This window comes from Stenotrophomonas sepilia (genome assembly GCF_003244875.1).
In the GTDB taxonomy this organism is placed as follows: domain Bacteria; phylum Pseudomonadota; class Gammaproteobacteria; order Xanthomonadales; family Xanthomonadaceae; genus Stenotrophomonas; species Stenotrophomonas sepilia.
Genome location: NZ_LXXZ01000082.1, coordinates 1 through 56,319, shown reverse-complemented (window position 1 = coordinate 56,319; position 56,319 = coordinate 1). Strand labels below are relative to the sequence as shown.

Genomic DNA, 56,319 nt, shown 5'->3' with positions numbered 1-56,319 from the left:
CTGCTACGTCGGTCGCAGCGAAGAGGAAGTGCGCGCCAAGCACAACCTGGGCAGCGACGTGGTGCTGAACCAGGAAAGCGACGTGCTGGAGACCTGGTTCTCCTCGCAGCTGTGGCCGTTCTCCACCCTGGGCTGGCCGAACGAGCAGGCCATGGCCGAGCGTGGCTTCGACCGCTACCTGCCGTCGTCGGTGCTGATCACCGGCTTCGACATCATCTTCTTCTGGGTGGCGCGCATGATCATGGCCACCGACAACCTGGTCGGGAAGATCCCGTTCAAGGATGTCTACTTCACCGGCCTGATCCGCGACGGCCAGGGCCAGAAGATGTCCAAGAGCAAGGGCAACGTGCTCGACCCGCTGGACATCATCGACGGCATCACCATCGACGATCTGGTTGCCAAGCGCACCGGCGGCCTGATGCAGCCGAAGATGGTCGAGAAGATCGAGAAGGCCACCCGCAAGGAATTCCCGGACGGCATCGCCGCCCACGGTGCCGATGCGTTGCGCTTCACCATCGCCGCGCTGGCCACCCACGGCCGCGACATCAAGTTCGACATGAACCGCGCCGAGGGCTACAAGAACTTCTGCAACAAGCTGTGGAATGCCAGCCGCTTCGCCCTGATGAACACCGAGGGCGCTGCGTTCATCGGCGCGCCCAAGCCGCGCACCGATGCCGAGCGCTGGATCCTCGCCCGCCTGGCCGCCACCACCGCCGAGGCACAGGGGCATTTCGCCGCCTACCGCTTCGACCTGCTGGCGCAGTGCCTGTACGAGTTTGCGTGGAACGCGTTCTGCGACTGGTTCCTGGAACTGAGCAAGCCGGCCCTGAACGGTGCCGACGCCGCCGATGCCGAAAGCACCCGCCACACCCTGCTGTACGTGCTGGAAGCACTGCTGCGCCTGCTGCACCCGCTGACGCCGTTCATCACCGAACAGCTGTGGCAGCAGCTGGCCCCGCGCCTGGGCCTGGCCGAAACCACGCTGTCGCTGCGCCCCTACCCGACCGCCGCCGAATTCGCCGGTGATTTCGCCCAGGCCGAGGCCGACGTGGAATGGCTGAAGGCGGTGATCAGCGCGGTGCGTCGCGTGCGCAGCGAACTGAACGTCGCACCGTCCAAGCAGGTGCCGCTGCGCCTGCAGGCCGGCCTGGCGCAGGACCGCGTGCGCATCGAACGCTTCAGCACCTCGCTGTCGTTCCTGCTGAAGCTGGACAGCATCCAGTGGCTGGCCGAAGGCGAAAGCGCACCGCCGGCGGCCGCCGCGATCGTGGGCGAGCTGAAGCTGCTGGTGCCGCTGGAAGGCCTGGTCGATCTCGATGCCGAGCGCGTGCGCCTGGACAAGGAAATCGCTCGCGTCGAAGCCGAAAAGGAAAAGAGCGAGACCAAGCTGGCCAGGTTCACCGACAAGGTGCCGCCGGCCGTGGTCGAGCAGGAACGCGTGCGCCTGGCCGACTGGAACACCCAGCTGGCCGGCCTGCGCGAACAGCGCGCGAAGCTGTAACGCCGCGCTCTGGTGCGTGCCAACCAAGGTTGGCACCTACCACGCCGGGAGAGGTTGGCACCCACCCAAGCGAAATGGGAAACGCCGGGCGATGCCCGGCGTTTCCATTTCCCCCGCATGGCATCATCGCCGGATGCCTCTTTCGATCTTCCTGCTGGTTCTCGCCGCTGCGGCACTGCATGCCAGCTGGAATGCGATCGTCAAGCGCGGGCCGGACAAGTTCCTCGGCACCGTGCTGGTCACCGGCAGCGCCGCGCTGCTGTCGGCCGCCGCCCTGCCCTTCCTGCCTTTTCCCGCCGCGCACAGCTGGCCCTGGCTGGGCGCATCGGTGCTGTTGCAGGTGACCTATTACGGGCTGGTCGCACGCTGTTACCAGCAGGTCGACATGAGCCTGGCCTACCCGCTGATGCGTGGCAGCGCGCCGATCCTGGTCGCACTGGCGGGCACCCTGCTCGGTGAACCATTGCCGGCTGCAGCGTGGCTGGGCGTGGTACTGGTGAGCACCGGCATCCTGTGCATGGCAGTGGGTGCGCGTGGCGGCCAACTGCGCCTGCCGCTGCTGACCGCAGCGATGATCGCCACCTACACGCTGGTCGACGCGCAGGGTGCGCGCCAGTCCGGCAGCGCGCTCAGCTACACGTTGTGGTTGTTCCTGCTGTCGGGCATCCCGCTGCCGCTGTGGGCGTTGTACACGCGCGGCGGCGCGGTGCTGGACTATGCCCGGCGGCATTGGCCGCTGGGACTGGCCGGTGGCGTCGGCACCACCGCCTCCTATGCGATGGCATTGTGGGCCATGACCCAGGCGCCGGTGGCAATGATTTCGGCGCTGCGCGAATCCTCGATCCTGTTCGCGCTGCTGATCTCGGTGTTCCTGCTGCGCGAACGGATACCCCGCGCGCGCTGGCTGGCGGCGTCGCTCATCATCGGTGGCGTGCTGGCGTTGCGGCTGGCGTGATGGGCGCGTTGGTAGTGCCGGCCGCTGGCCGGCAACCCGTCTGCGTCACAGCGGCGGCATCGCCTGCAGGTCGCCGTCGACCAGCTCGATGGCCATCACCACTGCATCCTCGCGGCCCTGTGCAGCCGGGTAGTAGCGCGGGCGGCGGCCGATCTCGTTGAAGCCTTCGCTGTGGTACAGCGCCAGCGCCGGCGTATTGGACGGACGCACTTCCAGGAAGACGCGCTGTGCGCCACGGTCGGCTGCCAGCTGCACCAGTGCGCGCAGCAGCTGGCGGCCCAGCCCGCGCGACTGTGCCAGTGGATCGATGCAGATGTTGAGCACGTGCGCTTCATCCGCGGCGATGCTGAGCACGCCATAGCCGACCAGCAGGCCATCACGCTCCATCGCCAGGCCGGGATAACCGGCGCGCAGGCAGTCGATGAAGATGCCGCGGGTCCAGGGAAACGGATAGCCCCGCAGCTCGATCGCCATCACGGCATTGAGGTCGCTCTCGCGCAGCGCACGCAGGCTGACCGGGCCGGGCCGGGTTACCGCGCTCACGGCGTGCCCCGCTTGCGCAGGGCACGCAGCTGCGGCCACAGCGCACGCTTGGCGGCCGGGTCGCGGCGCAGCTGGTCCAGCGGCCAGCTGTCCATCAGCATCTGGGTGGCCGGGTCGTTCGGGTTGCAGCCGGAGGCGCGCAGCAATGCGATCTGCAGGCGATCGGGCAGGCGTACCACCGGCTGGCGTGCGTTGCCGCTGGGCAGCGGGCGCTCAGCCGCCGGCACGGTATCCGGGGCACTGACCGGCGTTTCGCGGCGCGGCGGTGCCGGGCGTTCCGCGCGTACTGCGGTCGCGGGCGCGGTATGGGCGTCGCGCGGCGGCACAGCAGCCCGCACCGGCTCCGGCTCCGGCGGAGCAACACTGGCTTCGGCCACGCTCAACTGCAATGCGGCATCCAGCTCGGCGGCCAGCTGGCCGTCGTGATAGACGGTATAGCCCATGGCCTGCAGCCAGGCCTGCTGGGCCGGTGACCACAGCACGGGCAGGTCCTGGCTCACGCGGCCTCGGGCTTCTTGCGCATGCGCTGCCCGGCCCACATCACCGGGCCGGACAAGGCGTACAGGATGCCGACCGCGAACAGCACGCGCGGCAGGTCGATGACCGCAATCGCGATCGCCACCGGCACCAGTGCCAGCACCAGGAACGGCACGCGATCCGAACGGGTGCCCTTGGCATCGCCGCCCTTGAAGCTCCAGAAACGGATACGGCTGACCATCAGCAGCGCAGCGATGATCGTCACCGCCAGCGCCACGTAACGCAGCTGGTTGCCATCCCAGCCCAGGTTGCCGTCGGCAAACGCCCAGACGAAGGACATCATCAGGCCCGCTGCGGCCGGGCTGGCCAGGCCGACGAACCAGCGCTTGTCGACCACCGCCACCTGCGTGTTGAAGCGGGCCAGGCGCAGCGCCGCGCAGGCCGCATACAGGAAGGCCACGGCCCAGCCGACGCGGCCGAGGAGCGGATCGTCGAACTTCAGCCACGACAGCGACCAGTGGTACATCACCAGCGCCGGGGCCATGCCGAAGCTGACCAGGTCGGCCAGCGAGTCGTACTGCACGCCGAATTCGCTGCTGGTACCGGTCAGGCGCGCCACGCGCCCGTCCAGGCCATCCATCACCGCCGCCACGAACACGGCGATGCTGGCGTTGACGAAATCCCCGTTGGCCGCGGCGATGATCGCGTAGAAACCGGAGAACAGGCCGGCGGTGGTGAACAGGTTGGGCAACAGGTAAATCGTGCGCGAGCGCGGCGGCGGTGTGATCGGGTCCATGGAATCCAGTTTAATCGACTTGCCAGTGCTCGGCGCCAATGCTGCAATCGGCGTTCTACGCCCATTCCGTGGAGTTTGCCATGCGTGCCCTGTCCTGCCTTGGATGCCTGCTGCTGTTGGCCAGTGCCAACGCCGTGGCCGGTCCCGTGTACAAATGGAAGGACGCCCATGGCGTGACGCAGTACTCGGAGACCCCACCAGCGGGCAAGAAGTACGAGACCCGCGAGCAGGCCCGCACCCCGCAGGCCGCGACCAGCACCGAGACCCCGGCCGCGCCGGTTCCCGAGCAGTGCAGCACGGCCCGGGCCAACCTGGCCCTGCTGGACGGCGGTGGCCAGGTGATGCAGGACACCGATGGTGATGGCAAGGCCGATACCCCTCCCCCCGGCCGGGCTGGCAGAATAGACGTCTCTGCCGTTATCCAAAGCCGACGATGCGCCTCTCCCAGTTCCACCTGCACACCACCAAGGAAACCCCCAGCGACGCCGAGCTGACCAGCCACCGGCTGATGCTGCGCGCGGGCATGATCCGCAAGCTGGCATCGGGCCTGTACACCTGGTCGCCGCTGGGCCTGCGCGTGCTGCGCAAGGTCGAGCGCATTGTTCGCGAGGAAATGGACCGGGCCGGCGCGGTGGAATTCCAGATCCCGACCATCCAGCCGAAGGAACTGTGGGAGCAGACCGGCCGCTGGCAGAAGTTCGGCCCGCAGCTACTGAAGATCAAGGACCGCAAGGACCAGGTGTTCTGCTACAGCCCGACCGCCGAAGAAGCCGCCTGCGACTTCGCGCGCAGCGAGCTGTCCAGCTACAAGCAGCTGCCGGTGAACTTCTACCAGATTCAGACCAAGTTCCGCGACGAGATCCGCCCGCGCTTCGGCGTGATGCGCGCGCGCGAGTTCCTGATGAAGGACGCCTATTCGTTCCACCTGCACGATGAGTGCCTGGTGCGCGAGTACGAGAACATGAAGTCGGCCTACAGCCGCATCTTCACCCGCCTCGGCCTGGACTTCCGCATGGTGCAGGCGGACTCCGGCGCGATCGGTGGCGATGCTTCGCAGGAGTTCCACGTGATCGCCGATTCCGGCGAAGACGCCCTGGTGTTCTCCACCGGTTCGGACTACGCGGCCAACATGGAGGCGGCGATCGCCGCCGATCCGGCACCGCGTGCGGCCGCCTCCGAAACAATGCGCAAGGTGGATACCCCCACCCAGAAGACCTGCGAGGACGTCGCGGCCCTGCTCGGCATCGACCTGCAGCGCACGGTGAAGTCGGTGGCACTGATCGCCGGCGAAGGCGAGGCACAGCAGTTCGTGCTGGTGCTGGTGCGTGGCGACCATGAGGTCAACGAGATCAAGCTGGCCAAGGTGGCCGGGCTGGACGAGCAGCGCTTCGCCAGCGAGGCGGAAATCGCCGAGTACCTGGGCAGCGTGCCAGGCTTCCTCGGCCCGGTCGCACCGGCCAAGGCCATCCGCGTGGTCGCCGATCGCGAAGTGGCGGCAATGGCCGACTTCGTCGTCGGCGCCAACGAGGCCGGTTTCCACCTGGCCGGCGTCAACTGGGGCCGCGACCTGCCGGAACCGGAAGTGGCCGACATCCGCAACGTGCGTGCCGGTGATCGTGCCGTGGACGGCGGTGAACTGAAGATCGCCCGTGGCATCGAAGTCGGCCACGTGTTCCAGCTCGGCCGCAAGTACGCCGAAGCGCTGGATGCCACCGTGCTGGATGAAAACGGCAAGGCGGCGGTGATGGCGATGGGTTGCTACGGTATCGGCATCTCGCGCGTGGTGGCTGCCGCGATCGAACAGAACCATGACGATGCCGGCATCATCTGGCCGGACGCGATGGCGCCGTGGCAGGTCGTGGTGTGCGTGATCAACCCGAAGGGCGATGCCGTTGTGGCCGACGCTGCAGCCAATCTGCTGCAGGAGCTGCGCGACGCCGGCCTGGACGCCGCGCTCGACGATCGCGGCCTGCGCCCGGGCGCGATGTTCGCCGACATGGAACTGATCGGCATCCCGCACCGCGTGGTGGTCAGCGAACGCGGCCTGGCCGCCGGCACCTACGAGTACCGCGCGCGCCGCGCCAGCGAGGCGGAGAGCCTGGACAAGGCCACCCTGCTGCAGCGACTGCAGGGCTGACGTGGAAAGACCGGGGCCTGCCCCGGTCTTTTTTTTTTGGCGCGCGGCCTTTCCCTATATTGCAGCGGACATAATCCGGTCAAAATCACCGCGATAGCGTCTGCATGCCGCCACGCCATGACCCGCCTGCATTTGTGCTGTGATTAATTCATCTCTATTCTGTCCGCCGACGCCATGGACTGGCTTGTCCCGTCCACACATTAGTTTCCGGAGTAACCGTAAATGAGCATTGACCTGACCGGCCTGTCAGCACGCGAGCTGGGCGCCCTGATCCGTACCGCCAAGAAGCAGCAGACCATCGTCGCCAAGCGCCGGCCGATCACCAAGGTGCGCGCCCAGCTGACCAAGCTGGCCAAGACCGAGGGCTACACCATCGAGGAACTGTTCGGCGACGCCCCGGCACCGCGCGCGCGCAAGGTGGCCAAGGTCGCCAAGGCACCGTCGAAGACCGCCGGCCGCAAGCTGGGCAAGGTTGCCCCGAAGTACCGCAACCCGGCCAACCCCAAGGAAACCTGGACCGGCCGTGGCAAGCAGCCGCGCTGGATGGCTGAACTGACCGCCAAGGGCAACAAGAAGCCGGAAGATTTCCTGATCAAGAAGGCCTGAGGCCGGATCGGGGAGCAATAAAAAACGCCGGCGAAAGCCGGCGTTTCCTGTTTGTAGAGCCGCGCCCACGCTCGGCTATCCATATGCAAAGCCGAGCGTGGGCTCGGCTCTACAGGGTCTTGCGCGCCGGCATCAGCAGGTTGCCGAACAGCAGGCCCGCCACCAGCGCCATCACCACGTTCAGAACGGTGAGGAACACGCTCTGGCCGGCGCCCACGTCCTGCTGCTGGACCAGGGTCAGCACGCCACGCAGGCTGGTGCTGCCGGGCACCATCATGATGATGCCCGGCAGGCGGATGATCGCGCCCGGACGCCCGACCAGGCGACCGAACAGGTTGCCACCGGCGGTCAGCAGCATTGCCGACAGGAAGATGCCGGCCGGCGCGCCCCAGGCGTGGCCGCCGAACTTGGAGATCGCGTAACCGGCCACCGAGGCGGCGATCACCCACGGGTAATCGCGGCGGTTGGCCTTGAACAGCATCGCGAAGGCGAACGCGGCGGTCAGCAGCGAGCCCCATTCCACCCACGGCCCCTGCGGCCGCGCGGCCCGGATCACCGGATCCAGGCCGAGCACATCGGCCAGGGTCACCGCGATCATCGCGCCGACGCTGAGCTTCATGATGGTGGTCAGCGCGCCGGCAAAGCGCGCGGTACCCGATACCCAGTGCTGGCTGGCCAGCTCATTGACCGCATTGGTCAGCGACATGCCGGGCAGCAGCACCACGAGCGAGGCGATGATCACCGTATTGAGGTTGAGCGCACCAATGAACGACGCGACCAGGGTGGCGACCATGCCGGCCAGCAGCGCGGCCAGTGCCTCGGCGGCTTCGCGGGTGGCCGGGCGGCGATCGGTGACCATGCCGAGCAGGCCGATCATCAGGCCGATGACACCGGCGGTGGCGATGTCCAGCCACGGCAGCTTCCACATGCCGGCCACGCCAGCCGCGCCGAGGGTGAACGACAGGATGGTGCGCAGCTTGCCGCGTCGGCCCGGATCCTTGTCCAGCTGGCGCAGCGCAGTGTGGCCCTGGGCGATGCTCATCCGCCCGTTGGACACTTCTTCGGCGATGTGGTCGGCAACGCTGAGCTTGTGCAGGTCGTTCTCACCCGGTGCCAGGCGGATCACGCGGGTGATGTCGCTGGAGCCGATCGCCTGGGCCGGATCGCTGAAGCTGAGGATGATACCGGTGGGATTCGACCACGGTTCACAATCCAGATCGAGCTGGCGGGCCAGGGCAACCACCGCCGTTTCCAGGCGCTGGGCCGTGGTGCCATAGCTGTGCAGGCGTCCGGCGATCTCGGAAACGAAGGCCACGCGCTGTGCGTAGGTGGCCTGGGGTGTGGGGATCGTGTGAGCATCTGCGGACATGCGCCGTAGTATTACCTACGCTGGGGCCCGCCGGAGAAATTCATCCAAGTTCGACGCGAAGCCCGATACAGAACGGTTATGCTGCGACCCGAATGGCCCACGTCACCCCGAACCTCGCTCCCCAGCTCGAACAGGATGCCCACGACCCGGGCCTGATCCGCCTGTCCGGCACCTGGACCTTGAAGACCGCGCTGGCCGCGGCCGAAGTCCTGCGCGGCGTTCCCGACGCGCTGACCGGCATCGATGCCACCGGCATCGAGCAGCTCGATTCGGCCGGCGTGCTGCAGGTGCTGCGCGTGGCCCATCGCGCCGATCTCCACGAAGACGCGCTGCAGTTCCGCCCGGACCACCAGGCGCTGGTGTGCACCATCGAGGAAGTGGCCGATGACCGGCCCAAGGCCAAGCGCGATTTCGGCGTGCTGGCCGCGCTGGAGCGGCTGGGCGTCAGCGTCCACGCCACCGGCCACAACATCAAGGCCCTGTGCAGTTTCCTCGGCGAGAACCTGGTCAAGGCGGCGCGGCTGGTCAAGGAACCCCGCCGCTTCCGGCTGACCGCCACCGTGCATCAGATGGAGCAGGTCGGGCTGGATGCGGTGCCGCTGGTGGCGCTGTTGTCCTACCTGGTGGGTGCGGTGATCGCCTTCCTCGGCTCGACCATCCTGCGCGACTTCGGCGCCGAGATCTACGTGGTCGAGCTGGTCAACATCGCCTTCCTGCGCGAGTTCGCCGTGCTGCTGACCGCGATCGTGCTGGCCGGCCGTACCGCCAGCGCGTTCACCGCGCAGATCGGTGCGATGAAGGCACGCGAGGAGATCGATGCGATGCGTACGCTGGGCCTGGACCCGGTCGACCTGCTGGTGCTGCCACGCTTGCTGGCGCTGCTGGTCACCCTGCCCTTGCTGACCTTCATCGCGATGATCGCCGGCCTGGCCGGCGGCATCACCGTCGGTGCGTTCGACCTCGACATCCCGCCGCAGATGTACATCGCGCGCATGCACGAGACGATGGAAGTGCGGCATCTGCTGGTGGGCCTGTCGAAGGCGCCGGTGTTCGCCCTGGTGATCGGCCTGATCGGCTGCCTGGAAGGGCTGAAGGTGGAAGGCACCGCGCAGTCGGTGGGCGAACGCACCACCTCCAGCGTGGTGCAGACGATCTCGCTGGTGATCATCATCGACGCCTTCGCGGCGTTGTGGTTCATGCACATGGACTGGTGACATGAGCACATCCGCCCTCCCCGAATCCATCGACATGCGCGACGACCAGGGCCACGAACTGGCCATCCGCGTGCGTGGTCTGGTCAACCGGTTCGGCAGCCAGACCGTGCACGAAGACCTGGATCTGGACGTACGCCGCGGCGAGATCCTGGGCGTGGTCGGCGGCTCCGGCACCGGCAAGTCGGTGCTGATGCGCTCGATCCTCGGCCTGCGTGTGCCGGATGCTGGGCAGATCGAAGTCCTCGGCCGCGATGCGCGTGCCGACGACGCCGAGAGCCGCCTGCACATCGAACGCAATACCGGCGTGCTGTTCCAGGACGGTGCCCTGTTCTCGTCGCTGACCGTGGGTGAGAACGTCCAGGTGCCGTTGAAGGAACACCACCGCGAGCTGCCCGAGCGCTGGCACTACGAACTGGCGCTGCTGAAAGTGAAACTGGCCGGCCTGCCCGCCGACGCGATCAACAAGCTGCCCTCGCAGCTGTCCGGCGGCATGCGCAAGCGCGCCGGCCTGGCCCGGGCGCTGGCGCTGGATCCGCCGTTGCTGTTCCTGGACGAACCCACCGCCGGCCTCGACCCGATCGGCGCGGCCGCGTTCGACCGCCTGATCAAGACGCTGCAGGAAGCGCTGGGGCTGACCGTGTTCCTGATCACCCACGACCTGGACACGCTGTACGCGATCTGCGACCGGGTAGCGGTGATCGCCGACCGCAAAGTGGTGGCCAATGCGCCGCTGCCGGACATCGAGAAACTGGATCATCCGTGGATCCAGGAATACTTCCACGGACCCCGCGCGCGCGCCGCGCGTGGCGAACAGATCGAGAGTGCCTGAGCCATGGAAACCAAAGCCAACTACGTGCTGATCGGCGCGTTCACCCTGATCACCGGCCTGGCCCTGCTGGCCTTCGGCCTGTGGGCGGCCAAGTACTCCTCCGACCGCACCTGGCAGGAGTACCGCGTGGTCTTCCGCGAAGCGGTGACCGGCCTGTCGGTGGGCAGCCCGGTGCAGTACAACGGCATCGCGGTGGGCTCGATCACCGAACTGAACCTGGTGCCCGACGACCCGCGCCAGGTGGTCGCGCGCATCCGCCTGAACTCCAACACGCCGGTCAAGACCGATACCCGCGCCAAGCTGGCGATCACCAGCCTGACCGGCCCGTCGATCATCCAGCTCAGCGGCGGCACGCCGCAGTCGCCGGCGCTGACCACGGTCAACAAGGATCCGGCACCGATCATCCCGACCACGCCCTCGGCGCTGCAGAACATCACCGATGTGGCCAACCGCATCGTCGAGCGCATGGACCAGATCCTCAGCGACCGCAACGTGGCCTCGATCAACGCCACGCTGGCCAACCTGGAGACGATCAGCGGCGGCCTGGCCGACCGCGACCAGGGCACGCAGGCGCTGCTGCTCAGCGCGCGCGATGCCGCCCGCAGCCTGGACACCACGCTGAAGACCACCAACGGCACCATCGAGCGCCTGGACAGGAACCTGGTGCAGCAGCTGCCCGGCATCATCGACAAGCTCGACGCGACCCTGGCCAAGCTCGACTCGGCCGCCGGCAATGCCGATTCGATCCTTGGCGAGAACCGCGCCGCGATCAACAGCTTCGCCAACGATGGCCTCGGCCAGCTGGGCCCGACGCTGACCGAACTGCGCGGCCTGATCCGCGACCTGCGCCGGGTCAGCGACCGTCTCGAGAACAACCCCGCGCGCTACCTGCTGGGCCGCGACGCACCCAAGGAGTTCGAACCCCAATGAGCACGCCCCCCCTTCCGCGCCTGCTGCTGGCCGCTTCGATGGTCGGCCTGCTGGGCGGCTGCTCCATCCTCGGCAGCAGCGAGAAAACCGCAGTGACGCTGTACTCACCGTCCGTGCAGGTCAAGGCGGACCCCGCGTGGCCGCAGGCCAGCTGGCAGCTGGTGCTGGCCAAGCCCAGCGCCGCGCGCATGGTCGACAGCCCGCGCATCAACGTGCGGCCGACGCCGTCGCAGCTTGAGATCTACAAGGGGGCCAGCTGGGCGCAGCCGGCCACCGACATGATCGAGGACACCCTGCTGCGTGGCTTCGAGGATTCCGGCCGCATCCGCGGCGTGGCCCGCAGCACTGCCGGCATCCGCGCCGACTACAAGCTGTCCACCGACGTGCGCCGCTTCGAATCGGATTACCTGGGACAAGCCACGCCGACGGTAGTGATCGAGGTCAACGCCAAGCTGATCCATGTCGCCGACCAGCGCGTGGTGGCCGACCGCACCTTCCGCCAGGCGCAGCCGGTCGGCAGCACCGACGTACCGGCGGTGACCGCGGCCTTCGAGCGTGGCCTGCAGCAGCTGGCGCAGGACGTGGTGGGCTGGACGCTGGCGAGCGGGCAGGCCGATCAACCTAACGTCGCGCGCTGATCGATCAGCGCGGCGCAATCCAGCGGAACGTCAGGTTGATCCGTTCACCCTGCACCCGTGCCATCTTCGGAAGCGCGTGCTGGTAGAACCTCTGCGTCTGCCCCGCCATTACCAGCAGATCGCCATGGCCGAGCAGGAATTCAGCCTTGCGCGCCGGATCGTCGCGTCGGCGCAGCAGGAAACGGCGCGCCGCACCCAGGCTCAGCGACGCGATCACCGGGGCCGGTCCCAGCTCCGGCTCGTCATCGCTGTGCCAGCCCATGTAGTCACCGCCACCGCGATAGCGGTTCAGCAGCACGCTGTTGAAGCGGCCGTAGCCTTCGGCCTGCAGGCGCTCGCGCACGGCCTGCAACACAGGCGGCCACGGATGCGGCACGAACTCGACACCGGAGTAGCGGTAGCGCGCCTGCGGGTCGCCGATCCAGCAGCTCAGCCGCGGCGAGTCCACCCAGTTGCCGAACATGCGGATGCGGTGGACCTCCCACCGCACGTCGGCCTGCAGCGCTCCCATGAGCCGGTCGGCGTTGGCAGCGGCCAGCCAGCCCGGCAGGTGCTGGACGTCGGCGTCGGGCAGGTCGTGGGGAAACAGCATGGCACCCCTTTGAGAAACAGGGCGGCCTTAGGCCGCCCTTGCACCTTCAGCCGCGCAGGAACGCGACGCCGGTCTTTTCCTTCAACTCGTCATCGCTGACACCCGGCGCGGCCTCCACCAGCCGCAGGCCCTTGTCAGTCACGTCGAACACGGCCAGATCGGTGATGATGCGGTCGACCACGCCAACACCCGTCAACGGCAGCGTGCATTCGCCCAGGATCTTGTGCTCGCCGTTCTTGGCGGTGTGCTCCATCAGCACCACCACGCGCTGCACGCCAGCGACCAGGTCCATCGCACCGCCCATGCCCTTGACCATCTTGCCGGGCACCATCCAGTTGGCCAGATCGCCCTTGTCGGTCACCTGCATCGCACCGAGGATGGCCAGGTTGACGTGGCCACCGCGGATCATCGCGAAGCTGTCGTGGCTGCCGAAGTAGCTGGCGCCCGCACGTGCGGTGACGGTCTGCTTGCCGGCATTGATCAGGTCAGCGTCGACTTCAGCGTCGGTCGGGAACGGGCCGATGCCGAGCAGGCCGTTTTCCGACTGCAACCATACATCCACGCCTTCGGGAATGTGGTTGGCGACCAGGGTCGGCAGGCCGATGCCCAGGTTCACGTAGGCGCCATCGGTCAGTTCCTGGGCGGCACGGGCCGCCATTTCATCGCGGGTCCACGCCATGTCAGTTGCCCTCCGCGCGGATGGTGCGCTGTTCGATTCGCTTCTCAGGATGCGGGTTGTGCACGATGCGGTGCACGTAGATGCCTGGCAGGTGCACCTGGTCCGGGTCGATGGCGCCGACCGGCACCACCTCTTCCACTTCCACGATGCAGACCTTGCCGGCCATCGCGCAGGCCGGGTTGAAGTTGCGCGCGGTTTTGCGGAACACCAGGTTGCCAGCCTCGTCGGCCTTCCAGGCCTTGACCAGCGCCACGTCGGCGCGCAACGCGGTCTCCATCACGTAGTGCTTGCCATCGAACGCGCGGGTTTCCTTGCCCTCGGCCACCACCGTGCCGTAGCCGGTGGCAGTGAAGAACGCCGGAATACCTGCGCCACCCGCACGCAGCCGCTCGGCCAGGGTGCCCTGCGGGTTGAACTCCAGTTCCAGCTCGCCAGCCAGGAACTGCCGTTCGAACTCCTTGTTCTCGCCCACGTAGGACGAAATCATCTTCTTGATCTGCCGCGTTTCCAGCAGCTGGCCCAGGCCGAAGCCATCGACCCCGGCATTGTTGGAGATCACGGTCAGGCCCTTGACGCCGCTGTCGCGCAGCGCAGCGATCAGCGCCTCGGGAATGCCACACAAGCCAAAGCCACCCACGGCCAGGGTCTGGCCATCGGCGACCACCCCCTGCAGGGCCTCCGCCGCACTGGCGTAGCGCTTGCCGCGCTTTCCGCCGGAAGTCGATTGCTGCATTGCTGTACTACCCTGCACGTTGAGGATGACGGCATTCTAGCTGGAGGGCGGCGAAGGGCCTGGATGCGCCGCAGCATTGACGGAGCACCGGGCGGGCATTGGGTAGAATGGCTGATTCCACCCAGAAGGGTGCCTCAGCGCCTGCGCCCCTCCATCTACGATGACGCTGACCTTCACTGACGAAGACCTGTTCCGCTGGATCGACGAATGGACACTGCAGAAAAGCGAGCAGTGCCTGGGTGGCGTGCGCAACCGGCAACTTCGCGAGGGCCTGCTGACGGCCGAGGTGCAGGGTTCGGCCAGGCATCCCTACCACGTGGAGATCGATCTGGCCGCCAGTATGCGCACCGCGCGCAGCCGCCTGCAGAGTGCCTGCTCCTGCCCCGTCGGCCGCGCCTGCAAGCATGTGGCGGCGGTGCTGGTCTCCCACATGCTGGAACCGCTGGCCATGGATGAGAGCCCCCTGACCGAACAGGACCTGGCGCAACCGCCGCGTGCTGAACTGCTGGCGGATCTCTCGCGTTGGCAGAGCACCCGGATCCGGCCGGCCCAGCCACGCCGGAACGGTGTCATCTTCGAACTGTCCACCTACAACCATCGCCCCGCCGTGCTGGTCCGGCGCGTCAAGTACGGTGCCGATGGTGCGATCAGCCCGGGCAAGTGGATGGATATCACCGCAGACCTGCTGCTGGAGCCTCCCGCATACCTCACCCCGACTGATCTGGCGGTGATGATCCAGCTACGCACCCAGCGGCAGCCCGCGACGAAAGACGAATGGATCGACTTCGCGGCCACCCTGCAGCTGATCGTCTCCAGCGGCCATGGCTGGGTCTCATGTGGTACGCAGGACGTGCTGGCCCGGTCGGGCGCTCCACGCCGCGGCGAACTGGGCTGGGTCGTTGACATGGCGCAGGGCGCGACGCTGCTGGAACCCACGTTGAGCGTGGAGGGCGGCGCCAGAGGCGTGGTCCTGGGCCGGAGTGCGTGCTATCTGGACCCGGTCACCGGCGAGGTCGGTCCACTGCAGCTGGATGTCAGGCCCGAAGACGCCGACGCGTTCCTGAGCCTGCCCAGTTTGTTACCCAATGAAGCGTCGGTGGTCGCACAGATGCTGCAGCAAATCGACCCTGCGCTGCCGCGCCCCGGTGCAAGCGACACGCTGCCCACCCTGCAGATCACTTCGATGATTCCTGTGCTGCGCCTGCATACGATCGAGTTCCGGCCGGCATGGCTTGGCCGTGGCGACGCTTCGCAATGGGCCGATATCGCGACCGTGGCCTTCGAATACGACGAGCACATCCGGTTCCTGGACGATCCGAGCCTGTTCGCACACGATCCGGAGGGCCAGCTTGCCCTGCTGCCCCGCGACCTGGCTGAGGAATCACGGCGTGAGGCCGAGCTGCGCACGGTGGGACTGCATCGCGACACGGCTCCGCGGGCGCCATTGGAGGGCGCAGGACCTCAGTTCCAGCTGCGCACCCATGACTGGACACGGTTTCTGCTGGACGACGTGCCGCGCCTGGAAGCCTTGGGCTGGAAGGTGGAGACGGACGACGATTTCCGCCATCGCATCACCCGGGTGGATGTGATCGACCTGGACATCCAAGCGGACCCGGCGGATGCGGGCTGGTTCAACCTGGGCCTGGATATTCAGGTGGAAGGCCGCAACGTGTCGATGGTTCCGCTGCTGCAGCAGGTGCTGCAGTCCGATCCCCGCTGGATGCGTGGCCAGCTGGACGCCATCGGCGACGATGAGAACATCCTGTTGACGACGGGCGACAACACGTGTCTGGCACTGCGGGCCGCACGACTGAAGCCGATCATGGCCCTGTTGGCGGACCTGTTCGCCCAGCGCGGCGCGCCGCTGCGCCTGTCTGCGCTTGACCGTGGCCGCCTGCAGGCGCTGCAGGACACGGCGCACCTGCAGTTCCGGGGGCGCGACACCCAGGCGATGGTGCAGCGGCTGATGCAGGCACCCGCATTGGGTGAAGTGCCGCCGCCGGCAGGGCTGGTGGCAACGCTGCGTCCCTATCAGCGCGAAGGCCTGTCGTGGCTGCAGTACCTGCGCCAGCAGGGCCTGGGGGGCGTGCTGGCCGATGACATGGGGCTGGGCAAGACCGTACAGACGCTGGCGCATGTGCTGGTCGAGAAGGAAGCCGGCCGCCTGGACCGTCCAGCGCTGCTGGTGGTGCCCACTTCGCTGCTGCACAACTGGCAGAGCGAAGCGGCACGCTTCACCCCGGGCCTGCGCGTGCTGACCCTGCATGGACCGGCACGTGAAACGCTGTTCGAGGCGATTCCCGGGCACGACCTTGTACTCACCACCTACCCTCTGCTGTGGCGCGACGAGCAGGCGCTGCAGGCACATGCCTACCATCTGCTGATTCTGGATGAAGCCCAGCAGGTGAAGAATCCGAAGTCACGCGCGGCCATCACCCTGCGCATGCTGCAGGCGCGCCACCGGCTGTGCCTGACCGGCACGCCGCTGGAAAACCACCTGGGCGAACTGTGGACGCAGTTCGACTTCCTGCTGCCCGGCCTGCTAGGCAGCGAGAAACAGTTCAACCAGCATTGGCGCCATCCGATCGAACGTGGCAGCGACCACCGCCGCGCCACCTTGCTGGCGCAACGGCTGCGTCCGTTCATCCTGCGCCGGCGCAAGGACCAGGTGGCGTCAGAGCTTCCGCCCAAGACCCTCATTACGCGTGCAGTGGAAATGGAAGGCGGCCAGCGTGATCTCTATGAAACCGTGCGCGCAGCGATGGAAAAGCAGGTGCGCGAGGCCATCAGCGGCAGCGGGCTGGCGCGCAGCCATATCGTGGTGCTGGATGCGTTGCTGAAGCTGCGCCAGGTCTGCTGCGATCCGCGCCTGCTGCCGGGCGACGCCCCGGCCCGCAATGCCGGTTCGGCCAAGCTGGAGCTGCTGCGCGACATGTTGCCGTCGATGGTCGAGGAAGGCCGGCGCATCCTGCTGTTCTCGCAGTTCACCGGCATGCTCACGCTGATCGCGCAGGCGTTGGATGATCTGGGCCTGGCCTATGTGACCCTGACCGGCGACACCCAGGACAGAGCCACGCCGGTGCAGCGCTTCATGCAAGGCGAGGTGCCGGTGTTCCTGATCAGCCTGAAGGCAGGTGGCGTCGGGTTGAATCTGACCGCCGCCGATACCGTCATCCACTTCGATCCGTGGTGGAACCCGGCGGCCGAAAACCAGGCCAGCGATCGCGCCCATCGCATCGGCCAGCAGCAGCCGGTATTCGTTTACCGGCTGATCGCCGCAGGCAGCATCGAAGAACGGATTGCCGAGCTGCAGGAGCGCAAGGCCACGCTGGCCGACTCCATTCTCGAAGGCGGCGGCGCTACGGGGCCGCGCTTCAGCGAAGAAGACGTGCAGGCGCTGCTGGCGCCGTTGCCGGGGCTGCCCGGCAAGCGTTTGCGTAAAGCGGGCAAGCGGTCGACGCTAACCTGATCCTTGGATACCAGTCACGTGGCGTTGCGCCATGGAAACGATTCCCATACAGGACTGGGACTACAATCGTGGGCTGAGCTCCCCAAGGATCCCGATCAATGCCCCTGCCCGCCTTCAAGGCCTATGACATCCGCGGCCGTGTGCCGGAAGAACTGAACGAAGACCTGGCCCGCCGCATCGGCGTCGCCCTGGCCGCGCAGCTCGCTCCCGGTCCAGTGGTCCTCGGCCACGACGTGCGCCTGACCAGCCCCGCGCTGCAGGATGCATTGGCCGCAGGCCTGCGCGGTACCGGGCGCGAGGTGATCGACATCGGCCTGTGCGGCACGGAAGAAGTCTATTTCCAGACCGACCATCTGGGCGCGGCCGGCGGCGTGATGGTCACCGCCAGCCACAACCCGATGGACTACAACGGCATGAAGCTGGTCAAGGAGAACGCACGGCCGATCAGCTCCGATACTGGCCTGTTCGCGATTTCCGATGCGGTTGCCGCCGATACGTCCGCGGCGCAACCGCCGCGTGCCGCGCAGAGCGCCCGGCACGACAAGAGCGCGTACATCCAGCACCTGCTGAGCTATGTCGACGCCGGCAAGCTGCGGCCGCTGAAGCTGGTGGTCAACGCCGGTAACGGCGGCGCCGGTGCCATCGTCGACCTGCTGGCACCGCACCTGCCGTTCGAGTTCATCCGCATCTGCCACGAACCGGACGGCAGCTTCCCCAACGGCATTCCCAACCCGCTGCTGCCGGAGAACCGCGCCGCCACTGCCGACGCGGTGCGCGAACACGGCGCCGATTTCGGCATTGCCTGGGATGGTGACTTCGACCGCTGCTTCTTCTTCGATCACACCGGCCGCTTCATCGAGGGCTACTACCTGGTGGGCCTGCTGGCCAAGGCGATCCTGGCGCGCAACCCGGGCGGCAAGGTCGTGCATGACCCGCGCCTGGTCTGGAACACCGTGGACATGGTCGAGCAGGCCGGCGGTGTACCGGTACAGTGCAAGAGCGGCCACGCTTTCATCAAGGAAAAGATGCGCGCCGAAGACGCGGTGTACGGCGGCGAGATGAGCGCCCACCACTACTTCCGCGAGTTCGCCTATGCCGACTCCGGCATGATCCCGTGGCTGTTGATCGCCCAACTGGTCTCCGAAAGCGGGCGCTCGCTGGCCGAGTGGGTCGAAGACCGCATGGCCGCCTATCCGTGCAGTGGCGAGATCAACTTCAAGGTGGCCGATGCCAAGGCCGCCGTCGCGCGCGTGATGGAGCATTTCGCGGCGCAGTCGCCCACCCTGGACCACACCGATGGCATCAGTGCCGACTTTGGCGACTGGCGCTTCAACCTGCGCAGCTCCAACACCGAGCCGCTGCTGCGCCTGAATGTTGAAGCCCGGGGCGATGCCGCGCTGATGCAGGCACGCACCGACGACATCTCCCGCCTGATCCAGCAGTAACCGAGGAACGCATGAGCAGCATCCAGCCCGTCATCCTGTCCGGTGGATCCGGTACGCGCCTGTGGCCGCTGTCGCGCGAGGCGTATCCGAAGCAGTTCCTGCCGTTGGCAGGTGAACTGACGATGCTGCAGGCCACCTGGAAGCGCGTGGCGCCGATCGCCGCGCGCGGGCCGCTGGTGATCGCCAACGAAGAGCATCGCTTCGTCGCCGCCGAGCAGCTGCAGCAGGTTGGCGCCGAGCCGGCCGCGATCATCCTCGAGCCGGTCGGCCGCAACACGGCTCCTGCGATCGCAGTGGCCGCGCTGGAAGCCACCCGCGACGGTGCCGACGCCCTGCTGCTGGTGCTGCCGTCCGACCACGTGATCACCAACGAGACTGCGTTCCGCAGCGCCGTGCAGGCGGCGGCCGGCGCTGCCGAGGCCGGCAAGCTGGTCACCTTCGGCATCGTGCCGACCGGACCGGAAACCGGCTACGGCTACATCAAGGCCGCCGATGGCCAGGGCCTGCGTGCGGTCGAGCGCTTCGTCGAGAAGCCCGACCTGGATACCGCGACCGGCTATGTGAGCAGCGGCCAGTATTACTGGAACAGTGGCATGTTCCTGTTCAAGGCCTCGCGCTACCTGCAGGAACTGGAACGCTTCCAGCCCGCGATGCTGGCTGGCAGCCGCCAGGCCTGGCAGCAGGCGCGCCGCGATGCCGACTTCACCCGCCTGGACAAGGACGCCTTCACCGCCGTTCCGTCCGATTCGATCGACTACGCGGTGATGGAGAAGACCGCCGATGCGGTGGTGATTCCACTGGATGCGGGCTGGAACGATGTCGGTTCGTGGACTGCGCTGCGCGATGTCTCGCAGCAGGACGGCGATGGCAATGCCCACCAGGGCGACGTGATCGCCATCGACTGCCGCAATACCTATGCCTACGGCCAGCGCCTGGTGGCCATGGTCGGCCTCGATGACGTGATCGTGGTCGAGACAGACGATGCGGTGCTGGTGGGCAAGGCCGACCGCATGCAGGAGGTCAAGACCGTGGTGGCACAGCTCAAGGCCGAAGGCCGCAGCGAGGCCACCTGGCATCGCAAGGTCTATCGCCCATGGGGCGCCTACGATTCGATCGACAACGGCGAGCGCTTCCAGGTCAAGCGGATCACGGTCAAGCCCGGTGGCACGCTCAGCCTGCAGATGCACCACCATCGCGCCGAGCACTGGATCGTGGTCAGCGGCACCGCCGAGGTGACGCGTGGCGATGAAGTGATCCTGCTCAGCGAGAACCAGAGCACCTACATTCCGTTGGGCGTGACCCACCGCCTGCGCAACCCGGGCAAGCTGCCGCTGGAACTGATCGAAGTGCAGTCCGGCAGCTACCTCGGCGAGGATGACATCGTGCGCTTCGAGGATACCTACGGGCGCAGCTGACCCAGCGCCCGCCGACCGCTGGTCGGGGTGGGTGCCGACCGTTGGTCGGCACGCCGCCTACAGGGTCAGGCAATCTCCGCCATCACCCGCTTCAGGCCGTCCTGCCAAGTTGGCAGCACGATGCCGAAATCCTGCTGCAGCTTGCGGTTGTCCAGCACCGACCAGGCCGGACGCTTGGCCGGGGTCGGATACTCGGAGCTGGGAATCGCCTCGACCGTCGGCACCTTGGCCAACACGCCGGTGACCAACGCCTCGGCGAAGATCGCTTCGGCGAACCCATGCCAGCTGGTCTGGCCGCTGGCGGTCAGGTGCCAGGTACCCGACAACTGCCCCGGATGCTGCAGCGCCTGCAAGGTGACATCAGCGATCAGCGCGGCCGGCGTCGGCGTGCCGACCTGGTCGGCCACCACCCGCAACGCATCGCGCTCGGCCCCGACGCGCAGCATGGTGCGCAGGAAGTTCGCGCCGTGCGAGGCATACACCCACGCCGTGCGGAAAATCAGATGGCGGCCACCGGCCGCACGCACCGCGTCTTCGCCATCGCGCTTACTGGTGCCATACACGCCCAGCGGGGCGGTCGGCTCGTCTTCGCGGTAGGGCGCGCTGCCCTGACCATCGAATACGTAGTCGGTGGAGTAATGTACGAACGGCACGCCGTGGGCCGCGCACCAGCGCGCGATTACGCCCGGCGCCTGCGCGTTGGCAGCGAAGGCCGCATCAGCGTCCTGCTCTGCGCGGTCAACGGCGGTGTAAGCGGCCGCATTGACCACCAGCGACGGCTGCACGCGGTCCAGCAAGGCAGGCAGGCTGTCGGGCTGGCCGAAATCGGCGGTTTCGCAGGCGCTGCCGTCGGGCAGCTGGCCGCTACGGGTGGTGGCTACCACTGCTCCCAGCGGGGCCAGCGCGCGCAGCAGCTCCTGGCCGACCTGGCCATTGCCACCGAACACCAGCACGGTCATGGCACGTAGACCGGCAGGCGGTCTTCAGCAACGTCCTTCAGGAACGGCGCGTTCTCGTCCTTGGCCGACAAGGTCGGTGCACTGACCGGCCAGTCCACGGCGATGTCAGCGTCGTTCCAGCGGATACCCGCATCGGCTTCCTTGACGTAGACATCCGTGCACAGATAGCTGAACAGAGCGCGCTCGGACAGCACGGCGAATCCGTGGGCGAAGCCTTCCGGAATCCAGAACTGCCGCCTGTTCTCAGCGCTCAGTACCACCGCTTCCCAACGCCCGAAGGTCGGCGAGCCGCGGCGGATATCCACGGCGACGTCGTAGACCTCGCCCTCCAGCACGGTCACCAGCTTGCCCTGCGGGCGCGGCCACTGGTAATGCAGGCCTCGCAGCACGCCCTTGGCAGAGGTGGAGACATTGCTCTGCACGAAGCGCTCCGGCAGGCCCAATGCAGCGAAGCGCTCGGCGTTCCAGGTTTCGTAGAAGAAGCCACGTTCGTCGCCGAACACCGCCGGCTCGATGACCCGGCATCCCGGCAGTGACGTCTCGATTACTTTCACGGAACCACTCCGCGCTGGGCCAGCGTGTGCAGGTACTGGCCGTAGCCATTCTTGATCAGTGGTGCCGCCAGTGCTTCCAGCTGCTCGGCGTTGATCCAGCCCTGGCCGAACGCAATTTCCTCCGGGCAGCAGACCTGCAGGCCCTGGCGGGTCTGGATGGTCTCGATGAAGTTGGACGCCTCCAGCAGCGATTGATGGGTACCGGTGTCGAGCCAGGCATAGCCACGGCCCAGGGCTTCCAGATGCAGGTTGCCTTCGGCCAGGTAGCGCTTGTTGAGATCGGTGATTTCCAGCTCACCACGCGGCGACGGCCTGAGTTCAGCCGCATGCGCGCTGGCATTGCCATCGTAGAAGTACAGGCCGGTCACTGCGTAGTTCGAGCGCGGTTTCTCGGGCTTCTCGACCAGGTCGATGACCTTGCCACTCTTGTCGAACTCGGCCACGCCATAGCGCTCCGGGTCATTGACCCAGTAACCGAACACCGTGGAGCCTTCCACGCGCTCATCGGCGCGCTTGAGCACGTCGCGCAGGCCGTGGCCGTGGAAGATGTTGTCGCCCAGCACCAGGCAGCTCGGCTTGCCGGCGACGAAATCACGGCCGATCAGGTAGGCCTGGGCCAGGCCATCGGGGCTCGGCTGCACCGCGTACTGGATGTCCATGCCCCACTGCGAGCCGTCGCCCAGCAGCTGCTGGAAAAGTGCCTGCTCGTGCGGGGTGTTGATGATCAGCACCTCGCGGATGCCCGCCAGCATCAGCACGCTGAGCGGGTAATAGATCATCGGTTTGTCGTACACCGGCAGCAGCTGCTTGCTGACGCCCTTGGTGATCGGATACAGCCGGGTGCCGGAGCCGCCGGCGAGGATGATGCCTTTACGCTGCGTCATGTCGTCTCCAGGGTTCAGGCCGCAGTGCCGATGCGCTGCAGACGGTAGCTGCCGTCCAGCACGCCGTTGACCCAGTCCTGGTTGTCCAGGTACCAGTCGACGGTGAAGGCGATGCCCTGCTCGAAGGTGTAGGCCGGTTCCCAGCCCAGATCGTTCTTCAGCTTGGACGCGTCGATCGCATAGCGGCGGTCATGGCCGGGGCGGTCAGTGACATAGGTGATCTGGCTGCTGCGCGGCTGGCCGTCCGCGCGCGGGCGGCGCTGGTCCAGCAGCGCGCAGATCGCCTGCACCACTTCGATGTTCTGCTTTTCCGAATTGCCGCCGACGTTATAGGTCTCACCGACCTGGCCCTTGGCCAGCACGGTGCGGATCGCTTCGCAGTGATCGGACACGAACAGCCAGTCGCGCACCTGCTTGCCATCGCCGTACACCGGCAGCGGCTCGCCGGCCAGCGCCTTGGCGATCACCAGCGGAATGAGCTTCTCCGGGAAGTGGTACGGGCCGTAGTTGTTGGAGCAGTTGGTGGTCAGCACCGGCAACCCGTAGGTGTGGTGGAACGCACGCACCAGGTGGTCCGAAGCGGCCTTTGACGCCGAATAGGGGGAATTCGGGGCGTACGGCGTGGTTTCGCTGAACTTGCCGGTCTCGCCCAGGGTGCCGTACACCTCGTCGGTCGACACGTGCAGGAAGCGGAACGCCGCGCCCTGCTCGGCCGGCAGCGCCTTCCAGTAATCACGCACGGCTTCCAGCAGGCCCAGAGTGCCCACCACATTGGTCTGGATGAAGGCACCCGGGCCATCGATGGAACGGTCGACGTGGCTCTCGGCGGCGAAATTGAGCACCGCGTCCGGCTGGTGTTCGGCCAGCAGGCGGGTGACCAGGGCGCTGTCGCCGATGTCACCCTGCACGAACACATGGTTCGGGTTGCCGTCCAGGCTGGACAGGGTCTTCAGGTTGCCGGCGTAGGTCAGGGCGTCGAGATTGACGACCTTGATGCCACGGGCGACCGCTTCGAGAACAAAGTTACCGCCAATGAATCCGGCACCGCCGGTGACAAGCCATGTGGGCACTACCTGTTCTCCTGTTGATGATTCAAATGGGTCGCATGCCGCAACCTGATTCAGCGCAACAGGATACATCGGGGGCACCTTCACGACTGCCTTCGCACCGTGAACGAGCAGCAGTACGCGGCACACTCATGCCGCACCGCAGCATAACCATACGCATTCGCATGGTTCCCTCAAGCCAGCTAGAATCGGGATCCCACCCCCGAACCGGTTGCTTTACGAGGACCGGACGTTCTCCCCGTTATTGAAGGACCCCGTACCAGATGAAAATCCTCGTCGCGTACAAGCGCGTGGTGGACTACAACGTCCGCATTCAGGTCAAGCCGGACGGTTCCGGCGTGGTCACCGACGGCGTCAAGCTGTCCCCCAACCCCTTCGATGAAATCGCGCTGGAAGAAGCCCTGCGCCTGCGCGACAAGGGCATCGCCAGCGAGGTCGTGGTCGCCACCATCGCCCCGGCCGACGCCCAGGCGCACCTGCGCAACGGCCTGGCCATGGGCGCCAACCGCGCGGTCCATGTGGTCACCGACCAGGCCATCCAGCCGCTGACCGCCGCACGCACCCTGCTCAAGCTGATCGAGAAGGAACAGCCGGACCTGGTGATCCTGGGCAAGCAGGCCATCGACGACGACGCCAACCAGACCGGCCAGATGCTGGCTACGCTGTGGGGCCGTCCGCAGGCGACCTTCGCCAGCAAGCTGGACCTTGCCGACGGCAAGGCCACGGTGATCCGCGAAGTCGACGCCGGCCTGGAAACGCTGGAAGTCGATCTGCCGGCGGTGGTCACCACCGACCTGCGCCTGAACGAGCCGCGCTTCATCAAGCTACCGGACATCATGAAGGCCAAGGCCAAGCCGCTGGAGACCGTGCAGCTGGCCGACCTCGGCGTTGAAGCCGCCGATACCTTCAAGACCACCCAGTACGCCGCGCCGTCCAAGCGCAGCAAGGGTGTGATGGTCAAGGACGCGGCCGAACTGGTGGCCGCACTCAAGCAGAAGGGGTTGCTGTAATGAGCAGGATTCTCGTCATCGCCGAGCACCATGACGGCAAGCTCAACGCCGCCACCGCCAAGACCGTCAGCGCCGCTGCCGCCATCGGCGGTGCCAGCATCGACGTGCTGGTGCTGGCCGCCGATCCGGCTGCCGTGGCTGCGGAGGCCGCGAAGATCACCGGCGTCGCCAAGGTCCTGACCGTGGCCAACGCTGCTAACGCGCAGGCCATCGCGCAGGTGCTGGCGCCGCAGATCGCGCAGCTGGCCAAGGGCTACACCCACGTGTTCGGCCCGTCGACCACTTTCGGCAAGGACCTGATGCCGTGCGTGGCTGCCCTGCTGGGCGTCAACCAAGTCTCCGACCTGATGACCGTCGAAGGCAGCCACACCTTCAAGCGTCCGATCTACGCCGGCAACGCGATCATCACCGTGGAAGCCCCGGCCGACCAGATCGTGGTCGCCACCGTGCGTGCCGCCTCGTGGCCGGAAGCCGCCCAGGGCGGTAGCGCCACCATCGAAGCGGCCAGCGTCGATGCTGCCCTGCCGACCCACACCCGCTTCGTCGGCCTCGCCGCCGGTGCCAGCGACCGCCCGGACCTGCAGAGCGCCAAGCGCGTGGTCTCCGGTGGCCGCGGCGTCGGTTCGGAAGAGAACTTCAAGGTGATCTTCCAGCTGGCCGACAAGCTCGGTGCCGCCGTCGGTGCCTCGCGCGCTGCGGTTGATGCCGGCTACGTGCCCAGCGACCTGCAGGTCGGCCAGACCGGCAAGATCATCGCCCCGGAACTTTACGTGGCCGTCGGCATCAGTGGCGCCATCCAGCACCTGACCGGCATCAAGGATGCCGGCACGATCGTCGCGATCAACAAGGATCCGGATTCGCCGATCTTTGAGATTGCCGATATTGGTCTGGTGGGGGATCTGTTTGCGATCCTGCCGGAGCTGGAAGCGGCGCTGGCTTGATCCGCTCCGATCGTGCTCCGGATCGTTAGGTCCGGAGCGCGATCACCTGATAGGTTCCGCGCGCGGAGACCATCTGGCGATCACCTGCACTTGCGCGCACACCGGTATGGCTGTCGACAATGCACCCGGCTCCCAAACGGGTCCTGGGATAGATCGTCGCGCGGGTACCCAGGAAGCAATCGTCGCCGATCGACGCATCGCCATTGAGCGCAGCGTAGGGAGAAAGGATGCTGAACTCCCCGACACGGGCACCGTGGCCCACACTGCAATGCACGTTCACCGCCGCTCCCCGGCCCAGCGTCGCATTGCGGTTGATCACGCTGAAGGGACACACCAGTACACCATCCCCGAACTGCGCATTCGGAGAGATCACCGTGTTGGCCGACACGAACGGGGGAGCGTACACCCCCATCTCCCAGAGACGTGACAGGATGAGTCGACGTCCCTTCACCGAGCCAACCGCAACGACCACAGCTTCGCGTTCTACGGGCCGATAGTCGCCGATTGCCCCAAGGTGGGTCGAACCAAGCTGGGCAGGAATCGGATTATCTGCACCGTCATCAATGAATCCGGAGATCATCGGCCCGCCACCGCGGGCGTCTGCACTGAGGTAATCGAAGACTTCCATGCCGAAGCCACCGGCCCCGGCAATCACCACCGAATCGATGGCACGATCATTAAGCAATGGCATCCGTCTTCTCCGTTCTGAACGTAACTTCGATCAGGCGACCGTGATTTCGCGCGTGAACACGGTCATCAGATCAAAACCGTCCCAGACACTGCTGAAATCAAGCGCACTTCCCACCGGTACGAAGCGGTCAACACCGGCCAACGGCGCCTGCTGCACGAAGGACCGCAGCTGATCCGATGGCATACCGAGGTAGGAAACCGTTTGAACCTTGCGGGAAAGCAGTGGGCGAAGCGCATCCAGATGCGCAATACGAGACTCGAAGAAGAGTCCCGCACCGCAATGTGCATCGGCATGCAATGCCGGAACCTCAAGCCAGAGGCGCGCAACATTGTTGCCGCTCGCCGCCGGAATGCTGACATCGGCCTCGATGGAAAGCACATCCTGCGCGATTCGCTTGTTCACATAGTCGACGTCGCCGAAGGAAACACCCTTTTCCCGTACCTTCTGTTCCAATGCGGGCCAGAAGCCGTCCCGTGCCTGATCCACCTGCGCCGGGCTTCCGATCCAGAGAATCAGCCGCGGCGACGAACAGGCCATCTGATCGAACCAATAGGCATCGTTGAAGAACCCATCGATCCAGCGCGCCTTCTGCTCGGGCGAAGCGAATATCCAGCCGGCCGCATCGAAGAGACCGAGCGAGAACTTGTTTGCAAATGCAATCTCGGTCGCAGTCGGTGGCAAGGGCACCTGACGGATGGCTGCAACTGTCGCATCGCCGCCCCAGATAACACGCGTATCGCAGTGAGCGGACAACAATGCAGTGGTGCGAGCATCAGCCGCATAGCGCACCACCAGGCTGCGCCTGGCAATCTCGGCATGCTCAGGACGCGTGCTTACCCGGCCGATGGCAGCAACCAACAGGTCGGTCTGCACCGATGCCTTCGTCGACAACCTGACGATGTTGCGGTTACCACACAGGAGCGAAATGAACCAGGAGTAGACAAAGATCGTGTCCACGTTGGAAGGCGCGAAATGCAGAACCGTTCCGCGTGCCACTGACAGATGACCGTCGTGACGGCGACCATGGGCTTCCTTCAGCCGCACGATGTTCGAGCGCCGCATCCAGAATGCCAGCGCGCTCAGCTCGGGATAACTCCGTGCCTCCGGCATGCGGAACAGCTCTGCAGACAGAGCATCGACGAATGCCACCGAGGGCTCGGCGAACGCGGGAAGCGGAGGGGCCTCGGCCAAGACCTCCAGGTCAGGGGCCGTCGCGATAAGGGACTCGTAATTACTCATGGGCGTGCATCAAAGGGGGCGGTTGCTGCATCGGCAGCATGGGTATCGCTGCAACCACGCAGTTCTGCGCGCGCCACCCGGCCATGCACGCGGAACGTGCGGCCCAGGCGGCCACACGGACAATCGTCCACGCCGGTCCACTCGCCGATGTCCTCGGTCAGCAGGCTATGGCCCGGGTAACTCGTAGGCAACACCGACAGCACCTGGATAAGGCCTGGCACGTTTGCCGGCAGAGGCTCCCACGTGCTCGGCGCACGGATCTTCACATCAGCAAAGGCAGGACAGTGCAGGCGACCGTGCTCGCACTCGACGAAGATCGAACCAACCTGTTCGACCATACCGTAGAAATTGTGCACAGCGCCGATACTGAAACTCTCGGCCAGCGACCGCTTGAACTCTTCATTGCTTACCGCCTCATCCTGCAGCTTCTTCCAGCCACCACTGTGGATGAGTACGGCATCACTGAACCGCGGCACATCACTGCGCCCCTTCAACGCCTGGACAAAGTACTTCCAGACCATGAAGGTGAAGCCGAACAGGAACACGCGCTGGCCAGCATGCCGCTCCAGGAACACATTCACTGCCTCGAGATTGATCGACATATCGTCGTTCAATGCGTAGGTATGGTCACGCCCAAAATTGGACAGGCCAAGAATGCCAGCGCCACGCGCGGAAAAATTGGCGCGATCCTTCACCACACCGGGATGATCGATGATGAGCATCGGCAGGCGCGCCTTGCCGAGGAACTGCTGCATGATCAGCACCAGCGCGCGCGTTTGCGCAGCCGCCGTATCGCGATCAAGGATGATCCTGGAGACCGTCTGCGACGTCGTGCCCGACGAGGTGAGGACCTTGAAGCGCTGATCGGCCGGGGTCGAGCTGAGCTCGAACTCCTTGAACAGGCGTACGGGCAGGAAAGGAATCTGGTCGACGCTTTGTTCCGAGCCGGGCGTATGCCCGTGGGCCTGCAGCACGCGCGCATAGGGCGTGCAGTGCTCGGCATGATGCACGGTCAAGCTGCTCAGCAGCTGCTTGAGCAGGACTTCCTTCTCGGCAGCCCCGACGCCATAGACAGGCAGGTCAAAGTAATCACGTTGCACGGGCCGCCCCTTGGCCTGCCTCAGCCTGTTGAAGGAGATCTGCATACAGAATCTTGCCCGACGAGGACAGCGGAATGGCGTCGACCGGCAGCACCCTCACCGCGATTGGATTCAGCTTGTAGCGCGCCGCGATCTCCCGCCTCAGACGCTCGCAGACATCATCCTCAGGCCGGACAAGGATCGCGACAACAAGGTCGTCGCGTCCGGTCATGACCACATCCCAGCCATCGGCTCGCAGCTTGGACTCCATCTCGTCCAGGCCGAAGCGGTTGCCGAATACCTTGATCATCCGCTTCAAGCGGCCAACCACGTAGTAGTACCCGTCGTCGTCAAAACGCGCCAGGTCACCCGTACTGAGCACACCCTGCTGGATGTCGCCCAACGCCAGATCGCCAGGACCCTCGGCGTACCCCAGCATCACATTCGCGCCGCGATAGCACAGCTCACCCACCTCACCGGCCCGCTCGATGGCCCGCCCCTGCTCGTCCACCAACGATAGCATTCCGCCTGGAATGGCAACACCAACCGACCCGATCTTGCTGGCCAACACGTCATGGGGGACATAGGCAATCCGGGCTGTGGCCTCGGTCTGGCCGTACATCACGAAGAAGCGCTGGCCGCGCTGCTCGGCCAAGTTGTGGAACCACTCGATGGTCGACTCGGCCAAGCGGCCTCCCGCCTGCGTCAGGGTCTGCAGTGAAGGCAGCGACATGCGCTCGAAGCGGAACTGCTTCAGCATCTCGTAGTGGGTCGGAACACCGGAGAGACTCGTCGCTTCGTGCTGCCGGAAAAAGTCCCAGAATGACCTGGAAACCACGGACTCGGCAGTCAGCAGCAACGTCGCACCGGCCAGCAGGTGACTGTTGATCACCGACAGACCGTAGGAGTAATGCATGGGCAACGAGGTGATTGCCCGCTGCGCGCTGTCGATCCCCAGGTAATCCTGGATCGACTGGGCGTTGGCCTGCAGGTTTCCTGCAGAAAGACGCACCAGCTTTGACGATCCCGTGCTACCCGATGTCGGCAGCAGGACTGCCAGTTCAGCAGAAACTGCGGCCGCGCGCCTGCCAGTTGCATGCCACTGGCCATCAGGACGGCGCACGTGGCTGATGCTGTAATGATCAATGACCTGCTCGCGCAGTGTGTCATTCAACGAGGCATCCAGCAGCAGTACGGGCTGCCCTGCACGCAGCGCGCCCAGATAGGCCAGCAGGTTGTCCAGCGTATTGGCGCATTCGAGGGCGATGACGCCCCAGGCCGGATCGACAGCAGCCCACGCAGCGTCCGCGCGCGCGGCCAGTTCGCGGTATGCCAGTGACTCTCCGCCGGGAAGGATCACGGCAATCTGGTCGCCGTGCTGTTCCAGTACGCGGGCGAACATCAGATCAGCATCCCGCCGTCGACCCCGATCACCTGACCGGTCACATAGGACGCCAGATCCGATCCGAGGAAGACTGCCACGTTGGCCACCTCTGCCGGCGCACCCACCCGGTCCATGGCGATGGACGCAACGCGTTCGGCATATTTCTCCGAACCAATGGAGCGCGCCATGTCCGTGTCGATGAATCCTGGCGCGATCGCATTGACGCGGATGTTGTTCGGCGCGAGCTCCTTGGAGAGCGAGAGGGTGATGCCGACCACGGCCGCTTTGCTGCCACCGTAGACCGCCTGGCCAACGTTGCCGGTCACGCCGATGATGGATGCAAGATTGATGATCGAGCCACCACCGTTGCGTGCCATCAGTCGGCTCGCATACTGGGCACAATACAGGACGCCATAGGTGTTGACCGAGAATACCGCCTGGATCTGCTCAGGCGTGACCATGCCGATAAGGGCATCCTGCAGGACGCCCGCGTTCGAAACGAGCACGTCCAGCCGGCGGTGCTGCTTGAACACGGACTGGAAAGCATCACGCACGGAAACCGGATCGGTCACGTCAAGCGGAACCGCCTCCAGCCGTGCCTCAGGCATGCTCGTGCGCACGCTGTCGAGCAGCGGCTGCAGAGCGGCGGTGTCCCTGGCAGTCGCCACAACGTGTGCGCCCTGCTGCAGGTAGGCACGAACCGTTGCCTCTCCGATGCCGCGGGACGCCCCCGTGATAAGGGCAACCTTTCCCTCCAGCAAACCGGCCATATCAGAACTCGACGCCGTGCTTCGCCAGGATTTCCTTGGCCTTGGCGACCGAGCTCATATCGATGATGTCATCAGTGTCGAACATGACATCGAACTCATTCTCAAGCTGCGAAACCAGCAGCATGTGGGCAATCGAATCCCATTCCGGAATGCTGTTGTAAAGCAGACCATCGACCACGCGGGAAGCGTCGATGTTCAGGGCGGCCGAATAGACCGATACCAGTCGCTCGTCGTTGTTACTCATCAGTGTTACTCCAGCTCATTCTTGGAAATGGCAGCCTTTTCAGCTGTATCTTCTCGGACGATGTACATCGGCTTGGCACGGATCTCGTCGAGAATCCGCCACAGGTATTCGCCGATGACACCCAGCATCAACATGATCATGCCGCCCACCACCAGGATCGCCACCATGATCGGCGCCCAGCCCGAGAACGGCGTCAGGTCGAACAGGCGCGAAACCGCGATCACGACGGCATAGCAAAGCCCCAGCATGGCCAGCACGGTGCCGGACAAGGACATGAGACGGATCGGAAGATAGGAACCGTCGATGATGAAATCGAAGGCCAGTTTCAGCTTCTTGCTGAAGTTGTACTGCGACTTGCCGATCTCGCGCTTGCGCCGCACGTACGGAATGTAGGCGGTCGGGAAGCCGGCCCAGAGCACGTCACCCTGGAAGAAACGATGGCGCCCCTTCATGCTCATGAAGAGCGTCAGCGCACGGCGGCTCATCAGGGTGAAATCGAACCCGCCCGCCGGCATGTTCGGGTTGGACATGCGCAGGATGCCGTAGACAATGCGGGAAAACATCGAGGAAGTGAAGTTGTCCTCACGGTCCGCACGATGCGCGATGACCACTTCATTGCCCTGTTCCCACTTGCGGATCATCTCGGCGGTCAACTCGATCGGATCCTGCATGTCTGCGGACATGTTGATGACCGCGTCGCCGCTGGCGGCGTCGAAGCCGGCCAACGTAGCCGACAGCTGGCCGAAGTTGCGGGTGAAGGAGATCGATCGCACGCGCGGATCCTGCGCACTGACACGCAGCATCTCTGCATGGGAGCCATCCTTGGAGCCATCATTCACGAACACGATCTCGTAGTCGTGTTCGGGCAGGCTGGTGGCGAACAGGTCGCGGATCCCAGCCCAGGTCAGCTCGATTGAACCTTCATTGTGATAGACCGGAATGACGTAGCTGATCGTGCTCACTGGACGACTCCGGCGGTCTCGGTGGAAATCGCCCGTGCGAGCGAATCGACCACGGTACCGATCTCCTCGTCAGTGATACCGGCGAAGAACGGCAGACCGAGGATGCGGTCGCCGATGGCAGCGGTAACACCCAGCGAGTCCGAGCGGTCGAAATGGGCCAGCACGCCATGCGCGTGCAACGGCGGGCAGTACCACCGCCGGGTATCGATACCCTGCTCGCGCAATGCGTCACCGATGGCCAGCGCGTCGACACCGTCAGGCAGGAGCACCGGAAGCAGCGGATAGATACCATCGGGATCCTTTTCTTGCAGCCCCACGCTCGGGCAGGCCTGCTGCAGCTTACGCAGGTAGCGGGCATGCAGCTCGCGCCGCTGCTCGACAATGTCGGGCCACTCGTCCAGTGCCGCCAACCCGACTGCAGCGTGATACTCACTGAGCTTGCCGTTGGTCCCCAGTCCGATCAGCTCGCCACGGGCGGCGTCGATGCCGAAGTTGGCCAACTGACGGATGCGCCGGATGCGCTCGGCATTGAACGACACGATCAATCCGCCCTCACCGCTGCCGATGGATTTCGTCGCGTGGAAGCTGAACACAACGTCCGTCGTGCGGCCGATCGGCTGGTTCCCGAAGGCACCTGCCGCGTCGATCAGCACCGGGATACCGGTCTTTGCGCTGAAGTCATCCCAGGCGGTGACATCGTGCTGCTTGCCGAATGTACTGACCGGCATCACCAGGTCAAAGATCTCACCCCGCGCCAGCGCCTCCTCGGCAATGGCCGGAGTCAGGCACCAGCCGGAAGGGTCGATGTCGCTGAACAGCGGGGTCGCCCCCACCCTGACAATCGCCGTGGCCGTGGCGACGAAGGTGAGCGAGGGCAACAGGACCCGCGCGCCTGCACGCAAGGCAAGCGCCTGGATAGCCAGCTCGAGACCGACGGTGCAGTTGGAGACAGTCGTCAGATGGGCCGGCTCAAGCCCCTGGCCGAGTTCGGTCGCCAGGCGCTGCTCGAACTCGGCGTTCAAAGGGCCGTAATTGGTGTAAATCCGATTCTGGTCAATCTTTCGGAGATACGGATACACCTTGTCCGCAGACGGCATCCTCGGAATCAACAACGGAATACGACGCATCGGGTCACCGGGAAAAAGAGAAATACTTGTGAGCAAAATAGCTCGCGACAGTCGAAACCATCACGAACACTCCCTGGACGACGCGCGGGTCACCTTCAGAGAGCCTTATGCAGATCGGCAGTGCTACCACATTGATTGCGAATATCGTGGAGTTGGCCAGCAGGAACCGGCCGAACTCGCGTACCCAAGGCGCCCGTGAACGGAACACGAACACCCGCTGATTGACGAAGGCTATGGGAAGTGCGACCAGATAGGCGGCGACAAGAATGGCTACCGGGCCTGCCCAGGGATCCATGAGTGCGAACGTCAGCAGGAAGCAGGCATAGCCGATCACGGTATTGCCCGCGCCCACAATCAGGAATCGCAACTTCTCGGATTTGAGGAGGCGAACAATCTTCTCCTGCTCCACTTTCCACACCACCTATGCTCCCAAGCCTCGGATCGGTTGTCGCGCCCCCAAGGCGCAGGGCATTGGCTTTGTAATCTTAACATAGCCCCCTTCGGGAGCCGATCAAGGATTGGCCACTCCGATGTTGCGCAGCAGCACCCTACCCGAGTGGTCGTCAGGCAGCGTCGCATAGACATAGGCATGGGTCGCGCCGCTGGGGGCAACTGCCAGCAGGGGATAGGAACGGGGCACCAGACCCACATCCACCACTTCGATCTGAGTCGAAATGAACCCGCCGTCCGCGCCATGCCAATTGATCTGCAGGCGCATCCTGCCGGGCTGCCCATTGGCAGACTGGGCGGTGTACAGGACAATGTGGCGATCAAGTTCCTCAGCAGCCTGCCGACGGGTCAGTTCCGACAGTCCGCGGAGCTCCAATCCCTCGCTGCTTACCCGTTCATCCGGAATACCCATCCATTCCGGCCACTCCTTGCCCCCACCCAGCTGATGGGTAGGAGCTGGTAACGCCGCAGGATCCATCAGACGCTTGGCCTGTTCAGCGGATATCACGCTGAATCCCGGACGGCCGCGCAGATTGGGCTCACCCACCACAAGGCCATAGCTGAATTCCTTGACATTACCCTTGCTGAATTCGGCACGCGGATAGAGGCAATGCCCCTTCGGCAGGTTAAGGCGGCAATAGACCTTGCCATCTTCACCGAGCACCCAGCTGATGTCCGGCTCGGGCCCAGCTACGACCACACCGTCTCCAGCCTGGCGCAGGGTACTCAGCGAATCGCTGATGGATACGGCCAGACGCGCGCCAGTGATGCTGGCAATCGACCACATACTGCCGAAGAACAGGTAGAACAACTGGGTGACGGCCAGTACCGACAGGATGATGATCTGCGCCCGGTGCCGATAGCCGGCAAAGACAAACAGCAGCAGGAACGCCATGGCCGGGTACATCCAGCGGGCCTCCTGCCGCGCTGAACCGGGCAGGCTCGCAATCGCAACCAGGCCGACAATCGCGGCCAGGAAGGCCAGCATCGGCATGAAGTAGGTCGTCGAACGCCACTGCGGGCGCAGCCACGGCAGGCACCAGGCCAACAGGGAGACTGCGGCCAGCGGCACAAAGAGATACATGTAGCGGGGCGCCGCATGGTTGAACATGCCAACGAAGTACTGTGGGCCGTGATTACCACCCAGGAAAAGGTTGACCAGGTAGGTGGCCGACACTTTCATTGTGTCCAGCGATACGCTGACAGTCTGTCCGGAGGTACCCATCGCCACCGGCTGGTTGGACAGCACTTTCACGGCAACGATGTACAGGCCGAGCGGAACAACAGCAGTGACCAGGGCGAATACCAGGGGCCGGGCGCCGACTGACCTGCGCATAGGCCACCAGCGCAGCATCGCCACGCCGGACAGGCCCAGCAGCGCCAATGCGTAGCGCTCATGAGTGAACACCGCCAGGATGAAGAGCAGCAGCGCCAATCCCAGGCAGGAAGCGCGCTGGTGCTGCAGGAACACCAGACCGGACATGGACACGGCAACACCGGCCAGGAGGAACAGGAGACTGAGCGCCTCGACCGTTCCCGAAACGTAGTCGAAGTACAGCATGATGTTGAAACGACACGCCACCATCATCGCCGCAGCCAACAGGGCAGCGCTTCGGCGAGCATTGAAATGCACCCGCGCGATCCCGTAGACCAGCGCGGCACATCCTGCCAACGCCGCACAATTGACCAGCATGGTCATCCAGCGCGGAAGATCCTGGGAGACGATGACCGCCCAGATGAAGTTCATGACGATGCGTGGCTTGTAGCTGTTCAGCCCGGTGAAAACCCCCATCAGGGTGTTGCCGCTGTGCTCTCCGAAGTTGAAGGAGAACATCTCGTCGCCGAAGTAATAGGGATGATAGAAGTAGATGGACAGCGCGAACGTCATCGCTGCGATGGCCGCCAGGTCCACCAGGCGCACCACCGTCTTTACAGCCAGGATCTTGTTAAACATCGACACACTGCTCCATTGATTCAAACCGCCGCAAGGCCTCGCTTCCTGTACGCCGCGACCGCGCGGCCCACGATCCGGCAGGATCCGTGGGTAACAGCAGGCACGTACATGGCCATTCCGCCGCGATGCCATCAGCAGCCGGACCGAGATAGTAACAGTGCGACACACTGTGGGTCGCGCGCTCCGGGGCTGACCTCGAGGTAGCGCCGCAGAAGGGGCCAGACGGACTAGATGTAAGCCCGAGCGCTCTCCCGGGCCAGGATGTGCATGACCGTCCCCATGTCCTCATCAGTCAAAAGATCGACGTTGGCCTGCGGCGCCGACCAGATGCGATCAGCCAGCGGAACCTGCTGGCGTGGGTCGCCGGAAAGGACTTCGACCACGAAAGCCCAGCTCTTGCCCTGCAGCGGGAGCACGCGGAAGCCCAGAGGCTCGAACAGCCGGCGCGCAGCGCTTTCCGACCAGCAGGTGATATGCCCCCGGTGGAACGGATCAAGGTAGCCTGGATCCTCGGTCCGTACATACTCAGTCAGTCCGGTATTGAACAGAAACAGCCCCCCCGGAGCCGCGACCTTGCGTAGGGAGCTCGCCAACGACCTCGCCATCGACGGGGTCAGATGTTCAACTACTTCCACGCAGATACCACATTCGAACGTCATCCCAATGTCGGCCAGATCGCCGCACCTGTAATTCGCGTGGCTGGAGCGGTACGCCGGCTCGGGTGGAAACTTCTCTACGCCGTAGAAGCAATGCGAACTCTTCGGCAGGTAGCGCTGCACCGCATCGAGCAGAAAACCCGGTCCCGTGCCGATATCGATGAAGCGCTGGACGGGAATGGAGCAGTAGAGCAACGCCTCCCCCAACCTTGCCAACGACGACCCGAAAGACCGGTCACGTGCCGACTGCAATTCGGAGCGCCAGTAGTCCTCGTCGTATTCCCGGGGAGATTGGCCAGCATCGATCGATGCTATCAGCGCCGGGTCGGCGAATATGAAATCGCAGATGCCACATTCAAGATACTGCACGCCATCAACCACCCTGAAGGCAGTGGCCGGCTCATTGCACAGCAGACAGTTACCCGTCGACGACACAGATCTGAAGCGCGCCACAGCCCTCTCCCGGAAGGATGGAGAAGGCATCCTAGCAGCACAGGATTGCTACGGCATCCAGCGGACTTTGTGGATAACCGGCTACAGCTGACGCTGCACCGCAGCGAGGTCAGGCACCATGATGGCCTGCTGCGGCGCAGCACCCTTGCCGATGTCGCCTGCGATCAGGAGCAGCTTCCCTATGCCTGCAGCCGCCCCCGCCTGCATATCCGAGATCTTGTCGCCAACGAATACCGCCTGCGCCGGGTCAATCGAAAACTCCTCGATCGCCTTCAGCAACATGCCCGGTTCGGGCTTTCGGCACAGGCATTCAATCTTGAATTCACCCTGGCCGGCCTGCGGATGATGCGGGCAGAACCACGTGCCCAGCAGCGGCGCGCCGGCCTGCAGCAACTGCTCGTGCTGCCAGTGCGTGTAGTCGGTGAAGTCATTGACGCTGTAGAAGCCACGTGCGATGCCGGCCTGGTTGGTCACCACCACAACCTGGTAGCCCAAACGCGCAGCATCGGCCAGCAGCGGCAGGATACCGGGAACCCACTCAGTCCGATCCGGTGTATGCACGTAGCCGTGATTGACGTTGATCACTCCGTCCCGATCAAGGAAAAGTACTGGCGCACCGGGCCGCCTTGTGACCGGCCCGGCGACGAAGCCCGGCACGTTTGGCAGCACTGTCATCAGGCTGCTCCAAGCAACGTCTGCGCGCGATAGAAATCCTCCGGCACGCCGATGTCGATGAACGCAGCGGTCTCCACCAGCGCGCCGACCCGCCCAGCGGCTACGGCCGGTTCCAGCACCTGCTTTTCGAACGAGAAGGAGACTTCGTCCGGCAGGCTGGCCAGCGCCTGCGCGCTGAGGAAATAGCTGCCGGCATTGATCAGGCCGGCACCACCCGGGCGCTTCTCATGGAAGCGCAGCACCCTGCCCTGCTCGACATCCACCGTGCCGTAGCGTGAGACATCATCCACACGCGCCAGCGCGATCGACATCGGCAGACCCTTTGCAGCCGCTTCCAGTGCTGCCGGCGAGTACTCGAGGTAGGTGTCGCCATTGCAGACGTGCAGCCCGTCACCCTGCGCCAGCCGTGCCGCGGCAGCGATCGCGCCACCGGTGCCGAGCGGCGTCTCCTCACGCGAGTAGACCACTTCCATGCCCGCCCACTTCCTGCCGATGGTCTGCTCGACAACATCACCTAGGTAACCGGTCGCCAGGATCACACGACGCATGCCGGCGGCCGCATAGCGATTCAACAGATAGGCCAGGAACGGGCGTCCGGCCACCGGGGCCAGGGGCTTGGGCAGGTGGGGCACTTCGCTTCGCAGCCGGGTGCCGAAGCCGCCGGCCAGGATCAGGATCTCGTCGGCAGCCATGTCAGCGCGGGAACATTTCGCTTTCGATCAGCGCACACAGCAGATGACCGATGAACTCATGCCCCTCCTGGATGCGCGGCGTCTCGTTGGAAGGCACGCGGAAACAGATGTCGCAGCGGTCCTTCATGTCGCCGCCGTGTTCGCCAGTGAATCCGATGACGCGTACACCCTTGGCTTCGCAAGCCTCCAGTGCGCGCATAATGTTCTTCGAACGGCCCGAGGTGGAGATCGCCACGAACACATCCCCCTCCTGGCCGAGCGCTTCGATCTGGCGGGCGAAGGTGTAGTCGTAACCGTAGTCGTTGCCGATGGCGGTCAGGATCGAGGTATCGGTGGTCAGCGCGATCGCCGGCAGGCCCGGACGGTCGTAATAGAAGCGGCTGACCAGCTCGCCCGCCCAGTGCTGGGCGTCGGCAGCACTGCCGCCGTTGCCGGCGAACAGGATCTTGCGGCCTGCCTTCAGCGCGTCCACACACAGCGCCACTGCCTGCTCGATCTGCACCGCCAAGGCGGCATCGGCCGACATGCGCTGGAAGTTCTCGAGAGTCTTGCCGAACTCGGCCTTGATGAAGTCGTTCATCCGATTTTCCATGCCGTTGCACCTTGGTGGGTGAAGTGAGTATCAAAAACAGTGCCGCCGGCGCCAGCAAGCGCGCGCACCAGGTCGACCCGGTGTGCCGGGTCGCAGAGGAACATCATGAAACCGCCGCCACCCGCGCCCGATACCTTGGTCGCGCGCGCGCCGTGGCGCATTGCCAACGCTTCGATCTCATCGATCATCGGATTGGAAATACTGCTGGCACTGAGCTTCTTCGCTTCCCAGCCGGACTGCATCACCTGCGCCAGCCGCTCGAAATCACCGCGCAGCAGCGCTTCCTTCATCTGGCTAGCTTCGACCTTCAGCCGATGCATTGCATCGAGTGAACTGGCCTTGCCTTCCTTGATGTTGCGCGACTGCTCATCAATGATCTTGGCCGAAGCACGCGACACGCCGGTGAAGTACAACACCAGGCCCGCTTCGAGTTCGGACCAGATCCAGTCCTTGATGCGCAGCGGATTCACGATCACCCGATCGGCGTCGTAGAACTCCATGAAATTGAAACCACCGAAGGCCGCTGCGTACTGGTCCTGCTTGCCACCGGACAGCTGCAGGTCGACGCGCTCGATGCGGTAGGCCAGCTGCGCAATCTCGTACTCGCCCAGCGGCAACGCGAAGTACTCGGCGAAGGCGGTAACCAGCGCGACGACCATCGTCGAGGACGAGCCCAGGCCCGAGCCCGGCGGCGCATCGGAATGCGCGCGGATACGGATGGCTGGTCGCTCGCCCTGCAGGAAGTCGTTGCAGACCCTCAGGTAGACACCCTTCATCAACTGCAGTGGGCCGGGGCCGGCCTCCACGGCCTGCGGATCGACGCGCTCGCAGGCGCCCGCATCCTGAGCATGGAATCCGACCAGGCCATCGGGCGAGTCATCAAGGGTCGCATAGGCGAACTTGTCGATGGTCACGTTCATGACGAAGCCACCGAACTGGTCGCAGAACGGCGACACATCCGTGCCACCACCGGCCAGGCCCAGCCGCAGGGGTGCGCGTGAACGAACGATCATGCTTTCTTCTCCAATGCGAATGCCGATTCCAGTGCACGACCCAGTGCATCGCGCGAGAACTGGCTGCGACAGTAGCTCGCCGCTGCACGCGACCGCTGCAGCCACAGCGCATCATCTTCCAGTAACGACAACAGCCCTGCGGCAAGGCCATCGGCCTCGTCTGCCACGGTGACCACCGCCTCCAGACCGACCAGGCCCTGGGCACCAATACCGGTAGTGACCAGCGGCAGACCCTGCTGCATGGCTTCGACAACCTTGCCCTTGACGCCGGCACCAAAGCGCAGCGGCACAATGGCCACGCGCGCGACACCGTAGCGCCGGGCCAGCTCCTCGTCGCTGACGAAACCGGTCACCTCGACATGTTCGCCCGCCAGGGCGCGTACAGCATCGGTCGGGTTGGAGCCAACCAGTGACAGCTTCACGCCGGGGTGCCGCGCCCACACCTGCGGCATCACCGACTCGACCAGCCATCGCGCGGCATCGACATTGGGGCCGTGGGCGAAGCCAGCGACGAACAGGATGCCGGCACGCTGCGCGGGCACGGCTTCATCGTTGAAGTGGTCGAAAGCGTACGGCAGGATCGCGCGTGCATCGACGTCCGGCTCCAGCGCGCGCACGTCCTGCGCCTCTTCGGCCGACGGGTAGAGGACGCGGTCGACGGCCTTCCAGATGCGCCGCTCCAGCAGTTCCATCGAACGCGCCTCGCCATCGCTGCCGCCATTGCGGGTGGCTTCCATTTCCATGCGACGGAAGTGCAGGTCGTGGCCGTAGTAGACGCTGCGGACACCCGGGTGCTTGCACAGGGCATCGAGGTAATGCTCAGCGATATGAGGCCGCGACAGCATCACCGTGCGCACGTGCGGATTTTCGTCCAGGTAGCGCGCGAAGCCGCCCACCCACTGGCCGCCATACATCACTTCCACACCACGGGCCTGCAGTGGCGGAGTGTAGATCGGATCGAAGTACAGGTTGTCGGCCCAGAACTTGACCACGCAGCCACGTTCCAGCAGCGCGTTGATGAAGGCGATCATGGTCCGCGAACCGGCATCACGGTCGGGCTGCGGTACGTAGTGGTCGACGATCAGGACCGTTTCCTTCTGCCAGGCACGGTCGCGGGCCAGCACCACGTGCTCGCCGTTGGGCTCATGCAGGGCCAGCTCATCCTGCCAACGTTCGCGCAGTTTCTTCTGGTTCGCGACCTGATAGGCCTTGATACCGCTGCCGGTATCGGTGCCGTGGGAGATGCCTTCGTAATGCACGACCTCCGAAGTCGGGCAGTAGTAGAGCTGGTAGCCCGCCTTGCGCACGCGGAACGCCAAGTCCGAATCCTCGCAGTAGGCTGGTACGAACTCGGGATCGAAGCCGCCCAGCTCACGCAGCAGCGCGCTGGGAATGAGCAGGCTCGCGCCGCTGCAGTAGTCCACCGGGCGCAGGTAGTTGTACTGACTGTCGGCCGGGTTATCCAGGCGGCCGTAGTTCCAGGCCGAGCCGTCACGCCAGATGATGCCACCGGCTTCCTGCAGACGGCCATCGGGATAGACCAACTTGGAACCGACCATGCCGCAATCGGGCATGCGCTGGAAGACGTCCAGCATCTCGTCCATCCAGCCCGGACGTACTTCGGTGTCGTTGTTGAGGAAATAGGTGTAACGGCCACGGGCCAGTTCCAGCGCCTGGTTGCAGGACAGCAGGAAGCCGAGGTTCTGCGGGTTGTGGTGGAAGCGCAGGCCCGGAACCGGGACCAGCTTCTCGATTTCCGCATCGCCGGAGGCATCTTCCAGCACCAGCACCTCATAGCTCACCGCCGGCGGGTGGGCGGCGATCGAGCGCAGGCAGGCCAGGGTGTGCGGCAGGTTGCCGTAGGTGGGTATGACGATGCTGACTTCCGGCGATTCATGCATCGGGAAGGACAGGGTCTTCAGTACTTCGCCTGAATCTTCCACCACCGACTGCAACGCCAGGCCCGAAAGCGGCTCAACACGGGCATTGTCACGGCGCAGGAGCCAGTTACGCACCGGGCGTGCCAGCGGCGCCAGCAATGGATGGCGGGCCAGGCCGCTGGCACGCAGCGACGCAATAATGGCCGGCACATCGCCACGCAGCAGGCGCGAAGCGAAGCGCATCGGGCGCGTGATGCGCCAGGACTTGGAGGCGAGCACCTTCGCGAAGGCATCGTTCAGGCTCTCCAACTGCTCGTCGTATTCGTGGATGACGCGCTTCACTTCCAGCTCGGAGGTGCCTTCCGCACCGGGCCGGAACGCGAGACCAGAGCGCCGCTGCAGTTCGCGGCTGACTTCCGAACGGCTGGCAACGGTTTCGTGGGCCGTCTGCAGCAGTCGGCGCAGCTCGGCCGCTTCGTGCTGCGATGCTGCCTGATGCCGTTGCAGATCAGCTTCGACGTCCGCCTTCTCGCCCCGCACCTGTTCCAGCTGCGCCTGCAGCGCATCATTCCTCGCACGCAGCTCAGCGGCGCCGGTAAGGCCGCCACCGGCCTGGACAATCTGGTCCAGCTCCAGCGCCCAGCGCGTACGATCCTCCAACTCGACTTCCAGGCGGTGGTAATCGGCACGGGATTTCTCAAGCTCCGCTTCCAGCGAACGTGCCCAACGAATAGTGTCTTCCCGTTCGTTGTCCAGTCCCTGGGCCCAGCGTGCGATGTCATGCTGCTGGGCATACAGATCCTCGCTTTCGGCATAGAGCACAGAAGCAGGTGTATCCGGCAACAATGACGCGTCAGCCGCAGCGACGACAACAAAGTAGACCGCATCTGGAACGCTGGCCACGCGGGCTTCGACACCCGAGCCGGTATCGGTCAGCGCCTGGTAGCTGTCCGTGCGTTCCGCCTCTGACATTGGAGTGATAGTCGAGCACACCGCCATGCGGTGCCCACACAGCCGCGAAGCCGGGAAGTAACGCCCGACCAACGCCTGGAACTCTGCCTGGTAGAGCTCCTTTACGTGGAAATCGTTGTGATAGCCGGCCCGATCGGAGTAAACCTCCTTGTTGGGCGAGGACATGACCAGAACACCATCGGGCCGCAGCACACGACGGATCTCGGCCATCATCTCCTCCTGCTCCATCAGGTGCTCGATGGTCTCGAAGGAAACAACCACATCCACACTGTCGTCGGCCAATGGAATGGCAGCAGCGGAGCCCTGCAGGTACTTCAGGTTGGTCTGCGCCGAATAACGCCCGGCAGCGTGATCCACGGCCTCATGCGAGATATCCACGCCACATACCGAGCGCGCCCGGGAGGCCAGCATCGCGCTGCCGTATCCTTCGCCGCTGGCGACATCCAGCACATCCTTGCCTTCCACCAACGGCAGGCACCAGGCATAACGGTGAAGATGTTCCTGCCTGATTACACCCTGTTCGGTCGGCACGAAGCGCTCACCGGTGAACTCGATCATTGAGACTCCTTGGAAACTTCGATGGCCAGCATCGGCAGGCCGACGAGGCCGAAGCGCATCGTTTCGTCCATCGCGCGGAACTCCAGCGCGTCGTGGATCCAGTGCTGCTGCGTATGGTCATGCTGATCACCGGAAGCGACTGCAGCATCAATCATGTAGGAGCCTGATGGCATGATCGGCATGCGGAACACGAAGGTGCCCCGGACGATGCTTCCGGCCTGCCCGGAAACGGGTGTCTCCCGGCAAGCGAAGTAGCTGTTGTCACCGAACAGACGCTGGCCCAGCCGATCCTTCACATAGAACCCGACGATGAGGTTCTCCAGCGGCTGCAGCAACTCCACGCGGATCTCCAGCCTTACCAGTTCACCGCCCTCCAGAACGCCGACCCGCCGCCCCTGCTCGTCGGTCATGCTCACATCGATGATGCGTGCACCACGTGCACCGAACTCCTGGCCCACGTTGTTCGGGTCGAACTCGAAGAGCGCGATCCGATTGACAACACCGGCTTCCAGCAGGGCATCGTGGCGGAAGTCCGGCGCATCGGAAACAAGCTTGCGCTGCTTCTTTTCCACGACGATCTCAGCATCACCCGCCTCACGCCGCCCGACCACATGCTGCTCGGTCATGTACGCCTCGACCACCTCCTGCGAGGTGCCGGACAGGCGCATGCGGCCGTTCTGCAACCACACGGCGTTCTCGCACAGGTTGGTGACGGCGGCCGCATCATGGCTGACGAACAACAGCGTGCCGGTCTTCTGGAATTCCCGCAGGAAGCGCATGCACTTCTGGGAGAAAAAGGCATCACCGACTGCCAGTGCTTCGTCAATGATCAAAATGTCAGCGTCAACATGGGCGATCACCGCAAAGGCCAGACGCACCGACATGCCGCTGGAGTAGCTGCGTACCGGCTGGTCGATGAACTCGCCGATATCGGCGAAGGCCAGGATGCTCTCCAGGCGATGGTCGATCTGCGCACGGGTGAGGCCAAGGATGGTGGCGTTGAGATAGACGTTCTCGCGGCCGGTGAACTCGGGGTTGAAGCCACTGCCCAGTTCGAGCAGCGCGGCCACGCGCCCCTTCACAGTAATGTTGCCCTCGGTGGGATTGAGGGTGCCGGCGATCATCTGCAGCAGGGTCGATTTGCCCGAGCCGTTGCGACCGACAATTCCCACTGTCTGGCCACGGCGGATCGAGAAGCTCACGTCGCGCAGCGCCCAGAAATCCTTGTAGAAGGACTTGCGCTTGCCTGCCAGCGTTTGCCACAAGCGGTGCGAAGGACGTTCGTACATGTGGTACGACTTGCCAACCCCTTTGACCTCGATGACGGTCTCGGCCACGGCGACTTCAGAGGACATCGGCAAACCCCACGCGCAGCTTGTTGAACAGGCGATGGCCAATGACGGCCACCACACAGGCGATGAGGGTGTACAGACCCAGCCCAGCCCAATCTGGCAGGCGGCCCCAGATCACCACTTCGCGCACCTGGTTGATGATGAAGGTCAGCGGATTGAGTTCGAACACGATGCGGTAGCTGGCCGGCACCGACTCAACCGGAATGATCGCCGAGGACAGGAACAGCATGGCAGCTGCGATGACGCCGGCGATCTGCCCGATATCGCGCAGGTACACACCCAGTGCCGAGGTAATCCAACCAATGCCGACCGTCAGGATCACCAGCGGCAACACCACCACCGGCAACAGCACCGCGGTGGGATGGATGCTGCCCTTGACGCACAGGTACAGCAGCAGCAGCACGACCATGTTCATCAGCAGATGGAACAACGCCGACAGCGTCATGCTCCACACCAGGATATCCAGCGGGAACACCACACGCTTGACGTAGCTGGTGTTGCTGACGATCAACTGCGGCGCACGGGTAAAGCACTCAGCGAAGAAGCCATGCACGGTAAGGCCCGCGAACAGGATCAACGCGAAATCGGTGGTGGACCCGGTCGATCCGGGCCAGCGTCCCTTCATGATGAAGCCAAAGGCCATGGTGTAGACCAGCAGCATCAGGAACGGGCTGATCAGCGACCACAGCAGTCCGAAGCTGGCACCGCGATAACGCCCAAGGACTTCACGCTGGGTCAGTTCGAAGGTAAGCGAACGATGCTTCCCGAAGACCGAGAGAATGCTCATGCTCAGCGGTTCCCACCCAGCGCCCTTTCCAGATCCACCTGCAGATCCCCCAACTCTTCCACACCCACGCTGAGCCTTACCAGCGCATCACTGATCCCCAGCTGCTCCCGGCGCGCCACCGGGATCGAGGCATGCGTCATCACCGCCGGATGGTTCACCAGGCTCTCCACGCCGCCCAGCGACTCGGCCAGGGTGAACAGTTCGGTCTTCTCGCAGAAACGCTTGGCCGCCTCGAAACCGCCCTTGAGCACGATCGAGACGATGCCGCCGTAGCCGGCCATCTGCTTGCTGGCCAGCTCATGCTGCGGGTGCGACGGCAGGCCCGGGTAGATCACCTTTTCCACCGCCGGGTGCTTTTCCAGCCACTGCGCCAGCGCCATCGCATTGGCACAATGCGCCTTCATGCGCAGCGGCAATGTCTTCAGGCCGCGCAGGGCCAGGAAGCTGTCGAACGGGCCCTGCACTCCACCCACCGAGTTCTGCAGGAACGCCATCTGCTCGGCCAGCGGCGCGTTGTCGCCGACCACGACCATGCCACCAACCATGTCCGAGTGACCGTTGAGGTACTTGGTGGCCGAATGCAGGACCAGGTCCGCGCCCAGTTCCAGCGGACGCTGCAACATCGGCGAGGCGAAGGTGTTGTCGACCACTACGATCAGGCCATGGCGCTTGGCGATGGCGGCGACCGCGGCGATGTCGACGATCTTCAGCATCGGGTTGGTCGGGGTCTCGATCCAGACCATCTTCGTCTTCGACGTGATGGAGGCTTCGAATGCCGCCAGATCGGTCAGGTCGACGAAGCTGAAATCCAGCCCGGCGGTGCGGCGGCGCACGCGCTCGAACAGGCGGAAGCTACCGCCGTAGATATCGTCCATCGCCACCACGTGGCTGCCGGCGTCCAGCAGCTCGATCACGGTCGAGCTGGCCGCCATGCCCGAGGCGAAGGCGAAACCGCGGGTGCCGCCTTCCAGCGAGGCCACGCAGCGCTCATAGGCAAAGCGCGTCGGGTTGTGGGTACGCGAGTACTCGAAGCCCTGATGCTCGCCCGGGCTGGACTGCGCATAGGTCGAGGTGGCGTAGATCGGCGGCATCACCGCGCCGGTGCTGGGATCGGGCGACTGGCCGCCGTGGATGGCCAGCGTGGCCAGGGCCAGCGCGCGGTCAGGCGAAGAGGAGTTGGACATATCGTTTCCTGAATGGCGCCGACGTGCGGCGCCGTCAAAGGATCGGGAGTCTATCAGCGCAGCCTTAACGAGCTTTGACGCGAATAAACCGGAATTCAGCGGTGAACGGCAGCGATCAGCGGCTTACTGCACGCGACGGCGCAGATAGTTCAGCAGGTCGATGCGGGTGATCAGGCCGAGGAAGGCGTCACCGTCCATCACGATCGCCACTTGCCCGCGGTCGAACACCGGCAGCAGGGCCTCGATCGGCGACTTCACGTCCAGCCGGTCCAGCTTGCTGACCATCGCGGTGGCCACGGTGTCGCGGAAGCGCGCTTCGTCGCCGTAGACATGCAGCAGCACGTCGCTTTCATCGACGATGCCGACCAGCTGGTCACCGTCCATCACCGGCAGCTGCGACACGTCATACAGCTTCATGCGCTGGTAGGCGGTGGTCAACAGGTCGTTCGGGCCGATCACGACCGTGTCGCGCTGGCCGTACGGACGCAGGATCAAGTCGCGCAGGTCACCGTGCTGCGGGCGCTGCAGGAAGCCGTTGTCCAGCATCCAGTAGTCGTTGTACATCTTCGACAGGTACTTGTTGCCGGTGTCGCAGACCAGCACCAGCACCTTCTTCGGCGTGGTCTGCTCCTTGCAGTACTTCAGCGCCGCGGCCAGCAGGGTGCCAGTGGACGAACCGCCGAGGATGCCTTCCTTGCCCAGCAGCTCGCGCGCGGTGTGGAAACTCTCGGCATCGCTGATGGCATAAGCCTTCTTGACACGGCTGAAGTCGGAGATCGAGGGCAGGAAGTCCTCGCCGATGCCTTCCACCAGCCAGCTGCCCGACTTGTCGTTGAGCACGCCGTCGTTGATGTACTCGGCCAGGATCGAGCCGACCGGATCGGCCAGCACCAGCTCGGTCTTCGGCGAGAGCCTGGCGAACGCACGCGACAGGCCGGTCATGGTGCCGGAGCTGCCGCAGCCGAACACGATGGCGTCGAGGTCACCGCCCATCTGCTCGAGGATCTCCGGGCCGGTGCCGAATTCATGCGCGGCCGGGTTGTCCGGGTTGCCGAACTGGTTGATGAAGTAGGCGCCCGGGGTCTGCTCGGCGATGGTCTTGGCCAGGTCCTGGTAGTACTCCGGGTGGCCCTTGGCGACGTCCGAACGGGTCAGGCGAACCTCGGCGCCCATCGCCTTCAGGTTGAAGATCTTTTCGCGGCTCATCTTGTCGGGAACGACGAGGATCAGCTTGTAGCCCTTCTGCTGGGCCACCAGTGCCAGGCCCAGGCCGGTATTGCCAGCGGTACCCTCGACCAGGGTCGCCCCCGGCTTCAGGTCACCCCGCTGCTCCGCTGCCTCGATCATCGACAGGCCGATGCGATCCTTGATCGAACCGCCCGGGTTGGCGCTCTCGAGCTTCAGGTAAAGCTCGCAGACACCAGTGTCCAGGCGCTGGGCCTTGACGATCGGGGTCTGGCCGATGAGTTCGAGGACGGAAGAATGGATGGGCATTCGGAGGACTTTCGATTCGCGCCACGCAGGGCCGGACCGATGATTATCCGACGGATGGCGCTGAATGTCAGGTCGGCGCGGAGATGCCGCCCGCCGGCCCCGTAAAGGGATGCGGGCGGCCCCGGATCGACGAGGAGACCGGTACCGCCCGCATCGGTGAGTGGTGCCTGCAGGCCAAGGCACCACCGCTTGTGGTGCCTTGGCGCGGCCGCCTCATCGGCGGTGCCGCGATGCCGGGGCAGAAGCGCCCGGCGGGGCCATCGATGGCCGGGTCACGCCGTTCCGGGCGCGACGGAGTGCGTCAAAGCGTGGGGGACGTCGTTGGGAGCGGTGTTTCGTACATTCGCAGAAGACGTTGCTTGGCCAGCAGCTTCTCACGCTTCATGCGACCCAGGGTGACATCATCGATCGGGAGTACACCCAACTCCGCGTCCATGCACTTCTTGTTCAACTTGCGGTGCTGGTCATGGAGTGCCCTGAACTCCGGATCACGCGCGCGACGGGCGTCGATCTCGCTCTGGGGCTGATCTTCAAACATGATGGACCTCCTTCGACAGATACACGAACGCCCCGGCCGCAAGGCACGGGGCGTTGTTCATGGAGGAGTGCCGGCCGATGGCCACCTGGACGCCTGCAACGACCTGCGGCACTGGCCTGCGCACGTCGATCTGCTGCGGTTCGCGCCCTGCTTGCATCGGCCCGGCCCTCCCATCGTCCGGTCCGCGGCATTGCGTCCCGGACGATTGACCCTACGCCTGCTCAGGGCGGGGTACAAGACCCCTGCGACAAAAAGACCGAACCCCGCCGGGGCGGGGTTCAGGCTGAATGCTCATCACAACGAAAAACAAACAATATCAAGCAATTACGGGGCGATGATGACCTCGGCAGAGCGCGCCCGGGTGGACGCAGCCTTCTTGCCGCTGACCTGGATCCGGTTGCTGGCGACACCACCTGCGACCAGGGCGTCGCGCAGCGCTTCGGCACGCTTCTGGCCCACGCCGTTGGCACTGTCGTAGGCCTCGATGCGCAGGCGCCCCTTCTTGCCGATGTTCAGGTACTCGGCCAGGGCCTTGGCCTGGTTGCGCGCGCCGCCGGACAGGCTGGAGGCGCCTGCGGCGAACGCGTCACCCCCGAAGGTGAAGACCTCACCGCGAGCGTCGAACTTCGAACCGGGCAGCTTCTGCCCGGACACCAGCTCGGCTTCCTCGCGGGCCAGCCTGGCAGCGTTCTGCTGGGCAGCGCTCAGCCGCTGCTGCTGCTTGCCGGCCACGCTGGTCAGGGCATTCTCGGCGTCCTGGCGGGCCAGGGTCTCGGCCTCGGCCGCCTGGCGCAGGCGTTCGGCCTCCTCGGCCTGCATCTGCGCCTGCATGCGCAGCTGCTCGGCTTCCTGGCGGGCACGGGCGGCATCGCGGCGGCTGGCCTCGATCAGCAGGTCGCTGCGGGTACGTTCCAGGCGGTCGACCTCGCGCGCGGCCAGCGCGGTGCGCACGGCGGTCTCGGCAATCTCCACCCGGCGCTCGGCCAGGTACGTGGCCAGCTCCTGGTCGCGGCGCTTGGCCTTGTCCAGGGTGGCGATCGCCTGCTGCGCCTGCATGCGCTCGAAGGCGCCCAGCTCAGCGGTATCGGGGTTGGCCTGGATGGCCATCAGGCGCTGGCTCAGCTGCGCCACCATCGGGTTGTCGGCGGCCGTGGCCAGGGTCGGCAGCGCCAGCAGCGCGGCCAGGGTTGCGGCGGTCATCGGCTTCACCGGCGGTCCTCCCCGGTCGACAGCTGGCGTTGCAGCTGGTTGACCTCGTTGCGACGCAGCTGCAGCTGCGCGGTGACGGTGGCTTCCTCACTACGGACGCGGGCCAGATCGGCATCGGCGGCAGCGCGCAGGGCCATCGCCGGGGCGTTCTTGCGCTCGCGGCGGTCGCCGGCGGCGCGCTGGGCCTGCTCCAGCCCCTGCCGGGCCAGCCCGATCAGGTCCGGGGCGTACTGGTCGGCATCGGCCTGGGTGGCCTTGTCGACCGCCTGCCGGGCCTGCGCCAGTTCCAGGGCAGCGTCCTGCGCCCAGGCGGGGGCAGACAGTGCGAATGCAAACGCCATCACATACAGGCCATGGCGCATTCGTGCGAAGCTAAGTCGTTTCATTGGGGAGGCCGTACCGGTTGTCGGTTCACGGCCATTGTCGTCAAGCCGACACCGTGCTGGCAACGGGCGTCGGCCGTTTCGTTGGGGAAAATTCGCAATGGATATCGGCTACTTCCTGAAGCTGATGACCGAAAAGAACGCTTCGGACATGTTTCTGACCACCGGGGCACCGGTCTACATCAAGATCGAGGGGAAGCTCTATCCGCTGGGCAACACCGGCCTGCCGCCGGGCATGGTCAAGAAGATCGCCTACTCGCTGATGGACGAGGGCCAGGTGCCGCAGTTCGAGCGCGAGCTGGAGCTCAACATGGCCATCGCCCTGCCCGATGCCGGGCGCTTCCGCGTCAACGTGTTCAAGCAGCGGGGCGAGGTCGGCATGGTCATCCGCGCCATCCGCAGCCGCATCCCGAGCATTGAGGAGCTGAACCTGCCGCAGGTGCTGAAGGACGTCATCATGACCCCGCGCGGGCTGGTGCTGGTGGTGGGGTCCACCGGCTCCGGCAAGTCGACTTCGCTGGCGTCGATGATCGACCACCGCAACAGCACCACCACCGGTCACATCCTCACCATCGAGGATCCGATCGAGTACCTGCACAAGCACAAGATGTCGATCGTCAACCAGCGCGAGGTCGGCCTGGACACCCATGCCTTCCACAACGCGCTGAAGAACGCGATGCGTGAAGCACCGGACGTGATCCTGATCGGCGAGATCCTGGATGCGGAGACGATGGAGGCGGCGATCGCCTTCGCCGAGACCGGCCACCTGTGCCTGGCCACCCTGCACTCCAACAACGCCGACCAGACCATCGAGCGCATCCTCAACTTCTTCCCGGAAAGCGCGCACAAGAACGTGCTGATGAACCTGGCACTGAACCTGCGTGCCGTGATCAGCCAGCGCCTGGTGAAGAACAAGGAGGGCCGACGCCTGCCGGCCACCGAGGTGCTGATCAACACGCCGATGATCCGCGACCTGCTGCGCCGCGGCCAGGTGCACGAGATCAAGGCCGCGATGGAAGCCTCGCTGGAAGAAGGCATGGAGAGCTTCGACCAGTGCCTGTTCCGGCTGGCCAAGGCCGGCACCATCGAGCAGGAGGAAGCGCTGCGCGCGGCCGACTCGCGCGATGGCCTGGCCCTGAAGTTCCGCCTGTCCGAAGGCAGCAGCGGCGAGCACGACCCGTACGCCGATTTCTCGGCGGGCGCGCCCAGCATCACCCACGGCTTCTGATCCCACGAAAAACGGGACGGAGGAGATCAAGTCGTTTGTGCACTGGCGACTTGATCCCCTCGATCCCCTTTTTCTGAAGAGTTCAGGGGCGGTCTCATCCAATGAGACCGCTCATCCGTAGGTTTCCTCAATGGAAACCATCCGCAAGCTGGCCATTCTGGCTGATGCCGCCAAGTACGATGCCTCCTGCGCCTCCAGCGGTTCGGGCAAGCGCGATTCGCGCGCCAGTGGCGGTATCGGCAGCACCGAGGGCATGGGCATCTGCCACAGCTACACGCCCGATGGCCGCTGCGTGTCGTTGCTGAAGATCCTGCTGACCAACTTCTGCATTTACGACTGCGCCTATTGCGTGAACCGGGTTTCCAGCAACGTGCCCCGTGCACGTTTCAGCGTGGATGAGGTGGTCACGCTCACCCTGGACTTCTACAAGCGCAACTACATCGAGGGCCTGTTCCTGTCCAGCGGCATCATCCGCAATGCGGACTACACCATGGAACAGATGGTGGAAGTGGCCCGGCAGCTGCGCGAAGAACACCGCTACGCCGGCTACATCCACCTCAAGACCATTCCCGAGGCCTCGCCGGAACTGCTGGCCAGTGCCGGGCGCTATGCCGACCGCCTGTCCATCAACGTGGAACTGCCGACCGAAGCCGGCCTGAGCGCCTTGGCGCCGGAGAAGACGGTTCATTCCATCCGTGGCGCGATGGGCGAACTGCGCTGGCGCATCGAGGAAGCCAAGGAAGCTCGCAGGGCCCCCGCAGCGGTGGCACCGACGGCCAGCCGCAGCACTCGCCCGCGCCCTCCCCGTTTCGCACCGGCCGGGCAGAGCACCCAGATGATCGTCGGCGCGGACGGGGCAAACGACCGGCAGATCCTGGCCAGCGCCGACAGCCTGTACGGCAACTACCGCATGCGCCGGGTCTACTACTCCGCGTTCAGCCCGATTCCGGACGCCAGCCGGCAGCTGCCACTGCAGCCGCCACCGCTGCAGCGCGAACATCGCCTTTACCAGGCTGACTGGCTGCTGCGCTTCTATGGGTACGGCGTGGATGAGATTACCGATACCACCCAGGACGGCATGCTCGACCTGGATATCGACCCGAAGATGGCCTGGGCGATCCGCCATCCCGAGCGCTTTCCGGTCGATCTGAACCGGGCACCGAAGGAGATGTTGCTGCGCGTGCCCGGCCTTGGCGTGCGCAACGTCAAGCGCGTGCTGATGGCACGCCGTCACGGGCGGCTGCGCGTGGCCGACCTCGCGCGCCTGAAGGCACCGATGAGCAAGCTGCTGCCGTTCGTGCTGCTGGCCGACCATCACCCGCGCAAAGCACTGGACGATCCGGCGGCGCTGCGCGCGCAGCTGGCCCCGCCGCCGCGCCAGGGTTTGCTGTTCGATGCCCCGTCCGCGGCCTGACGCGCAGCGCTGGTCGCTGCGGGTGGATCCGCCATGGTCGCTGGAGGCCTGGCGCAGCGGCGCGCGCGAAGCCCTGCTGCGCGGCGTCGCGCCGGAGCAGCTGGACTGGCTCGAGGGCAGCGACGCATCGCTGCTGGACGCGCCAGCGGTCACCTCGGCGCCCGCACAGGCCGATGCTGGCGCACTGACGGTACCGCGCGACTTCCTGGAACTGGCGGCCACCTGCCTGTGCCATCGCGACGGACAACGCATGGCCCTCCTGTACCGGTTGCTGTGGCGCATCGCCCATGGCGAACGCTCGGTGCTGTCAAACCCCGCCGATGCCGACGTACTGCGGGCGATGGCCATGGCACAGGCGGTCCGCCGCGACACGCACAAGATGAAGGCATTCGTGCGCTTCCGCGAAGTGCCTGGCCAGCCTGATGCGTTCATCGCCTGGTTCGAGCCACAGCACCACATCGTCGACCGGGTCGCGCCGTTCTTCGCGCGCCGTTTCACCGGCATGCGCTGGGCCATCCTCACGCCTTCGCGCAGCGTCGCCTGGGATGGGCAGGCGCTTGCCTTCGGCCCCGGTGCACGGCGCGAGGATGCCCCGGCCGAGGATGCACGCGAGTCGCTGTGGCAGACCTACTACGCCAGCATTTTCAATCCGGCCCGGCTCAACACACGGATGATGATGCAGGAGATGCCGGCCAAGTACTGGCGCCATCTGCCGGAAGCACAGTTGCTGCCACGCCTGGTGCGCGATGCGGCCGACCGCGTGCAGGAGATGCATGACCGGCCGGCGCAGGCGCCGCAACGCAGGATTCCCCCACGTGCGAACGCTGCGGCGCCGGCAACCGATGCCAGCAGTCTGGACAATCTGCGCGGACAGGCCAGCGCCTGCCGCCAGTGCCCGTTGTGGGAGCAGGCCACGCAGACCGTATTCGGGCAGGGACCGGCAGGGGCCGGGGTGATGCTGGTCGGAGAGCAACCCGGTGACACCGAAGATCTGCGTGGGCAGCCATTTGCAGGACCTGCCGGCCAGGTGCTGGACCGCGCCTTGTCGGAACTGGGGATCGATCGCGCCACGCTGTACCTCACCAACGCGGTGAAGCACTTCCACCATGAACGGCGCGGCAAGGTGCGGCTGCACAAGCGGCCGGAGAGCCGTCACATCCAGGCCTGCCGGCCCTGGCTGATGGGTGAGATCGCGCGCGTGCGGCCCCAGGTGATCGTGTGCCTCGGCGCGACAGCGGCAGCCTCGGTGTTCGGCCATGATTTCGACCTCTCGCGTGACCGCGGGCGCTGGCACACCCTCGAGGACGGCACGCGCGGCTACGCCACGGTGCACCCGGCATGGGTGCTGCGACAGACCGACGATGCCCGCCGCGAGGAGGCCTACCGGTTGTTCCGCGATGACCTGGCCCGATTGCAACAGAAAGGGGACGGAGGGGATTAAGTCGTAAGTGCATATACGACTTAATCCCCTCCGTCCCCTTTTTTCAGGCGGCGTCGGGCTGGTGTTCCGGGCGCGCGCGGTCGAATGCCTCCAGCGCTTGGCACGCCGCTTCGATGCGGCGCAGGGTCGGGTACGGCGTCAGGTCCAGGCCGAAGCGGTGTGCGTTGTACAGCTGCGGCAGCAGGCAGATGTCGGCCAGGCCAGGACGGTCGCCGTGGCAGAAGGTGCCGGTGTCGCGGCTGTTGGCCAGCATCGCTTCCATCGCGTCAAAGCCTTCGGCGATCCAGTGCAGGGTCCACTGCGTGCGGGCGTCGGCAGGCAGCTGCAGGTCGCGTTCCAGGTACTGCATCACCCGCAGGTTGTTGATCGGATGGATATCGCAGGCCACAAGCTGCGCCAGCGCCCGCACCCGCGCGCGGCCCGCAGCATCGGCCGGCAGCAGCGGCACCTGTGGGAAGCGCTCTTCCAGGTACTCGATGATCGCCAGCGACTGGGTCAGCGTGTGCCCATCATGCAGCAGGGTCGGCACCAGCTGCTGCGGATTGAGCGCGCGATAAGCCTCATGATGCTGCTCGCCACCGTCGCGCACCAGATGCACCGGCCGCGCCTCCCAGGCCAGGCCCTTCAGCTCCAGGCCGATGCGCACGCGGTAGGCGGCGCTGGATCGCCAGTAGGTGTACAGCACGATGCCGTCGTCGACCGGGATCTCCATCGCCGCCTCCATGCTCAGGGCTTGGCCGCCTGTTCGATGCGCTGCTCGATCGCACCGAAGATGCTGTTGCCGGCAGCGTCGAGCATCTCGATGCGGACCACGTCGCCGAAGGACATGAACGGCGTGCTCGGCTTGCCGTCACGCAGGGTCTCGACCACGCGCTGCTCGGCGAAGCACGAGGCACCCTTGCTGGTGTCTTCATTGGCGATGGTGCCCGAGCCGACGATGGTGCCGGCACCCAGCGGGCGGGTCTTGGCCGCATGCGCGACCAGCTGGGCGAAGTTGAACTGCATGTCCACGCCCGCCTCCGGCGCACCGAACCACTGGCCGTTGATGTGGGTCAGCAGCGGCAGGTGCACCTTGCTGCCCTGCCACGCAGCACCCAGCTCATCGGGGGTGACGAACACCGGCGACAGCGCCGAACGCGGCTTGGACTGCAGGAAGCCGAAGCCCTTGGCCAGCTCGCCCGGGATCAGGTTGCGCAGCGAGACATCGTTGACCAGGCCGACCAGCTGGATGTGGCCGGCGGCCTGTTCGGGGGTGGCCGCCATCGGCACGTCGTCGGTGATCACCACGATCTCCGCTTCCAGGTCGATGCCGTAGTCCTCGCTGACCACCTTGACCGCATCGCGCGGGCCGTAGAACCCCGCACTGGTGGCCTGGTACATCAGCGGGTCGGTGTAGAAGCTCTCCGGCACCTCGGCGCCACGGGCGCGGCGCACGCGCTCGACGTGCGGCAGGTAGGCGCTGCCGTCGACGAATTCATAGGCACGCGGCATCGGTGCGGCCAGCGCCTGCGGATCGAGGTCGAATACGCCATCGGCGTCGCCAGCGTTGAGCGATTCGTACAGGGCGTTCAGGCGCGGTGCGATGTGGCTCCAGTCCTCCAGGGCCTGCTGCAGGGTGGCGGCAATGCCGGTGGCGCGCACGCCGTGGCGCAGGTCACGCGAGACGACGATCAGGGTGCCGTCGCGGCCGCCTTCCTTCAAAGAACCAAGCTTCATGGGTGGGTGTCCGGAGTCGTGGGCAAACAAGTTTCAAGTGTAATCAAATCTGCGGCGACGCCAAGCTGCAGCGCGGCATCGGCCCACCCTACCGTAGTGGGGGCTTCGGCAGGGCTTGCAGCCCTGCACCTGCTTCAAGCCAGGGCAACAGCCGAAGCAACAGCAACAGCGGGCATTCCGTGGGATGGCGAGGCACTGTGGGTTTGCGGGGACGCGGTAAACCCATCCATGGGGGCTTGGTCGCGGCATCCATGCCGCTCACACCCCGCAAACCCACAGTACCCCGCCTTCGACAGTAGGCCGGTGGCCAGTAGATCCACGCTATGCGTGGATGAAATCTGTCAGATATCGAATGAAGTTCCGGGGTCAGATCCGTTTTCCTGCGGAAAACGGATCTGACCCCATGCCATTCCGACAGATCGCAGGAAACTGTCGAAGG

General features: G+C 65.2%; 53 protein-coding genes (1 of these 53 only partly in view). 17 read left to right on the top strand and 36 right to left on the bottom strand.

Annotation, left to right across the window (positions count from 1 at the left end; translation table 11 throughout):
• Both A7X97_RS16770 and A7X97_RS16765 read left to right on the top strand, forming a co-directional pair.
• Positions 1 to 1,501, top strand: the 3' portion of a protein-coding gene (locus A7X97_RS16770; protein WP_111008223.1) for a valine--tRNA ligase. It extends 1,328 nt beyond the left edge of the window; only the last 1,501 of its 2,829 coding nucleotides appear in the window; its start codon lies off the left edge, out of view; the stop codon is at positions 1,499 to 1,501.
• 133 nt (positions 1,502 to 1,634) lie between these two features.
• Positions 1,635 to 2,456, top strand: a complete 822-nt coding sequence (locus A7X97_RS16765; RefSeq protein ID WP_111008222.1) for an EamA family transporter — start codon at positions 1,635 to 1,637, stop codon at positions 2,454 to 2,456.
• 45 nt (positions 2,457 to 2,501) lie between these two features.
• On the opposite strand, the gene rimI is transcribed toward A7X97_RS16765, so the two are convergent.
• The 3 genes from rimI to pssA are packed head-to-tail and all read right to left on the bottom strand — an operon-like array spanning position 2,502 to position 4,272.
• Positions 2,502 to 2,999, bottom strand: a complete 498-nt coding sequence (gene rimI / locus A7X97_RS16760) for a ribosomal protein S18-alanine N-acetyltransferase (protein WP_049465109.1) — start codon at positions 2,997 to 2,999, stop codon at positions 2,502 to 2,504.
• On the bottom strand, positions 2,996 to 3,499 hold the full coding sequence (locus A7X97_RS16755; RefSeq protein WP_072168871.1) for a hypothetical protein: 504 nt from the start codon (positions 3,497 to 3,499) through the stop codon (positions 2,996 to 2,998). Before A7X97_RS16755 ends, rimI begins: the two co-directional genes overlap by 4 nt.
• Positions 3,496 to 4,272, bottom strand: a complete 777-nt coding sequence (pssA, locus tag A7X97_RS16750) for a CDP-diacylglycerol--serine O-phosphatidyltransferase (RefSeq protein WP_111008221.1) — start codon at positions 4,270 to 4,272, stop codon at positions 3,496 to 3,498. The genes A7X97_RS16755 and pssA overlap by 4 nt, the downstream gene beginning before the upstream one ends.
• 80 nt (positions 4,273 to 4,352) lie before the next feature.
• On the opposite strand from pssA, the gene A7X97_RS16745 reads away from it, so the two are divergent.
• The 3 genes from A7X97_RS16745 to A7X97_RS16735 all read left to right on the top strand — a co-directional run bounded on the left by A7X97_RS16745 (position 4,353) and on the right by A7X97_RS16735 (position 7,015).
• A complete protein-coding gene (locus A7X97_RS16745) occupies positions 4,353 to 4,766 on the top strand; it encodes a DUF4124 domain-containing protein (RefSeq protein ID WP_245885044.1) in 414 nt (137 codons plus the stop codon).
• Positions 4,706 to 6,409 (top strand): proline--tRNA ligase, encoded by a 1,704-nt coding sequence (locus A7X97_RS16740; protein WP_111008220.1) that lies wholly within the window; start codon positions 4,706 to 4,708, stop codon positions 6,407 to 6,409. Before A7X97_RS16745 ends, A7X97_RS16740 begins: the two co-directional genes overlap by 61 nt.
• A 222-nt stretch (positions 6,410 to 6,631) precedes the next feature.
• Positions 6,632 to 7,015 carry an H-NS histone family protein gene (locus A7X97_RS16735; protein ID WP_005415203.1) on the top strand — a complete coding sequence of 128 codons (384 nt, stop codon included), beginning with the start codon at positions 6,632 to 6,634 and terminating at the stop codon, positions 7,013 to 7,015.
• 109 nt (positions 7,016 to 7,124) lie between these two features.
• Here A7X97_RS16735 and A7X97_RS16730 read toward each other — a convergent pair whose 3' ends face one another.
• Positions 7,125 to 8,384 (bottom strand): threonine/serine exporter family protein, encoded by a 1,260-nt coding sequence (locus tag A7X97_RS16730; RefSeq protein ID WP_046428410.1) that lies wholly within the window; start codon positions 8,382 to 8,384, stop codon positions 7,125 to 7,127.
• Positions 8,385 to 8,476: 92 nt separating this feature from the next.
• On the opposite strand from A7X97_RS16730, the gene A7X97_RS16725 reads away from it, so the two are divergent.
• From A7X97_RS16725 to A7X97_RS16710, 4 genes are read left to right on the top strand one after another with little or no spacing between them, the layout of a single operon-like run.
• Positions 8,477 to 9,598, top strand: coding sequence for an MlaE family ABC transporter permease (locus A7X97_RS16725; protein WP_065179137.1), 1,122 nt, complete (start codon positions 8,477 to 8,479; stop codon positions 9,596 to 9,598).
• A gap of 1 nt (position 9,599) precedes the next feature.
• Positions 9,600 to 10,427, top strand: coding sequence for an ABC transporter ATP-binding protein (locus A7X97_RS16720; RefSeq protein ID WP_111008219.1), 828 nt, complete (start codon positions 9,600 to 9,602; stop codon positions 10,425 to 10,427).
• 3 nt (positions 10,428 to 10,430) lie between these two features.
• Positions 10,431 to 11,357: an MlaD family protein gene (locus tag A7X97_RS16715; protein ID WP_088496891.1), complete on the top strand. Its 927-nt coding sequence runs from the start codon at positions 10,431 to 10,433 to the stop codon at positions 11,355 to 11,357.
• Positions 11,354 to 11,995 carry an ABC-type transport auxiliary lipoprotein family protein gene (locus tag A7X97_RS16710; RefSeq protein ID WP_111008218.1) on the top strand — a complete coding sequence of 214 codons (642 nt, stop codon included), beginning with the start codon at positions 11,354 to 11,356 and terminating at the stop codon, positions 11,993 to 11,995. Before A7X97_RS16715 ends, A7X97_RS16710 begins: the two co-directional genes overlap by 4 nt.
• A 4-nt stretch (positions 11,996 to 11,999) precedes the next feature.
• Here the strand turns inward: A7X97_RS16710 and A7X97_RS16705 are convergent, their stop codons facing one another.
• Genes A7X97_RS16705 through A7X97_RS16695 form a run of 3 tightly spaced genes read right to left on the bottom strand, consistent with a single transcriptional unit; the run spans position 12,000 to position 13,999 of the window.
• Positions 12,000 to 12,587: an alpha-ketoglutarate-dependent dioxygenase AlkB family protein gene (locus A7X97_RS16705; RefSeq protein ID WP_111008217.1), complete on the bottom strand. Its 588-nt coding sequence runs from the start codon at positions 12,585 to 12,587 to the stop codon at positions 12,000 to 12,002.
• A 46-nt stretch (positions 12,588 to 12,633) separates the two neighbouring features.
• Positions 12,634 to 13,266, bottom strand: coding sequence for a CoA transferase subunit B (locus A7X97_RS16700; protein WP_111008216.1), 633 nt, complete (start codon positions 13,264 to 13,266; stop codon positions 12,634 to 12,636).
• A gap of 1 nt (position 13,267) precedes the next feature.
• Entirely contained in the window at positions 13,268 to 13,999 is a 732-nt protein-coding gene (locus A7X97_RS16695) for a CoA transferase subunit A (RefSeq protein WP_111008215.1), read from the bottom strand.
• Between the two features lie 160 nt (positions 14,000 to 14,159).
• Here A7X97_RS16695 and A7X97_RS16690 point away from each other — a divergent pair, with 160 nt between their 5' ends.
• The 3 genes from A7X97_RS16690 to A7X97_RS16680 all read left to right on the top strand — a co-directional run bounded on the left by A7X97_RS16690 (position 14,160) and on the right by A7X97_RS16680 (position 20,328).
• Positions 14,160 to 17,468 carry a DEAD/DEAH box helicase gene (locus A7X97_RS16690; protein WP_111008214.1) on the top strand — a complete coding sequence of 1,103 codons (3,309 nt, stop codon included), beginning with the start codon at positions 14,160 to 14,162 and terminating at the stop codon, positions 17,466 to 17,468.
• 98 nt (positions 17,469 to 17,566) lie between these two features.
• On the top strand, positions 17,567 to 18,913 hold the full coding sequence (locus A7X97_RS16685; RefSeq protein ID WP_088496885.1) for a phosphohexomutase domain-containing protein: 1,347 nt from the start codon (positions 17,567 to 17,569) through the stop codon (positions 18,911 to 18,913).
• A gap of 11 nt (positions 18,914 to 18,924) precedes the next feature.
• Positions 18,925 to 20,328, top strand: a complete 1,404-nt coding sequence (locus tag A7X97_RS16680) for a mannose-1-phosphate guanylyltransferase/mannose-6-phosphate isomerase (RefSeq protein ID WP_065179127.1) — start codon at positions 18,925 to 18,927, stop codon at positions 20,326 to 20,328.
• A gap of 65 nt (positions 20,329 to 20,393) precedes the next feature.
• On the opposite strand, the gene rfbD is transcribed toward A7X97_RS16680, so the two are convergent.
• Genes rfbD through rfbB form a run of 4 tightly spaced genes read right to left on the bottom strand, consistent with a single transcriptional unit; the run spans position 20,394 to position 23,795 of the window.
• A complete protein-coding gene (gene rfbD / locus A7X97_RS16675) occupies positions 20,394 to 21,287 on the bottom strand; it encodes a dTDP-4-dehydrorhamnose reductase (RefSeq protein WP_111008213.1) in 894 nt (297 codons plus the stop codon).
• Entirely contained in the window at positions 21,284 to 21,841 is a 558-nt protein-coding gene (rfbC, locus tag A7X97_RS16670) for a dTDP-4-dehydrorhamnose 3,5-epimerase (RefSeq protein ID WP_049416859.1), read from the bottom strand. The genes rfbD and rfbC overlap by 4 nt, the downstream gene beginning before the upstream one ends.
• Positions 21,838 to 22,725, bottom strand: coding sequence for a glucose-1-phosphate thymidylyltransferase RfbA (gene rfbA, locus A7X97_RS16665; RefSeq protein WP_111008212.1), 888 nt, complete (start codon positions 22,723 to 22,725; stop codon positions 21,838 to 21,840). The genes rfbC and rfbA overlap by 4 nt, the downstream gene beginning before the upstream one ends.
• 14 nt (positions 22,726 to 22,739) lie before the next feature.
• Positions 22,740 to 23,795, bottom strand: coding sequence for a dTDP-glucose 4,6-dehydratase (gene rfbB, locus A7X97_RS16660; RefSeq protein ID WP_111008211.1), 1,056 nt, complete (start codon positions 23,793 to 23,795; stop codon positions 22,740 to 22,742).
• 260 nt (positions 23,796 to 24,055) lie between these two features.
• On the opposite strand from rfbB, the gene A7X97_RS16655 reads away from it, so the two are divergent.
• The gene (locus tag A7X97_RS16655; RefSeq protein WP_111008210.1) at positions 24,056 to 24,802 is read left to right on the top strand and encodes an electron transfer flavoprotein subunit beta/FixA family protein; all 747 of its coding nucleotides are present in this window, start codon (positions 24,056 to 24,058) and stop codon (positions 24,800 to 24,802) included.
• Positions 24,802 to 25,743: an electron transfer flavoprotein subunit alpha/FixB family protein gene (locus tag A7X97_RS16650; RefSeq protein WP_111008209.1), complete on the top strand. Its 942-nt coding sequence runs from the start codon at positions 24,802 to 24,804 to the stop codon at positions 25,741 to 25,743. Before A7X97_RS16655 ends, A7X97_RS16650 begins: the two co-directional genes overlap by 1 nt.
• A 25-nt stretch (positions 25,744 to 25,768) precedes the next feature.
• Here the strand turns inward: A7X97_RS16650 and A7X97_RS16645 are convergent, their stop codons facing one another.
• The 23 genes from A7X97_RS16645 to A7X97_RS16535 all read right to left on the bottom strand — a co-directional run bounded on the left by A7X97_RS16645 (position 25,769) and on the right by A7X97_RS16535 (position 50,060).
• On the bottom strand, positions 25,769 to 26,434 hold the full coding sequence (locus tag A7X97_RS16645; RefSeq protein WP_111008208.1) for a PglD-related sugar-binding protein: 666 nt from the start codon (positions 26,432 to 26,434) through the stop codon (positions 25,769 to 25,771).
• A 30-nt stretch (positions 26,435 to 26,464) separates the two neighbouring features.
• On the bottom strand, positions 26,465 to 27,673 hold the full coding sequence (locus A7X97_RS16640) for an acyl-CoA reductase (RefSeq protein ID WP_111008207.1): 1,209 nt from the start codon (positions 27,671 to 27,673) through the stop codon (positions 26,465 to 26,467).
• The gene (locus A7X97_RS16635; protein ID WP_111008206.1) at positions 27,670 to 28,818 is read right to left on the bottom strand and encodes a LuxE/PaaK family acyltransferase; all 1,149 of its coding nucleotides are present in this window, start codon (positions 28,816 to 28,818) and stop codon (positions 27,670 to 27,672) included. The genes A7X97_RS16640 and A7X97_RS16635 overlap by 4 nt, the downstream gene beginning before the upstream one ends.
• Positions 28,763 to 30,154, bottom strand: a complete 1,392-nt coding sequence (locus A7X97_RS16630; RefSeq protein WP_111008205.1) for an AMP-binding protein — start codon at positions 30,152 to 30,154, stop codon at positions 28,763 to 28,765. The genes A7X97_RS16635 and A7X97_RS16630 overlap by 56 nt, the downstream gene beginning before the upstream one ends.
• Positions 30,154 to 30,906, bottom strand: coding sequence for an SDR family NAD(P)-dependent oxidoreductase (locus tag A7X97_RS16625; RefSeq protein WP_111008204.1), 753 nt, complete (start codon positions 30,904 to 30,906; stop codon positions 30,154 to 30,156). The genes A7X97_RS16630 and A7X97_RS16625 overlap by 1 nt, the downstream gene beginning before the upstream one ends.
• Before the next feature lies 1 nt (position 30,907).
• Positions 30,908 to 31,150, bottom strand: coding sequence for an acyl carrier protein (locus A7X97_RS16620; protein WP_043398768.1), 243 nt, complete (start codon positions 31,148 to 31,150; stop codon positions 30,908 to 30,910).
• Positions 31,151 to 31,155: 5 nt separating this feature from the next.
• Positions 31,156 to 32,112: a glycosyltransferase family 2 protein gene (locus A7X97_RS16615; protein ID WP_111008203.1), complete on the bottom strand. Its 957-nt coding sequence runs from the start codon at positions 32,110 to 32,112 to the stop codon at positions 31,156 to 31,158.
• The gene (locus A7X97_RS16610; protein WP_111008202.1) at positions 32,109 to 33,239 is read right to left on the bottom strand and encodes a DegT/DnrJ/EryC1/StrS family aminotransferase; all 1,131 of its coding nucleotides are present in this window, start codon (positions 33,237 to 33,239) and stop codon (positions 32,109 to 32,111) included. The genes A7X97_RS16615 and A7X97_RS16610 overlap by 4 nt, the downstream gene beginning before the upstream one ends.
• A gap of 4 nt (positions 33,240 to 33,243) precedes the next feature.
• Positions 33,244 to 33,660 (bottom strand): GtrA family protein, encoded by a 417-nt coding sequence (locus A7X97_RS16605; RefSeq protein WP_080375070.1) that lies wholly within the window; start codon positions 33,658 to 33,660, stop codon positions 33,244 to 33,246.
• 90 nt (positions 33,661 to 33,750) lie between these two features.
• Positions 33,751 to 35,643 carry a hypothetical protein gene (locus A7X97_RS16600; RefSeq protein WP_111008201.1) on the bottom strand — a complete coding sequence of 631 codons (1,893 nt, stop codon included), beginning with the start codon at positions 35,641 to 35,643 and terminating at the stop codon, positions 33,751 to 33,753.
• A 227-nt stretch (positions 35,644 to 35,870) separates the two neighbouring features.
• Positions 35,871 to 36,668 carry a methyltransferase domain-containing protein gene (locus tag A7X97_RS16595; protein ID WP_164093335.1) on the bottom strand — a complete coding sequence of 266 codons (798 nt, stop codon included), beginning with the start codon at positions 36,666 to 36,668 and terminating at the stop codon, positions 35,871 to 35,873.
• Between the two features lie 165 nt (positions 36,669 to 36,833).
• Positions 36,834 to 37,409: a D-glycero-alpha-D-manno-heptose-1,7-bisphosphate 7-phosphatase gene (locus A7X97_RS16590; RefSeq protein WP_164093334.1), complete on the bottom strand. Its 576-nt coding sequence runs from the start codon at positions 37,407 to 37,409 to the stop codon at positions 36,834 to 36,836.
• Positions 37,410 to 37,426: 17 nt separating this feature from the next.
• Complete coding sequence (locus A7X97_RS16585) at positions 37,427 to 38,119, bottom strand: sugar phosphate nucleotidyltransferase (protein WP_111008198.1); 693 nt, start codon at positions 38,117 to 38,119, stop codon at positions 37,427 to 37,429.
• A gap of 1 nt (position 38,120) precedes the next feature.
• Entirely contained in the window at positions 38,121 to 38,699 is a 579-nt protein-coding gene (locus tag A7X97_RS16580; RefSeq protein WP_111008197.1) for a D-sedoheptulose-7-phosphate isomerase, read from the bottom strand.
• Positions 38,696 to 39,724 carry a GHMP family kinase ATP-binding protein gene (locus tag A7X97_RS16575; protein ID WP_111008196.1) on the bottom strand — a complete coding sequence of 343 codons (1,029 nt, stop codon included), beginning with the start codon at positions 39,722 to 39,724 and terminating at the stop codon, positions 38,696 to 38,698. The genes A7X97_RS16580 and A7X97_RS16575 overlap by 4 nt, the downstream gene beginning before the upstream one ends.
• Positions 39,721 to 43,134 carry a methyltransferase domain-containing protein gene (locus A7X97_RS16570; RefSeq protein ID WP_111008195.1) on the bottom strand — a complete coding sequence of 1,138 codons (3,414 nt, stop codon included), beginning with the start codon at positions 43,132 to 43,134 and terminating at the stop codon, positions 39,721 to 39,723. The genes A7X97_RS16575 and A7X97_RS16570 overlap by 4 nt, the downstream gene beginning before the upstream one ends.
• Positions 43,131 to 44,489: an ABC transporter ATP-binding protein gene (locus A7X97_RS16565; RefSeq protein ID WP_111008194.1), complete on the bottom strand. Its 1,359-nt coding sequence runs from the start codon at positions 44,487 to 44,489 to the stop codon at positions 43,131 to 43,133. Before A7X97_RS16565 ends, A7X97_RS16570 begins: the two co-directional genes overlap by 4 nt.
• The gene (locus tag A7X97_RS16560; RefSeq protein WP_053497939.1) at positions 44,479 to 45,273 is read right to left on the bottom strand and encodes an ABC transporter permease; all 795 of its coding nucleotides are present in this window, start codon (positions 45,271 to 45,273) and stop codon (positions 44,479 to 44,481) included. Before A7X97_RS16560 ends, A7X97_RS16565 begins: the two co-directional genes overlap by 11 nt.
• A gap of 2 nt (positions 45,274 to 45,275) precedes the next feature.
• Positions 45,276 to 46,457, bottom strand: a complete 1,182-nt coding sequence (locus A7X97_RS16555; protein WP_111008193.1) for a cystathionine gamma-synthase — start codon at positions 46,455 to 46,457, stop codon at positions 45,276 to 45,278.
• A 123-nt stretch (positions 46,458 to 46,580) separates the two neighbouring features.
• A complete protein-coding gene (locus A7X97_RS16550) occupies positions 46,581 to 47,951 on the bottom strand; it encodes a pyridoxal-phosphate dependent enzyme (protein ID WP_049416902.1) in 1,371 nt (456 codons plus the stop codon).
• 301 nt (positions 47,952 to 48,252) lie between these two features.
• Positions 48,253 to 48,489, bottom strand: a complete 237-nt coding sequence (locus A7X97_RS16545; RefSeq protein WP_005407964.1) for an HP1242/YdcH family protein — start codon at positions 48,487 to 48,489, stop codon at positions 48,253 to 48,255.
• 324 nt (positions 48,490 to 48,813) lie between these two features.
• Positions 48,814 to 49,698 (bottom strand): OmpA family protein, encoded by an 885-nt coding sequence (locus A7X97_RS16540; protein WP_080375071.1) that lies wholly within the window; start codon positions 49,696 to 49,698, stop codon positions 48,814 to 48,816.
• Entirely contained in the window at positions 49,695 to 50,060 is a 366-nt protein-coding gene (locus A7X97_RS16535) for a DUF4398 domain-containing protein (RefSeq protein ID WP_005415160.1), read from the bottom strand. The genes A7X97_RS16540 and A7X97_RS16535 overlap by 4 nt, the downstream gene beginning before the upstream one ends.
• Positions 50,061 to 50,181: 121 nt before the next feature.
• Between A7X97_RS16535 and A7X97_RS16530 the strand changes: the two genes are divergently transcribed.
• The 3 genes from A7X97_RS16530 to A7X97_RS16520 all read left to right on the top strand — a co-directional run bounded on the left by A7X97_RS16530 (position 50,182) and on the right by A7X97_RS16520 (position 54,164).
• Entirely contained in the window at positions 50,182 to 51,309 is a 1,128-nt protein-coding gene (locus tag A7X97_RS16530) for a PilT/PilU family type 4a pilus ATPase (protein WP_049416904.1), read from the top strand.
• Between the two features lie 130 nt (positions 51,310 to 51,439).
• Positions 51,440 to 52,723, top strand: a complete 1,284-nt coding sequence (locus A7X97_RS16525; protein ID WP_111008192.1) for a putative DNA modification/repair radical SAM protein — start codon at positions 51,440 to 51,442, stop codon at positions 52,721 to 52,723.
• Entirely contained in the window at positions 52,704 to 54,164 is a 1,461-nt protein-coding gene (locus tag A7X97_RS16520) for a UdgX family uracil-DNA binding protein (protein ID WP_111008191.1), read from the top strand. The genes A7X97_RS16525 and A7X97_RS16520 overlap by 20 nt, the downstream gene beginning before the upstream one ends.
• Before the next feature lie 43 nt (positions 54,165 to 54,207).
• Here A7X97_RS16520 and maiA read toward each other — a convergent pair whose 3' ends face one another.
• Together maiA and A7X97_RS16510 are read right to left on the bottom strand one after the other, a co-directional pair.
• Positions 54,208 to 54,876 (bottom strand): maleylacetoacetate isomerase, encoded by a 669-nt coding sequence (gene maiA / locus A7X97_RS16515; protein WP_065179111.1) that lies wholly within the window; start codon positions 54,874 to 54,876, stop codon positions 54,208 to 54,210.
• A gap of 14 nt (positions 54,877 to 54,890) precedes the next feature.
• Entirely contained in the window at positions 54,891 to 55,880 is a 990-nt protein-coding gene (locus tag A7X97_RS16510; protein ID WP_111008190.1) for a fumarylacetoacetate hydrolase family protein, read from the bottom strand.
• Between the last annotated feature and the right edge of the window lie 439 nt (positions 55,881 to 56,319).

What these genes read in the sequence shown, in the direction of transcription:
- A7X97_RS16765 (WP_111008222.1), top strand. Translation starts at nt 1,635, where the DNA reads ATGCCTCTTTCGATCTTCCTGCTGGTTCTCGCCGCTGCGGCACTGCAT.
- pssA (WP_111008221.1), bottom strand. Translation starts at nt 4,272, where the DNA reads ATGGACCCGATCACACCGCCGCCGCGCTCGCGCACGATTTACCTGTTG.
- A7X97_RS16745 (WP_245885044.1), top strand. Translation starts at nt 4,353, where the DNA reads ATGCGTGCCCTGTCCTGCCTTGGATGCCTGCTGCTGTTGGCCAGTGCC.
- A7X97_RS16740 (WP_111008220.1), top strand. Translation starts at nt 4,706, where the DNA reads ATGCGCCTCTCCCAGTTCCACCTGCACACCACCAAGGAAACCCCCAGC.
- A7X97_RS16735 (WP_005415203.1), top strand. Translation starts at nt 6,632, where the DNA reads ATGAGCATTGACCTGACCGGCCTGTCAGCACGCGAGCTGGGCGCCCTG.
- A7X97_RS16730 (WP_046428410.1), bottom strand. Translation starts at nt 8,384, where the DNA reads ATGTCCGCAGATGCTCACACGATCCCCACACCCCAGGCCACCTACGCA.
- A7X97_RS16725 (WP_065179137.1), top strand. Translation starts at nt 8,477, where the DNA reads ATGGCCCACGTCACCCCGAACCTCGCTCCCCAGCTCGAACAGGATGCC.
- A7X97_RS16720 (WP_111008219.1), top strand. Translation starts at nt 9,600, where the DNA reads ATGAGCACATCCGCCCTCCCCGAATCCATCGACATGCGCGACGACCAG.
- A7X97_RS16715 (WP_088496891.1), top strand. Translation starts at nt 10,431, where the DNA reads ATGGAAACCAAAGCCAACTACGTGCTGATCGGCGCGTTCACCCTGATC.
- A7X97_RS16710 (WP_111008218.1), top strand. Translation starts at nt 11,354, where the DNA reads ATGAGCACGCCCCCCCTTCCGCGCCTGCTGCTGGCCGCTTCGATGGTC.
- A7X97_RS16705 (WP_111008217.1), bottom strand. Translation starts at nt 12,587, where the DNA reads ATGCTGTTTCCCCACGACCTGCCCGACGCCGACGTCCAGCACCTGCCG.
- A7X97_RS16700 (WP_111008216.1), bottom strand. Translation starts at nt 13,266, where the DNA reads ATGGCGTGGACCCGCGATGAAATGGCGGCCCGTGCCGCCCAGGAACTG.
- A7X97_RS16695 (WP_111008215.1), bottom strand. Translation starts at nt 13,999, where the DNA reads ATGCAGCAATCGACTTCCGGCGGAAAGCGCGGCAAGCGCTACGCCAGT.
- A7X97_RS16690 (WP_111008214.1), top strand. Translation starts at nt 14,160, where the DNA reads ATGACGCTGACCTTCACTGACGAAGACCTGTTCCGCTGGATCGACGAA.
- A7X97_RS16685 (WP_088496885.1), top strand. Translation starts at nt 17,567, where the DNA reads ATGCCCCTGCCCGCCTTCAAGGCCTATGACATCCGCGGCCGTGTGCCG.
- A7X97_RS16680 (WP_065179127.1), top strand. Translation starts at nt 18,925, where the DNA reads ATGAGCAGCATCCAGCCCGTCATCCTGTCCGGTGGATCCGGTACGCGC.
- rfbD (WP_111008213.1), bottom strand. Translation starts at nt 21,287, where the DNA reads ATGACCGTGCTGGTGTTCGGTGGCAATGGCCAGGTCGGCCAGGAGCTG.
- rfbA (WP_111008212.1), bottom strand. Translation starts at nt 22,725, where the DNA reads ATGACGCAGCGTAAAGGCATCATCCTCGCCGGCGGCTCCGGCACCCGG.
- A7X97_RS16655 (WP_111008210.1), top strand. Translation starts at nt 24,056, where the DNA reads ATGAAAATCCTCGTCGCGTACAAGCGCGTGGTGGACTACAACGTCCGC.
- A7X97_RS16650 (WP_111008209.1), top strand. Translation starts at nt 24,802, where the DNA reads ATGAGCAGGATTCTCGTCATCGCCGAGCACCATGACGGCAAGCTCAAC.
- A7X97_RS16645 (WP_111008208.1), bottom strand. Translation starts at nt 26,434, where the DNA reads ATGCCATTGCTTAATGATCGTGCCATCGATTCGGTGGTGATTGCCGGG.
- A7X97_RS16640 (WP_111008207.1), bottom strand. Translation starts at nt 27,673, where the DNA reads ATGAGTAATTACGAGTCCCTTATCGCGACGGCCCCTGACCTGGAGGTC.
- A7X97_RS16635 (WP_111008206.1), bottom strand. Translation starts at nt 28,818, where the DNA reads ATGCAGATCTCCTTCAACAGGCTGAGGCAGGCCAAGGGGCGGCCCGTG.
- A7X97_RS16630 (WP_111008205.1), bottom strand. Translation starts at nt 30,154, where the DNA reads ATGTTCGCCCGCGTACTGGAACAGCACGGCGACCAGATTGCCGTGATC.
- A7X97_RS16625 (WP_111008204.1), bottom strand. Translation starts at nt 30,906, where the DNA reads ATGGCCGGTTTGCTGGAGGGAAAGGTTGCCCTTATCACGGGGGCGTCC.
- A7X97_RS16620 (WP_043398768.1), bottom strand. Translation starts at nt 31,150, where the DNA reads ATGAGTAACAACGACGAGCGACTGGTATCGGTCTATTCGGCCGCCCTG.
- A7X97_RS16610 (WP_111008202.1), bottom strand. Translation starts at nt 33,239, where the DNA reads ATGCGTCGTATTCCGTTGTTGATTCCGAGGATGCCGTCTGCGGACAAG.
- A7X97_RS16600 (WP_111008201.1), bottom strand. Translation starts at nt 35,643, where the DNA reads ATGTTTAACAAGATCCTGGCTGTAAAGACGGTGGTGCGCCTGGTGGAC.
- A7X97_RS16585 (WP_111008198.1), bottom strand. Translation starts at nt 38,119, where the DNA reads ATGGCTGCCGACGAGATCCTGATCCTGGCCGGCGGCTTCGGCACCCGG.
- A7X97_RS16580 (WP_111008197.1), bottom strand. Translation starts at nt 38,699, where the DNA reads ATGAACGACTTCATCAAGGCCGAGTTCGGCAAGACTCTCGAGAACTTC.
- A7X97_RS16575 (WP_111008196.1), bottom strand. Translation starts at nt 39,724, where the DNA reads ATGATCGTTCGTTCACGCGCACCCCTGCGGCTGGGCCTGGCCGGTGGT.
- A7X97_RS16570 (WP_111008195.1), bottom strand. Translation starts at nt 43,134, where the DNA reads ATGATCGAGTTCACCGGTGAGCGCTTCGTGCCGACCGAACAGGGTGTA.
- A7X97_RS16565 (WP_111008194.1), bottom strand. Translation starts at nt 44,489, where the DNA reads ATGTCCTCTGAAGTCGCCGTGGCCGAGACCGTCATCGAGGTCAAAGGG.
- A7X97_RS16560 (WP_053497939.1), bottom strand. Translation starts at nt 45,273, where the DNA reads ATGAGCATTCTCTCGGTCTTCGGGAAGCATCGTTCGCTTACCTTCGAA.
- A7X97_RS16555 (WP_111008193.1), bottom strand. Translation starts at nt 46,457, where the DNA reads ATGTCCAACTCCTCTTCGCCTGACCGCGCGCTGGCCCTGGCCACGCTG.
- A7X97_RS16550 (WP_049416902.1), bottom strand. Translation starts at nt 47,951, where the DNA reads ATGCCCATCCATTCTTCCGTCCTCGAACTCATCGGCCAGACCCCGATC.
- A7X97_RS16545 (WP_005407964.1), bottom strand. Translation starts at nt 48,489, where the DNA reads ATGTTTGAAGATCAGCCCCAGAGCGAGATCGACGCCCGTCGCGCGCGT.
- A7X97_RS16535 (WP_005415160.1), bottom strand. Translation starts at nt 50,060, where the DNA reads ATGCGCCATGGCCTGTATGTGATGGCGTTTGCATTCGCACTGTCTGCC.
- A7X97_RS16530 (WP_049416904.1), top strand. Translation starts at nt 50,182, where the DNA reads ATGGATATCGGCTACTTCCTGAAGCTGATGACCGAAAAGAACGCTTCG.
- A7X97_RS16525 (WP_111008192.1), top strand. Translation starts at nt 51,440, where the DNA reads ATGGAAACCATCCGCAAGCTGGCCATTCTGGCTGATGCCGCCAAGTAC.
- A7X97_RS16520 (WP_111008191.1), top strand. Translation starts at nt 52,704, where the DNA reads ATGCCCCGTCCGCGGCCTGACGCGCAGCGCTGGTCGCTGCGGGTGGAT.
- maiA (WP_065179111.1), bottom strand. Translation starts at nt 54,876, where the DNA reads ATGGAGATCCCGGTCGACGACGGCATCGTGCTGTACACCTACTGGCGA.
- A7X97_RS16510 (WP_111008190.1), bottom strand. Translation starts at nt 55,880, where the DNA reads ATGAAGCTTGGTTCTTTGAAGGAAGGCGGCCGCGACGGCACCCTGATC.